Consider the following 55,000-nt stretch of genomic DNA (forward strand, 5'->3'; position numbering starts at 1 on the left):
CTCTGCGAAGCCGTAAGGCGAAGTATAGGGGCTGACACCTGCCCGGTGCTGGAAGGTTAAGGAGAGGGGTTAGCGTAAGCGAAGCTCTGAACTGAAGCCCCAGTAAACGGCGGCCGTAACTATAACGGTCCTAAGGTAGCGAAATTCCTTGTCGGGTAAGTTCCGACCCGCACGAAAGGTGTAACGATTTGGGCACTGTCTCAACCAGAGACTCGGTGAAATTATAGTACCTGTGAAGATGCAGGTTACCCGCGACAGGACGGAAAGACCCCGTGGAGCTTTACTGTAGCCTGATATTGAATTTTGGTACAGTTTGTACAGGATAGGCGGGAGCCATTGAAACCGGAGCGCTAGCTTCGGTGGAGGCGCTGGTGGGATACCGCCCTGACTGTATTGAAATTCTAACCTACGGGTCTTATCGACCCGGGAGACAGTGTCAGGTGGGCAGTTTGACTGGGGCGGTCGCCTCCTAAAGTGTAACGGAGGCGCCCAAAGGTTCCCTCAGAATGGTTGGAAATCATTCGTAGAGTGCAAAGGCATAAGGGAGCTTGACTGCGAGACCTACAAGTCGAGCAGGGACGAAAGTCGGGCTTAGTGATCCGGTGGTTCCGCATGGAAGGGCCATCGCTCAACGGATAAAAGCTACCCCGGGGATAACAGGCTTATCTCCCCCAAGAGTCCACATCGACGGGGAGGTTTGGCACCTCGATGTCGGCTCATCGCATCCTGGGGCTGTAGTCGGTCCCAAGGGTTGGGCTGTTCGCCCATTAAAGCGGTACGCGAGCTGGGTTCAGAACGTCGTGAGACAGTTCGGTCCCTATCCGTCGTGGGCGCAGGAAATTTGAGAGGAGCTGTCCTTAGTACGAGAGGACCGGGATGGACGCACCGCTGGTGTACCAGTTGTTCTGCCAAGGGCATAGCTGGGTAGCTATGTGCGGAAGGGATAAGTGCTGAAAGCATCTAAGCATGAAGCCCCCCTCAAGATGAGATTTCCCATAGCGTAAGCTAGTAAGATCCCTGAAAGATGATCAGGTTGATAGGTTCGAGGTGGAAGCATGGTGACATGTGGAGCTGACGAATACTAATAGATCGAGGACTTAACCATATAATATGAAGCAAATGTTATCTAGTTTTGAAGGAATATGCCTTCAATAGTTTGGTGATGATGGCAGAGAGGTCACACCCGTTCCCATACCGAACACGGAAGTTAAGCTCTCTAGCGCCGATGGTAGTTGGGACCTTGTCCCTGTGAGAGTAGGACGTCGCCAAGCAAGATAAAAACACAAGTCTTTTGACTTGTGTTTTTTTGTTTTTAAACAGTACACGAAAGAAGTAAAGGGAATACATAAGTAATACAAACACGTTGCCCAAGAATAAATCATATTATATAAGAAATTGATGTATATTTTCCGGAAATTTGTTAAGGAATAGAGGTATATAATATGTTTACTTAAAAAGGGAGGAAAGATTATGAAATTACCAAGTGAAATTTGCATCGTTTGTGAGACAAAAAGAGGAGAAGGAATATATGTATATAATAATTTAATATGTTATGAGTGCGAAAGAAATCTGGTGAATACTGAAACAAATGACCCGAAGTATATACATTATTTAACACAACTGCGAAAATTAGAAGTATCATATTTTTAAATAGGCATTATGCCTATTATTTTTTTTGCCCTAATATCTGTATAATAGATACAGAATGAATAATAAGGAAGAGATGTATATGAATCAAAATCGTATGCCTTTATATGAGGCGTTAATGGAATTTAAAGAAAGGCGACTACTATCTTTTCATGTTCCGGGTCATAAGAATGGTTTAAACTTCCCTAAGAAAGCTTCAGGGGGGTTTAAGGACATATTATCGATTGATGTAACAGAGTTAACAGGATTAGATGATTTACATAGTCCGTTTGAATGTATAGATGAAGCACAGCAATTATTAGCTGAAGTATATGGCGTGCACAAAAGTTATTTTTTAATTAATGGTTCAACAGTTGGAAATTTAGCAATGATTTTGTCTTGCTGCGGCGAACATGATATTGTCCTCGTACAAAGAAATTGTCATAAATCAATCATTAATGGTTTGAAATTAGCAGGGGCGAATCCGGTCTTTTTAAACCCATGGATTGATGAAGTACATAACGTACCAGTAGGTGTTCATGATGACATTATTAAGGAGGCAATTACAAAGTATCCAAATGCAAAAGCACTTATTTTAACACATCCTAATTACTATGGTATGGGAATTGATTTAGAGGCAAGTATCGCTTACGCACATGCACATAAAATTCCTGTTCTAGTAGATGAAGCCCATGGGGCACATTTTTGTATAGGGGACCCCTTCCCGAAGTCAGCATTAGTTTATGGTGCGGATATTGTGGTTCATTCCGCACATAAAACATTACCTGCGATGACAATGGGATCTTATTTACATATAAATAGCCGTTTGGTGAGCGAAGAAAAAGTTTCCTCCTATTTAAGTATGCTACAATCTAGTAGCCCATCGTATCCAATTATGGCTTCTCTTGATATAGCACGTTTTGCAATAGCAGTTATAAAGGAAGAGGGTCATGATGAAATTGTTGAGTTTTTACGCCGATTTAAAGAAGGCTTGCAATCTATCCCACAAATAGCCATCTTGCAATATCCATCGCAAGACGAATTAAAGGTTACGGTGCAAACTCGCTGTCAGTTATCGGGGTATGAATTACAGTCTGTATTTGAAAAGGTCGGTATATATACGGAAATGGCAGATCCATATAACGTCCTATTTATATTACCGTTACAAGTAAATGAGGGGTATATGAAAGCTATAGAGATAATTCGAGTAGCTTTGCAGCAATATAAGGTAAAAGACAAGACAGCATCAATTCGTTATACTTATAAAGGGGAAATTTCCCCTTTACCGTATACGTATAAACAATTAGAGAGATACGAAACGAAGTTAGTATCTCTAGAAGAAGCCGTTGGTATGATAGCGGCAGAAATGGTGATTCCGTATCCACCTGGAATTCCATTGATCATGTATGGAGAGAGAATTACTCAAGAACATACAAAGCAAATTACTCATTTAGAGAAAACAGGGGCTCGTTTTCAAGGTAGTACGAAATATATGAACGTGTATGATATAGAAAGTAGGTTTTAGGATGAAGGGATTATTTGTAACAATTGAAGGGCCAGAAGGTTCGGGTAAAACAACATTAATTAAAAGTTTATTACCATATTTTGAGCAAAAGGCACAAAAGGTAATGGCGACCAGGGAACCGGGTGGTATTGCAATTTCTGAAGATATTAGAACAATTTTACATAAACAAGAGTATACGATGATGGAGGCACGTACAGAGGCGCTCTTATATGCTGCTGCACGTAGACAACATTTAGTGGAAAAAGTTATGCCGGCACTTGAGGAAAACTATCTTGTACTATGTGATCGTTTTATAGATAGCTCTTTAGCGTATCAAGGGTATGCAAGAGGCTTAGGTATGGATAAAGTATTTGAAATTAATCGTTTCGCAACGGAAGATTGTATGCCTAGTTTAACAATCTATTTAGATATTGAGCCAGAGGTAGGTTTAGCACGAATTGAAAAAGATGCAGGACGTGAAGTAAATCGACTAGACATGGAAGATATCTCTTTCCATAAACGTGTGCGTGAAGGGTATTTACAAGTTGTAGAGCGTTTTTCTAATCGCATTGTATTAGTAAATGCTGATCAACCAATGAAAAAACTTATAGAAGAAGTTGTTCAGATTATAGAAGATAAATTGTTATAATAGAAGGAAAGAATGAAATAAGTGAGGTATGCAGTATGATAAATACGTGGGAGCAGCTTTCTGCTATACAGCCCATCGGTGTCAAAATGTTGATGAATAGCATTGCAAAAGAGCGTATATCCCACGCTTACTTGTTAGAGGGAGGGAAAGGGACTGGGAAGTTCGCCACAGCAATTCAAATGGCAAAAAGTTTCCTCTGTTCACAAAGAAATGGTGTAGAGCCTTGTCATGTATGTACGAATTGTCGCCGAATTGATTCAGGTAACTACCCAAACTTACATATTGTAAAACCAGATGGATTATCTATTAAAAAACAGCAAATTCACGATTTACAAGAAGAGTTTTCAAAAACAGGATTAGAAGCAAATAAAAAAGTATATATTATTGAGCATGCAGATCGTATGACAGCAAATGCAGCGAATACGCTTTTAAAGTTTTTAGAAGAACCAAGTAGTGATACAACAGCTATTTTACTTACTGAACAAAGTCATCAGATTTTAAATACAATTTTATCTCGTTGTCAAGTTGTTACATTTAGACCGTTGCCTACAAAATCTTTAATTAAGAGATTAGAGGAAGAGGGTATTACAGTTTCTTTATCTACACTTGCTGCGCAGCTTACAAACAGTTTTGAAGAAGCTTTATTAATGTGTAATGATGAATGGTTTGCACAAGCGAGAGCTTTAGTGATAAAATTATGTGAAGCGCTCGAAAAAGATAAGGCCTCTATTTTTTTTGTACAAGAAAAATGGGGGAAGCACTTTGGAGAGAAAGAACAATTACAGCAAGGCTTAGATATGTTACTCCTTATTTATAAGGATTTATTATATGTTCAACTTGGAGAAGAAGATCGTCTTGTTTTTCATGAGCAGAAAGAGATGTTTGAATCCTTTTCTTATGCTCAGAAGCGCATTGTATCAGCTCTCTTTAATATATTAGAGGCAAAAAATAGAATCAACGCTAATGTAAATGCGCAGCTTGTGTTCGAACAGTTAGTGTTGCGGTTGCAGGAGGGATGACCGTTTTGTATGATGTAGTAGGTGTTCGCTTTAAGAAGGCCGGAAAGGTATATTACTTTGATCCAAATCAGTTCGATATCTCAGAAAATGAGTTTGTAATTGTAGAAACGGTAAGAGGTATTGAATACGGAAAAGTAGTTATTACCAAAAAGCAAGTTGATGAAAACGACGTTGTATTACCGCTTAAAAAAGTTATTCGTATTGCAAATGAAAATGATCGTACCATTGTTGAAGAGAATAGGCATGCTGCGAAAGAAGCATATCAAGTTTGTCAACAAAAGGTAGGAGAACATAATCTTGATATGAAGCTTGTAGATGTAGAGTATACGTTCGATCGTAATAAGATTATTTTTTACTTTACTGCGGATGGTCGGATTGATTTCCGGGAACTAGTGAAAGACTTAGCGGCAATTTTTAGGACAAGAATTGAGCTGAGACAGATAGGTGTTCGTGACGAAGCAAAAATGCTTGGTGGTATTGGTCCATGTGGTCGTATGCTTTGTTGTTCTACTTTCTTAGGAGATTTTGAACCTGTATCCATTAAAATGGCAAAGGATCAAAATTTATCATTAAATCCTGCAAAAATCTCTGGTTTATGTGGTCGCTTAATGTGTTGCTTAAAATATGAGAATGATGAATATGAGGCAGCAAAGGAACAACTTCCTGATTTAGATCAACGTATACAAACACCGCAAGGTACTGGCCGTGTTATCGGATTAAATATTTTAGAAAGATTAATTCAAGTGGAACTAGTAGACAAGGAACGGATAGTAGAATATACGTTAGATGAATTAATTAATAAAGGGGTCGTTTCGAGTCAAACCACAGATTAATGAGGTGGGTGCTTGTGGAGAAAAAGGATATTTTTGCATCGGTTTCTAGTATGGAAGAGCAAATTGGACATTTATACAAACAGTTGGGAGAATTAAAACAACATCTTGCAGAATTATTGGAAGAAAACCAACATATAAAAATGGAAAATGAAAATTTGCGACATCGTTTTGAAGAAGTGCAGAACAAGGAAAAACAAAAAACTCAAAAACGCAAAGAAATGAAGGCGAAGACAGATATTGGTGAAGGCTACGATAACCTAGCGAGACTATATCAAGAAGGTTTTCATATTTGCAATCTACATTATGGAAGTGTACGTAAAGAGGGAGATTGTTTATTCTGTCTGTCATTTTTAAATAAAAAGTGAGATTACCTTTCCAATATAATTGGAAAGGTAATTTTTTATACATGAGGGTAGAATGAAATTTATTTTTACATTAATAGAGGATGAAATAGGGTAGGTTAAGTGTAAGAAAGGGAGCAATATATGAATTTATATGAAGATGAGCGTTTAGATTACTTATTAGCGCAAGATATGAAGATTGTACAAAGTCCATCAGTATTTAATTTTTCTTTGGATGCCGTTTTACTTGCAGATTTTGCTTGGGTGCCAATTCAAAAAGGTAATTTACTTGATTTGTGTACAGGTAACGCAGTTATCCCTCTTTTATTAAGTACAAGGACAAAAGGGAAAATTACAGGTGTAGAAATCCAAGAGCGCTTATATGATATGGGAATAAGAAGCGTTCAATACAATAATTTAGAAGAAAGAATTCATTTAATCCATGGAGATTTGAAAGATATGCCGGAGAAACTTGGACGTCATCAATATGATGTTGTAACATGTAATCCTCCCTATTTTCAAACACCACAAACTTCTGAGAAGAATATCAATGAACATTTAGCGATAGCTCGTCATGAAATTATGTGCACATTAGAGGATGTTGTATATGCAAGTAGCCAGTTAGTGAAACAGGGTGGGAAAGTAGCATTTGTACATCGTCCAGGTCGTTTACTCGACATCGTCACATTAATGCGTAAATACAAAATCGAACCGAAACGTGTGCGATTTGTTTATCCTAAGGCTGGTAAAGAAGCGAATACATTGTTAATTGAAGGAATTAAGGATGGGAATGCAGATTTAAAAATCTTACCACCTCTTTTTGTATATGAAGAAAACAACGAATATACAAAGGAGCTTCGTTCAATTTTATATGGAGAAGAATAAGCATTGTTTTTATGTGGTGGAGTGTTCTGATGGAAGTTATTATGCTGGATATACAAATCATATAGAAAAACGGATTCAGACCCATAATAGTGGAAAAGGTGCTAGATATACCCGCGCTAGGCTTCCAGTTGGTTTAAAATATGTAGAGGATCATGAGGATAAACGAACGGCTATGCAAGCTGAATATCACTTTAAACAGTTAACGAGGAAACAAAAAGAAGAATATATGCAAAAAGGAGAACGCTATGTGGCAGCAAAAAAGCTTTCAGCAAAATGAAAAGGGAGTTTTATATTTAGTACCGACTCCAATCGGAAATTTAGAGGATATGACATTTCGTGCAATCCGAATTTTAAAAGAGGCAGACATTATTGCTGCGGAAGATACAAGGCAAACGAAGAAACTTTGTAATTACTTTGAAATTGAAACACCAGTTATGAGTTATCATGAGCATAATAAAGGAGTAAGTGGACGGAAAATTTTAGATAAGTTAGAAGAAGGTAAGACTGTAGCCATTGTGAGCGATGCTGGTATGCCATGTATTTCAGATCCTGGTTATGATATCGTTGTAGAGGCTGTAGCAGAACAATATCATGTTATTCCGCTTCCTGGGGCAAATGCGGCTCTTACAGCATTAATTGCATCAGGACTTGAGACAAAACATTTTTATTTCTATGGTTTCCTGCAAAGAAATAAAAAGGGACGTAAGCTTGAATTAGAAAAACTACGCTATATTCCAACTACAATGATGTTTTACGAGGCACCGCATCGTTTAGATGACACTTTAATCTCTATGCAAGAAGTATTAGGAAATAGGGAAATCGTATTATGTCGTGAGCTAACGAAAAAATTTGAAGAGTTTATTCGTGGAACAATTGAAGAAGCGATTGAGTGGACGAAGCAAAATGAAGTTCGTGGTGAGTTTTGTATTTTAGTAGCAGGTTCAACAGAAGAACCTACTCAAGAAGAACAATGGTGGGAAGCTATTTCAGTATATAATCATATTGAACATTATATAAATGAAAAAGGTATGAATTCAAAAGAAGCGATTAAAACAGTTGCTAAAGACCGAGATTTGTCGAAACGTGATGTATATCAAATCTATCATGTTGATAAAAAATAAGCTTCTCATAATTGAGAAGCTTATTTTGCTGTTTCGATATAATCTTGAAGTTCGTTTAAGACCTGTTCAGCGCCTTCTTTACTTAAGATAATTTTACCTTCAGCTAAAGATAGGTTACCATCAGATACTTCACCAGTTACTTGGCAAGTCATGTTTGGTTTATATTTCTTTAAGATGATTTTTTCTTCATCCACGTAGATTTCAAGAGCATCCTTTTCTGCAATACCTAAAGTACGGCGTAATTCGATTGGAATTACTACACGACCTAATTCATCAACTTTACGAACGATACCAGTAGATTTCATAATTCTTTTCCTCCTAAATAAATAGTTTATAAGTTTCGAGTCTATTTTTTGATTCGTCATTTTTCGACAAAATACCCTATGGACATATGATACCAATCATTTACATTTCCGTCAATTCTTAAATTCTATATTTTTAAAAAAGATTTATAGATTTTTATACTTCTTATATATAATAGAATGTGAGTCATTTCTATAATTGTTTCGTATTATTTTTTATAATATTTATACTTTTCGGAAAAAATATTGTATATTTTTTTTGAATATGAGTAATAGATGATAAAGATATCGAGCATTAACTCGTTTTTATATGTGAGTTTTTGATATACTGTTTATAAATACATATGAGGTTATTCGGGAGGTCCAAAACGATGAAAGAGGAAAATAAGTCCTTTTATATTACTACCCCAATTTATTATCCAAGTGGAAAGTTACACATTGGACATGCTTATACGACAGTAGCAGGAGATGCGATGGCACGATATAAGCGTATGCAAGGATACAATGTTCATTATTTAACAGGAACTGATGAGCATGGACAGAAGATCCAAAAGAAAGCAGAAGAACTAAATGTTACACCACAAGCATATGTGGATAACATTGTATCAGGGATTAAAGAACTTTGGGAGAAGATGGATATCTCTTATGATGATTTTATTCGTACAACTGAAGATCGTCATAAAGATGTTGTTGAGAAAATCTTCAAGCAGCTAGTAGATCAAGGTGATATTTATCTTGATGAATATGAAGGTTGGTATTCTGTACAAGATGAAACATTCTATACAGCGCATCAATTAGTAGATCCAATTATGGAAGGTGACAAAGTAGTTGGTGGGAAAAGCCCAGATAGTGGTCACGCTGTAGAACTTGTTCGCGAAGAATCGTATTTCTTTAGAATGGGTAAATATGTAGACCGACTATTAAAGTTCTATGAAGATAACCCTCATTTCATTCAGCCGGAGTCCCGTAAAAATGAAATGATTAATAACTTCATTAAACCAGGATTAGAAGATTTAGCTGTTTCTCGTACTTCATTTGACTGGGGAGTTCGTGTTCCAGGTAACCCAAAACACGTTATTTACGTATGGGTAGATGCGTTGTCTAATTACATTACTGCATTAGGATATGGAACAGAAAATGAAGAGAAGTATAAAAAATTCTGGCCAGCAGATGTCCATTTAGTTGGGAAAGAAATCGTTCGTTTCCATACAATTTATTGGCCAATTATTTTAATGGCTTTAGATTTACCACTTCCGAAGAAAGTCTTTGCTCATGGCTGGATTTTAATGAAGGATGGAAAAATGAGTAAGTCAAAAGGAAACGTAGTAGATCCAGTTACACTAATTGATCGTTACGGATTAGATGCATTGCGTTACTACTTACTTCGTGAAGTTCCATTTGGATCTGATGGAGTATTCACACCAGAAGGATTTGTTGAACGAATCAACTTTGATTTAGCGAATGATTTAGGGAACTTATTAAATCGTACAGTAGCTATGATTGATAAATACTTTAATGGGGAAATCCCTGCATTTAAAGCAAATGTAACTGAGTTCGATGAAACGCTAGTGACATTTGCCAAAGATACATTGAAAAAAGTAGAAGAGGCAATGGAGAATATGGAGTTCTCTGTAGCGTTAAGTTCCATTTGGCAATTAGTTAGCCGTACGAACAAATATATTGATGAAACGCAGCCATGGGTATTAGCGAAGGATGAGAATGATCGTGAAAAACTTGCGTCTGTAATGGCCCACTTAGCTGAGGTACTTCGTCAAACAGGTATTATGCTTATGCCATTCCTAACAGTAGCACCAAGTAAGATGTTTGCTCAACTTGGGCTTACTGAAGAGGCGCATAAATCTTGGGAAAGCCTATCTACAATTGGATGTATTCCAGCTGGAACAAAAGTAGAAAAAGGAAACCCTATTTTCCCTCGTTTGGAAATGGAAGTAGAAGTGGGGTATATTAAAGAACAAATGCAAGGTTCTGCTCCTAAAGTAGAAGAGAAAAAAGCAGAAGAACCAAAGGCAGAAGAAATTACAATTGATGATTTCTTTAAAGTAGAATTACGAGTAGCTGAAGTAATATCTGCTGAACCTGTGAAAAAAGCAGATAAGTTGTTAAAAATTCAGCTTGATTTAGGTACAGAGAAGCGTCAAGTGGTTTCTGGGATTGCTAAATTCTATTCCCCAGAAGAACTAAAAGGTAAAAAGGTTATTTGTGTAACGAATTTAAAACCTGTAAAATTACGTGGTGAATTATCACAAGGTATGATTTTAGCAGGTGAAGAGAATGGCGTATTGTCATTAGCATCAATTGACCAAAATTTACCAAACGGTACAAAAATCAAGTAATTGAGACAAGAAAAGAGATGTTTCACGTGTAACATTGGTGAAGCGTCTTTTTTCTTTTTACATTCCCTTTTTTTGCATTAAAATTGTAGTATTGTTATCGTTAAGTTAGAAAGAGCGTAGTTTTCTATGAGAGAATTGATTTCAATATAAAAGGAGCTATTTATTATGTTGTTTGATACACATTCACATTTAAATGCAGAGCAATTTGAAGAAGATTTACAAGAAGTTATCGCGAGGATGAAAGAAGCGGGAGTTACCTATACAGTTGTTGTTGGATTTGATGAAGTAACGATAAAGAAAGCAATTGAATTAGCGGAGGCTTATGATTTTATTTACGCTGCAGTTGGATGGCATCCCGTTGATGCAATCGACATGAATGAAGAACATTTAGCTTGGTTAGAAGAATTAGCTGCTCACCCTAAAGTAGTTGCCATTGGAGAAATGGGATTAGATTATCACTGGGATAAGTCTCCAAAAGAAATACAGAAGGAAGTATTCCGTAAACAAATTGCATTAGCAAAAAAGGTGAAATTACCGATTATTATACATAACCGCGATGCAACTCAAGATATTGTTGATATCCTAGAGGAAGAGAATGCAGCTGAAGTAGGAGGCATTATGCATTGCTTTAGCGGTAGTGTAGAAGTAGCGCAGCGATGTGTCGATATGAACTTTTTAATTTCATTAGGTGGGCCAGTAACATTTAAAAATGCCAAGAAACCGAAAGAAGTTGCTATGGAGATTCCGTTAGAAAAATTATTGATAGAGACAGATTGTCCATATTTAACACCACACCCATTTCGAGGGAAACGAAATGAACCGAGTTATGTAAAACTGGTAGCAGAAGAAATTGCGAATTTAAAAGGAATTTCTTATGAGGAAGTAGCACAAACAACAACAAAGAATGCCAAAGCCTTATTTGGTGTTGAATAAAAAAGAATGGGGAGTCCCATTCTTTTTTTGTTTTTTGAGAAGAGAGATAATAGAAATGATAAGAACCCACTATTTACTCATAACATAAGTGTAGAAATATTGCGGATAAATTAAGATAGAGATAGAAGTGTTACAATAAGGGGAGTGAACAAAGATTTTTCTCTTCTACTTTTTAAAATGTAAGATTGGGAAAATAATAATGGAAAAGTCGTCATTTTTTTGTTTTACTAAGTAGAGATGAAACGAGTGTGGAGGCAAGCATGAAAATTAAAGAGATTATCGTTGTAGAAGGTAAAGATGATACAGTTGCGATTAAACGTGCTGTTGATGGAGATACAATCGAAACGAACGGTTCAGCAATCGGTGATCATGTTATTGAGCGAGTGAAATTAGCGCAGCAAAAACGAGGCGTTATTATTTTCACAGATCCAGATTATCCTGGAGAGCGTATTCGAAAGATTATTTCTGACAAGGTTCCTGGATGTAAGCATGCTTTTTTACCGAAGGAAGAAGCACTTGCGAAAAGGAAGAAAGGCGTTGGAATCGAACATGCTTCTAATGAGTCGATTCGCCGTGCTTTAGAGAATATACATGAAGAAATGGAAGCTTACACAAGTGAAATTAGTTGGAGTGATCTAGTCGATGCGGGCTTAGTGGGCGGAGAAATGGCAAAGAGTCGCAGAGAAAGAGTGGGTAAGCTATTAAAGATTGGTTATACAAACGCAAAACAGTTACATAAACGTTTACAAATGTTTCAAGTTTCAAAGGAATCATTTGCAGAAGCTTATAAGCAAGTAATACAGGAGGAAAAAAAATGAAGGATATCGCAACACCAAATCGTACGAAAGACATTGTTGAAAAGTATGGATTTTCATTCAAAAAAAGTTTAGGACAAAATTTTTTAATTGATACAAATGTATTAAATCGTATCGTTGATCACGCAGAAATCGGTTCAGAAAGTGGCGCAATTGAAATTGGACCAGGTATCGGTGCGTTAACAGAGCAATTGGCGAAGCGTGCTAAAAAAGTAGTGGCTTTTGAAATTGATCAGAGATTATTACCAATTTTAGACGAGACGTTAGCTCCATATAGCAACGTTACAGTTATAAATAAAGATGTACTAAAAGCAGATGTACATGAAGTGTTTAGTGAGCAATTTGAAGAAGGGCAAGATGTAATGGTAGTAGCTAACTTACCATACTATATTACAACGCCAATTTTATTTAAATTGCTTGAAGAAAAATTACCGGTTCGTGGATTTGTTGTTATGATGCAAAAAGAAGTTGGGGATCGTTTAGCTGCTAAACCAGGAACGAAAGAGTATGGTTCTTTATCAATTGCCATTCAGTATTATACAGAGGTAGAAACAGTTATGACTGTACCGCGTACAGTGTTTGTGCCACAACCAAATGTTGATTCTGCGATTATCCGTCTTCTAAAGCGTCCTAAACCAGTTGTAGAAGTGACAGATGAAACTTTCTTCTTTGAAGTAGTACGAGCAAGTTTCGCACAGCGTCGTAAAACTTTAATGAATAACTTATCAAATAATTTAAATGGTTTCCCGAAAGATAAAGAGCTGTTGGATCGAATTTTAACAGAGGTAGGAATTGATCCGAAGCGAAGAGGCGAAACGCTATCTATCGAAGAGTTTGCAACATTAAGTAATGCATTAATTCTTCATAAATTGTCATAAGAATATGAAAGGGACAGTTCAACTTGAGCTGTCCCTTTTGTCACCTTTCCTTTCCTAAATTCATACTTTAAAAACAGGTAAGATGGCCTAACGAGTTTGGAGGTAGGAGAATGGCTTTACATGTTGGAGAATTAGTTGAACGATATTCTCATAATAGGGATATTCTTTTTCGTATTATAGAAATAAAAGGCGATATGGCAATATTATTTGGAGAGGAAATTAGACTTGTGGCGGATGCACCACTTGCAGATTTAGTTAGTATAGATCAACGAGAACATAAAAATAGAGTGAAGCGTGAAAAAGAAACGATGGAGCGTACTTACCGGTTGTTTCAGCAAGATTACGTGTTGATGAAACAAAGACATGAACATAATTCAACTGGTGGATATACAAGTGAAGTGAATTATTTTCAAATGCCAGGGCGTGTATTGCATATAGATGGAGATCCTTTATATTTGCGCAAGTGCTTAGATTTATATAATAAAATAGGCGTTCCTGTTCAAGGTATTCATTGTAAGGAAACGGAGATGCATGAAAAGGTAGTAGACTTAATAGATCATTTTCGCCCAGACATTTTAGTTATTACAGGACATGATGCCTATACAAAGTCAAAAGGAGTTATGGGAGATTTGGCAGCATATAGACATTCTAGACATTTTGTACAGGCTGTTCGAGAAGTGCGGAAAAAGTATCCATCATTAGATCAACTCGTTATTTTTGCTGGGGCTTGTCAATCACACTTTGAGGCGTTGATTCGAGCAGGTGCTAATTTTGCTAGTTCACCGTCTAGAATTAATATTCATGCTCTAGATCCGGTATATGTAGTTGGCAAAGTTAGTTTCACCTCATTTATGGAAAGAGTCAATGTATGGGACGTTGTGCGTAATACAATTACTGGTGAAAAGGGACTAGGAGGAATTGAAACAAGAGGGATTTTACGAACGGGATTACCCTTTCAACATTATGATGAATGAGCAAGGTACATACGTATCTTGCTTTTTTATGTGGAAATGATTTAAATGAATCTGGATAAAAAGCGACAAGAATGTGCAGACTATACAATGATACTTGTACAATATAGTATTTCTTCTATCTATTCGAACGCATGATGCTTTTATAATGATATTGTCTGTAAATTGCGGTTAATAATTGGGATAGATATATCGTGTTTTAAGTGTTCAATCTAAATTACAGCGAGGTGTAGCAAGGTATATGTCAAAACGTTTAGATGAAATTAAAAGCGAATTAGATCACCATCTTGGACAGCGACTTGTGTTAAAGGCAAATAGCGGAAGAAGAAAAACTGTGGAGCAATCGGGTGTACTTGCAGAAACGTATCGTTCTGTGTTTGTTGTCCAGTTAGATCAGCAAGAAGATGCATTGCAACGTGTATCTTATAGTTATGCAGATGTTTTAACAGAGACAGTAGAGTTAACATTTTACGATGAACCTCATAATGAAGCATTTTATAATTAATGTGTTACTTGTTACATATATTCCCACAAATGAAAAGCTATATTATTTTGCATACTAATTATACCGTAGCAAAATAAGGAGGGACTCTGCATTGAGTAGACGAAGAGGAGTCATGTCAAATCAATTTAAAGAAGAGCTTGCAAAAGAGCTTGGCTTTTATGATGTTGTTCAGAAAGAAGGATGGGGCGGAATTCGTGCGAAAGATGCTGGTAATATGGTGAAACGTGCTATAGAAATTGCAGAACAGCAATTAATGAAGCAAAACCAGTAGTTGTAAGATACTTTCTATGCTGCGGTAGCCGAGGAGAGATTCCTCGGCTTTTTGCACGCTAAAAGGTGCCATCATTTGACATAAGTAGTTTCATTCTGAATGCTTTTCGTTATAATTAGGGAAGTTTCATCGTCTTACTATAAATTTATGGTAAAATAAACGATAAAAGATTGAGTACATAGAGTGGGTGAATAGATTGAAGCTACTAGTGAAAGCACCAGCAAAGATTAATCTGTCGTTAGATGTACTGGGAAAAAGACAAGATGGATATCATGAAGTGAAAATGATTATGACAACAATCGACTTAGCAGATCGTTTAGAGCTAATGGAATTAGCAGAAGACCGTATTGAAATTTTGTCCCATAATCGGTATGTCCCAGACGACCAACGCAACTTAGCTTATCAAGCAGCGAAATTATTAAAAGAGAAGTTTAATGTGAAAAAAGGTGTATCTATTACTATTGAAAAAACGATTCCAGTAGCAGCTGGATTAGCAGGTGGAAGTAGTGATGCAGCAGCGACATTACGCGGCCTTAATAAGTTATGGGATTTAGGGCTTACAATTAAGGAATTAGCAGAGCTTGGCGCAGAAATTGGATCAGATGTATCGTTCTGTGTATATGGCGGAACTGCAATTGCCACTGGAAGAGGAGAAAAAATTGAACATATAAAGACTCCACCTTCTTGTTGGGTTATTTTAGCAAAGCCCCACATCGGTGTATCTACTGCTGATGTGTATGGAAATTTAAAATTAAATCGTGTTACACATCCAAATGTAGATAAAATGGTTGAAGTTATTAATGACGGGGACTATAAAGGAATTTGTGATACTGTTGGCAATATTTTAGAAGATGTGACGTTTGTGATGCATCCTGAGGTTGCACGTATTAAGGCGCAGATGAAACGATTCGGTGCGGATGCCGTATTAATGAGTGGAAGTGGCCCAACTGTATTTGGTCTTGTACACCATGATTCGCGAATGCATCGTATATATAACGGTTTAAAAGGATTTTGCGAACAAGTATATGCAGTTCGTTTATTAGGAGAGCGAGAAACGCTTGAATAAAGACGTATAATACGTTATGATTTGTTTAGAATATTCGTGATTTGAGGTGAGAGTATGAAAATTAGACGAAGTACAAGATTGGTCGATCTGACTTATTACTTGCTACAAAATCCTCGTCAGCTAGTTTCCCTCACTTTTTTTGCTGAAAGGTATCAATCGGCTAAATCTTCCATTAGTGAAGATCTAGTTATTATTAAGCAAACGTTTGAACAACAAGGGGTCGGCACATTGCAAACGATACCAGGAGCAGCAGGAGGAGTGAAATATATTCCCTATATAAGTGAAGAAGAGGCGAATCTGATTATTAATGAGCTTTGTAGCTTATTTGAAAAACCAGACCGTATTTTGCCTGGCGGTTACTTATATATGACGGATCTTTTAAGTAATCCTCGCCAAATTAATGGTGCAGGTCGTTTATTTGCTTCTGTTTTTGCTAGGCAACCAATTGATGCGGTTATGACGGTAGCGACAAAAGGAATTCCGCTTGCTTATGCAGTAGCGAACTACTTAGATGTACCGGTAGTAATTGCGAGAAAAGATAATAAGGTAACAGAAGGACCCACTGTTAGTATTAACTATGTATCAGGTTCCTCTAAGCGAATCCAAACGATGACTTTAGCAAAGCGTAGCCTTCCAGAAGGATCCAATGTTTTAATTATTGATGACTTTATGAAAGCTGGCGGAACCATTCAAGGCATGATGAGCATGCTAGAAGAGTTTAAAGCTAATGTTGTTGGAATTGGCGTATTAGTAGAGTCCACGGATATTGAAGAAAGACTTATTAATAACTTTGTATCATTAATTCGTCTGTCAGAAGTTGATGTGAAAGAAAAAGCGATTCAAGTGGAAAAGGGAAATTATTCACTTGCACCATTTGATAAAGGGCTTGTAGAGGCTGAGTAAAAAGGTAAAGCAGATAGCTTTACCTTTTTTTATTCCTATTTATAAATTACAAAATAGATGGACAAACTGCCTTTGGTACACTATTTTTAAAGAGTAAAAATAAATAATAAAAGGGTGAAAAGTATGAAAGTTGTTCAAACAAGCAAAGCACCACAGGCAATCGGACCATATTCACAAGGGATTATTGTAAATAATATGTTCTATAGTTCAGGACAAATTCCGTTAACGGCAAGTGGAGAACTTATAACAGGAGATGTAACAGTACAAACAGAGCAAGTATTTGAAAATTTACAAGCGGTATTAGCAGAAGCAGGTGCTTCATTTGATACAGTGGTAAAAACAACAGTATTCTTAAAGGATATGGATGATTTTAATGCTGTTAATGAAGTATACGGTTCTTATTTCTCTACTCATAAACCAGCGCGTTCTTGTGTACAAGTAGCAAAATTACCGAAAGATGTTTCTGTTGAAATCGAAGTAATTGCCCTAGTTAAGTAACTCTTTGTAAGCGATAACCTCTACTAATCCTTATATTCAACTAACTTAAAAATTTTTATCTTAAAAATTTTTAAAAAATTAAAGGGAAAATAGAAATTTTGTGGAATTTATACAAATATATCGCTTATTTAGAAAAGGGTGGTGAACACAAGATGGAAGTGACTGACGTAAGATTACGCCGCGTAAACACAGAAGGCCGCATGAGAGCAATTGCCTCTATTACTCTAGACCATGAATTTGTTGTTCATGATATTCGTGTAATTGATGGTAATAATGGATTATTTGTAGCAATGCCAAGTAAACGTACTCCAGATGGAGAATTCCGTGACATTGCACATCCAATTAATTCTAATACACGCTCTAAAATTCAAGATGCGGTTTTAACAGAGTATCATCGTTTAGGCGAGTTAGAAGAGGTTGAGTTTGAAGAAGCAGGCGCTTCGTAAAATTCGAATGAAAAGGGCTTTTGAAAGAAAGTCTTATAATTTTGTAGCAAACTCCTGTAAGCATTTACAGGAGTTTGTTTTTTTTTGAATAATACACGTTTCTAATTATAAAAATTCATATTTTGAAAAAATAAAGATGAAAAACTTCTAATTTTTTCAAAATCATTTAAAATAGTATAGCTTATTCCTTAAAAAAGATACTAAAGAGTAAAACATCTTATAAGAATTATGGTAAAATTTAATAGTTATAATGTGTTTCTTGAAATATATGATGATTTAGGATAATATCGTTAATGGATAAATAGGTTGCGATGGAGGGTCTATATGTCAAACAGATTTGCAGTGATTCTAGCTGCAGGTAAAGGCACACGTATGAAGTCCAAGCTATACAAAGTGCTGCATCCTGTATGTGGAAAACCAATGGTACAACATGTAGTCAATGAAGTATCTCAATTAGGATTGCAGAAACTTGTAACAGTCGTTGGACATGGTGCTGAAAAGGTACAAGAACAGCTAGGAAATGTAAGTGAGTTTGCATTACAAGCAGAACAACTTGGTACAGCTCATGCTGTCGATCAAGCTGCAAGTGTACTTGCAAATGAAGAAGGAACAACTTTAGTTATTTGTGGTGATACACCTCTAATAACTGCTGAAACGATGGAAGCATTGCTTCAGCAACACGAAGAAGCGGGAGCAATGGCGACGGTACTAACAGCGTACATAGAAGAGCCTGCTGGATATGGCCGTATCGTTCGTAATGAGAATGGTCATGTTGAAAAGATTGTTGAGCATAAGGATGCAAATGAAAAAGAATTAGCTATTAAAGAAATCAATACAGGTACGTATTGTTTTGATAATAAAGCTTTATTTGCTTCACTTTCTAAAGTTTCAAATGATAATGTACAGGGCGAATATTACCTTCCGGACGTTATTGAAATTTTAAAAAATGAGGGTCATATTGTATCAGCTTATCAAACAGAGCACTTCGATGAAACGTTAGGTGTTAACGACAGAGTCGCTCTATCGCAAGCGGAAATTATTATGAAAAATCGTATCAACCGAAAGAACATGGTAAATGGTGTTACAATTATTGATCCAAGTAACACATACATTTCTGCGGATGCAATTATTGGTAGTGATACAGTTCTTCACCCAGGAACGGTTATTGAGGGTAACACTGTAATTGGTTCGGATTGTGAAATTGGACCGCATACAGTAATTCGCGATAGTGAAATTGGAGATCGTACGGTAATTCGTCAATCTACTGTACATGACAGCAAACTTGGTACAGAAGTATCGGTTGGTCCATTTGCACATATTCGCCCAGATTCAGTTATTGGAGATGAAGTGCGCGTTGGAAACTTCGTAGAAATCAAAAAAACTGTTTTTGGTAATAGAAGTAAAGCTTCACACTTAAGTTATATCGGGGATGCACAAGTTGGAGAAGACGTGAATCTTGGTTGTGGTTCAATTACGGTGAACTACGACGGCAAGAATAAATTTAAAACTGTAATTGGTAACGGGGTATTTATTGGATGTAATTCAAACCTTGTTGCTCCTGTAACAGTTGAAGATGGTGCTTATGTGGCAGCAGGCTCTACAATAACAGAGAATGTTCCATCAAAAGCATTATCAGTAGCACGTGCACGTCAAGTTAACAAAGAAGACTATGTTGATCAATTGCTGAATAAGAAAAAATCATAATGTGGAGGGTTAATCTAGATGTCGACTCAATATCTAAATTCTAATTTGAAAGTATTCTCTTTAAACTCTAATAAGGAACTTGCTGAGCAAATCGCAAAGCATATTGGAGTAGGACTAGGAAAATGTTCTGTTGATCGTTTTAGTGATGGAGAAGTTCAAATTAACATTGAAGAAAGTATCCGTGGTTGCGATGTATTCATTATTCAATCTACAAGCTTCCCAGTAAACGAACATATCATGGAATTACTTATTATGATTGATGCATTGAAACGTGCATCTGCAAAAACAATTAATATTGTTATTCCTTACTATGGTTATGCGCGTCAAGACCGTAAAGCGCGTTCTCGTGAACCAATTACATCGAAACTTGTAGCAAACTTGCTTGAAACAGCAGGTGCAACTCGTGTAATCACTCTAGATTTACATGCTCCACAAATTCAAGGATTCTTTGATATCCCGATCGACCACTTAATGGGTGTACCGATTCTTTCAGATTACTTTGAAGCAAAAGGCCTTAAAGATATCGTAATCGTATCTCCTGATCACGGTGGTGTAACGCGTGCTAGAAAAATGGCGGATCGCCTAAAAGCGCCAATCGCTATTATTGATAAGCGTCGTCCTCGTCCGAATGTATCGGAGGTAATGAACATTATCGGTAACATTGAAGGCAAAACAGCAATTTTAATTGATGACATCATTGATACAGCTGGTACAATTACATTAGCGGCAAACGCTCTTGTTGAGAACGGTGCTTCTGAAGTATATGCTTGCTGTACACACCCAGTATTATCTGGCCCAGCAATTGAGCGTATTCAAAATTCGAATATTAAAGAGTTAGTTGTAACGAACTCTATTGTATTACCAGAAGAGAAGAAAATTGATAAAGTACATGAACTTTCAGTTGCTCCATTAATCGGAGAAGCAATCATTCGTGTATACGAAGAAGAATCTGTAAGTGTATTATTCAATTAATTGGATAGAATGAGACGTAACCAAGCTTGGTTACGTCTTTTCGTATCGAAAAAAGAAAGTAGTGGTACAAGAATGAAATTAATAGTAGGACTTGGGAACCCAGGTAGAGAATATGAATTAACAAGGCATAATATTGGATTTATGGCGATTGATGAACTTGCAAAGCGTTGGAGTATTTCTTTGAATGAACAAAAGTTTAAAGGAGTATTTGGCGCTGGCTTTGTTAATGGGGAAAAAGTAATCTTACTAAAGCCACTTACATATATGAATTTATCTGGGGAAAGTATTCGTCCGCTCATGGATTATTATAAAATTGATGTTGAGGACTTCATTGTTATGTACGATGATTTAGATATTCCTGTAGGTAAGTTACGCCTTCGCATGAAAGGTAGTGCGGGTGGACATAATGGTGTGAAATCAACAATTTCACATTTAGGAACACAAGAATTTCAACGTATCCGTATGGGAATCGATCGTCCGAAAAATGGGATGAAAGTAGTGGATTACGTATTAGGACGTTTTACATCTGAAGAAATATCTGGCGTTAATCAATCCATTGAAAATGCAGCAGATGCATGTGAGGAATGGTTAAATAAACCTTTTCTCCAAATCATGAATACTTTTAATAGTTAAGCGCACAATCTGGAATATTTTATTTTGTTTTATCCCATACTAGTAGCAATTGGATATTTAGGAGGCTAGTATGGAAGGTTATTATTACTGTAGACATTGCGGAAGTAATGTGGGCTCCATTATCGCAGAAAAAGTATATAGCGACGTTTTGTTTCAACTAACAGAGCAAGAAGTAGTGGATATGATTCATTTTCATGAGAATGGAAATATATATATAAAAACGATTTGCGAATCGTGTCAAGAAACGCTCGCATCTTATCCTGAGTATTATGAATATGAAAAATTTCTGCAATAAAATGTTGTCGCTTTGGCATGTCCAAAGCATTTTTCTGTTTTCTTTTTCCAAAATATTTGCATAAAATATAGTAACTTGCTCTTTATGTTGAGAGGAGTTTTGAAAATGATAGGTTTATTAGAGCAATTTTATAAAAATGAAGAAATACAATCGGTTATTAATGGGCTAGAAGATGGGTTGAAAGAACAACTTGTATCGGGTATGGCAACATCCTCTCGTTCATTATTAATGGCAGCTTTATATAAAAAAACAAAGCAATCACAACTTATTGTGACGCACAATTTATACCAAGCACAAAAAGTACATGAAGATTTAGTGGCGTTACTTGGTGAAAAAGATGTTTGGCTATATCCGGTAAATGAATTGATAGCATCGGAAGTTGGTGTTGCAAGTCCAGAATTGAAGGCGCAGCGTATTGAAGTGTTAAATCGCTTAGCGGCGGGAGAGAATGGGATTATTGTAGCGCCAGTTGCAGGGCTGCGTAGGTTTTTACCAATAAAAGAATTATGGAAGCAAAGGCAAATTGAAATCAATCTAGGGCAAGAGATTGATTTAGATGCGCTCTTGCATACCTTACATCATATTGGCTACGAGCGTAAGTCGATGGTAGAAGCTCCAGGAGAGTTTAGTTTGCGCGGGGGAATATTAGATATTTACCCATTAACTGAAGAATTACCATTTCGTATTGAATTCTTTGATACACAGGTTGATTCTATTCGATTATTTGATGTGGAAGAACAGCGCTCTCAAGATAAAAGGGAAAGTGTTCGGTTTGGTCCGGCAACAGAGTTTTTATTTTCACAGGAAGAATTGAAATCGGGAATTAAGCGTCTTGAAGAAGGTTTGACTAAGACGATGCAAAAGCTTTCCGATGATAAATTAAAGACTGCTGTGCTTGAGACAGTTAGTCATGAAATTGAAATGTTGAAAAACGGGCAAAGTATAGAACAAATGTTTAAATATTTATCTATTTTCTATAAAGAACCTGCTAGTCTGATAGATTATTTACCAGAAAACGGTGTTGTAATTTTAGATGAGATTTCCCGTATTCAAGAAACAGCATCACATCTTGAAACCGAAGAAGCGGAATGGTATATCTCACTTCTTGGCGAAGGAACAATTATTCAGGATTTATCTTTCTCCCACTCATTTGAGGAATTTCTTCATAATAAAAAAAGAAGTTTTGTATATTTAACGTTATTCTTACGCCATATAGCACACACACATCCTCAAAACATTGTGAATGTGACATGTAAAACGATGCAAGATTTCCACGGACAGATGCAGTTGTTAAAAACTGAAATTGATAGATGGAATGAAGGGCATTTTACGACCGTTGTGCTTGGAACAGATGAGGAACGCGTAAAAAAACTACAACATATTTTAAGTGATTATGATATTGATGCAGATATTGTAGAGGCCACAGATGTCTTATTGCCTGGAAGGTTACAAATTGCTGTAGGTGATTTACATGCAGGCTTTGAAATGCCGATGCAAAAGTTTGTTGTCATTACTGAAAAAGAGCTTTTTCATAAGAAGGTTAAAAAATCACAACGTAAGCAAAAGTTATCTAACGCTGAACGTATTAAAAGTTATTCGGAATTAAAAGTTGGAGACCATGTAGTTCATGTAAATCATGGTATAGGTAAATTTTTAGGTATTGAGACATTAGAGATTAATGGTGTTCATAAAGATTATTTAAATATTAAATATCAAGGTAATGATAAGTTATACGTTCCAATTGAACAAATTGATCAAGTGCAAAAATACGTAGGGTCTGAAGGTAAGGATCCAAAAGTTTATAAATTAGGCGGAAATGATTGGAAGAAGGTCAAAACGAAAGTTGAAAAATCTGTACAAGACATTGCAGATGATCTAATTAAATTATATGCCGAGCGTGAAGCTTCGAAAGGTTATGCATATACACCAGATACGGCAGAACAACAGGAATTTGAATCCTCTTTCCCATATCAAGAGACAGAGGATCAATTACGTTCTATTGAAGAGATTAAGAAAGATATGGAACGCGGACGTCCGATGGATAGGCTTCTTTGTGGCGACGTAGGATATGGAAAGACTGAAGTAGCTATTCGTGCGGCATTTAAAGCAATTATGGATGAAAAACAAGTTGCGATTTTAGTACCGACAACAATCCTTGCACAACAACACTATGAAACAATTCGAGAGCGTTTTCAAGATTACCCGATTAATATAGGGTTACTAAGTAGATTCCGCACACGAAAACAACAAAATGAAACGATTAAAGGTTTAAAAGATGGAACGGTGGATATTGTAATCGGAACACATCGTATTTTATCTAAAGATGTTACGTATAAAGATTTAGGACTTCTTATTATTGATGAAGAACAAAGATTCGGCGTTACACATAAAGAAAAAATTAAACAATTGAAAGCAAATGTTGACGTGTTAACATTAACGGCAACTCCGATTCCACGTACACTTCATATGTCTATGCTTGGTGTGCGCGATTTATCTGTTATTGAGACACCACCAGAGAATCGTTTCCCAGTACAAACATATGTAGTAGAGTATAATCCAGCGTTAATGAGAGAAGCGATAGAGCGAGAGTTGGCAAGAGGCGGTCAAATTTACTTCCTATATAACCGTGTGGAGGATATTGAAAGAAAAGCAGATGAAATTTCGATGTTAGTTCCAGATGCTCGTGTAACATACGCACATGGGAAAATGAATGAAGGTGAATTAGAGTCTGTTATGCTATCGTTTTTAGAAGGGCAGCATGATGTTCTTGTAAGTACAACAATTATCGAGACGGGTGTAGATATTCCGAATGTAAATACATTAATTGTATTTGATGCAGATCGTATGGGATTATCGCAGTTGTATCAGCTTCGTGGGCGTGTTGGACGTTCTAATCGCGTCGCGTATGCCTACTTTGCATACAAACGTGATAAAGTGTTATCGGAAGTTGCAGAGAGGCGTCTGCAGGCAATTAAAGAGTTTACAGAGCTTGGATCTGGTTTCAAAATTGCGATGAGAGACTTATCAATTCGTGGTGCGGGTAATTTGTTAGGGGCAGAACAACATGGATTTATTGATTCTGTCGGATTTGATCTATATTCTCAAATGTTAAAAGATGCAATTGAGCAACGTAGAGGGACAGATGGAGTTGAAAATACCGTTAATGTTGAAATTGATTTAGAAGTAGACGCATATTTACCGGATGCGTATATTTCAGATAGTAAACAAAAAATTATGATGTATAAACAATTTAGAGGTATTTCTGCAATTGAAGATATTGAAGAGTTGCAGGAAGAGATGATCGACAGATTTGGTGATTATCCACAAGAAGTTGGTTATTTATTACAAATTGCAAACATTAAAGTGTTGGCGATGAAAGAACAAATTGAGTTAATTAAGCAAAATAAGTTTGAAGTAACATTCCTGTTTTCTGAACAAGCGAGCCAAAATATAGATGGTGGAAAATTATTCATGCTAGGAAGTAGTTTTGGTCGTATGATCGGTCTTGGTATGGAGGGGTCACAATTGAAAATTGTGATGAAAACGAATGGATTAGAGACATCGAAATGGTTAACAATTGCTGAAAATTTATTAAAAGGCTTACCAGATGTAAAAAAAGAAGTAATAAATGCCTAATATAAGATAAAAAATACAATTCGACGTGCATAGAAGAACTAATGTGTAAAATACTATGTTTAATAGTTGGTGATTTTTACATGAACAGGTAAATTCACCACTTTGATCATCAGTAGAAAGTGAGGCAGCATAGAATGAAAGCAACTGGAATCGTACGTCGAATTGATGATTTAGGCAGGGTAGTAATCCCAAAGGAAATTCGTAGAACTTTACGTATTCGAGAAGGGGACCCACTAGAAATATTTGTTGATCGCGATGGAGAAGTCATTTTAAAGAAATATTCTCCGATTAGTGAACTAGGTAATTTTGCAAAAGAATATACGGAAGCTTTATATGATAGCTTAGGACATAATGTGCTTGTATGCGATCGTGATTCTATTATCGCAGTAGCAGGCGTATCTAAAAAAGAATACTTAAATAAAAGTGTTGGCGATTTAATTGAGAAGACAATGGAAGAGCGCAAGTCTGTAATTATGACAGATGAAAGTGAAATTTCAATTATTGATGGAGTAACAGAAAAAGTCATCTCCTATACAATTGGCCCGATTGTTGCGAATGGGGATCCAATTGGGGCTGTTGTTATCTTCTCTAAAGAGGCTATTATAAGTGAAGTAGAGCATAAGTCAGTAAATACAGCTGCAAGCTTTTTAGCGAAACAAATGGAGCAGTAGTGAAGTGTAATTTCTATAAGTAGCAATCTTTCCTAATTATGATATTTCTATTTGAGAAATTAACTATTTGGAGATATAAGCATTGAATGAAGGTAGCGCTTTGCTACCTTTTTTCATTGAGTATTTTTGCTGTTGAAAGAAGTCAGTGAATGTAAGGAATATGAAGGAGAGACAGTTTTTCTTTGTGATATAATACGAGGGGTGAGAATAGAAAAAGGAGTTTTCTTGTATGGAAGCGAAGAAGTACCAAGCCTTTTGGCGTGGGGCTATTATATTAACAATCGCAAGTTTTGTTACAAAGGTATTAAGCGCTTTTTACCGTATTCCATATCAAAATATAGCGGGTGATGTTGGTTTTTATATTTACCAACAAATTTATCCATTTTATGGATTTTGTTTAATTTTAGCCACTTATGGGTTTCCCATTATTATTTCAAAAATGGTCGCAGAAAGATTAGAACGAGGAAAACAAAAAGAAGCAGAAGAAATTATTTGTGTATCTTTTTGGTTTTTATTAGGAATTGGATTTATAGGTTTTTTCACATTATTCTTTGGGGCCGAAACAATTGCATCGGCTATGGGCGATATACATTTAGATAAGTTATTACGTGTTATTTCGTTTTCATTCCTACTAATGCCATTTTTATCTGTAGCGAGAGGATATTTTCAAGGATTCAATAATATGATGCCGACGGCTGTTTCGCAAGTAATTGAACAAACAATTCGTGTTTCTATTATTGTATTTTTATCACTATTCCTTATTGCTCATGGATTTGATTTATATACAGTTGGTGCGGGTGCTATGCTAGGTTCAATTGCAGGCGGGCTTATTGGGATTATCGTACTTTTACTTTATATGCGTCATGATTTCCATGCTATTTTCTTTAAAAGTTGGAAGAGAATTGGAGGTAAAAAAAGGATTATTCGAATCCTTTTTTGGCAGGGATTAGCGATTTGTGTTAGTAATTTAGTCCTTATTTTTATACAAATGTCGGATTCTATTTCCTTTTATACCTTGCTTATTCGCGCGGGAGAGCAAGTTGAAAATGCAAAGGTACTAAAAGGTGTTTATGATAGAAGTATCCCGCTTATGCAATTAGGTACTGTTGTGACAACTTCTTTCTCATTGTCACTTATTCCTATTATTACAGCGGCGAAAGAAAGAGGAGATCTTTCATTTATTCAAGAAAAGGTAAAATTAGCAATGAAAATAACATTTGTTATTGGATTTGCAGCTGCTATTGGATTAACTTGTATTATTCAACCTACAAATATTATGTTGTTTGAAAATAGTGATGGATCAGATGTGTTATCGATTTTATCTTTATCTATTTTATTTAGTTCATTGTCAATTACAACTGCTTCTATTTTGCAAGGAGTGGGACAAACATTAAAACCAGCAATATTCGTTGTATTTGGAGGTTGTTTGAAGTTAGTTTTAAACTATATATTAATGCCGTATTTTGGTGTAAAGGGAGCTGCAATTGCAACTTTAGTTGCGCTTATTGTAATTGCCTTGCTAAATAGTGTGTTACTTATGCGAGCTGTATCGGAGCCGCTTATTGATAGGCGGAATATGTTAGGTGTGGCTATTAGTGGTATCGGTATGGGGTTTGTATTAATAATCTTTATGCGTATATTGCGAATGTCTGGATTAGTAATTGATACAGGACATAGAGGGATTGCGACGCTTGAAGCGCTGTTAGGTGTAGCTATCGGTGGATTAGCATATATGTTTTTAATTTTAAAATTACGTGTATTTACAAAAGAAGAATTAGGAACCGTTATGAAACAAGAGAAAAAAGAAGGTTCATTGAAGAAGAGTGGATAGAGGTGACTGGTTGTGAGTGGAATTATTACTATTTTAGGATTAGGTGCTGGTGAGTTAGATCAGTTAACGATGGGTGTATATCGAAAGATAAAAGAATCGGAACATATGTTCGTTAGAACGAAGGAACATCCAGTTATAGAAGAATTGGAGAAAGAAGCTATAAAGTATACGGCCTTTGATAATGTATATGAGGCACATGATACATTTGAAATCGTATATGAAACAATCGCGAATACATTGCTAGAACAGGCTAAAGGCGCAGAAATTATTTATGCTGTTCCAGGTCATCCGCTTGTAGCAGAAAGAACAGTTCAGCTACTTTTGGAAAAAGGAGAAGTAGCAAATATTGAAGTGCGAATTGAAGGTGGACAAAGTTTCCTTGATCCGATGTTTGCAAGTCTAAAAATTGATCCGATTGAAGGGTTCCAATTAATTGATGCTACATCATTTGAAAGAGGACAATTAGAATTACGTCAACATTTAATCTTTTGCCAAGTGTATGATGCGTTCGTTGCTTCAGATGTGAAACTGATGTTAATGGAGATGTTGCCAGATGATTATGAAGTGTATATCGTAACAGCTGCAGGAACTTCATTTGAGCAAGTAAAAAAGGTACCGTTATACATGTTAGATCATGAAACGGAGTTAAATAATTTAACGAGTGTATATGTACCCCCGGTTAAGGAACGTGCGTCTTTGTATCAGCAGTTTGATGTGCTTAGAGCAATTATTGCGGAACTGCGTGGACCGAATGGTTGCCCGTGGGATAAAAAACAAACTCATCAATCTTTAAAGAAATACTTAATTGAAGAAGCATATGAAGTGCTAGAAGCAATTGATGAAGAGGATGATGATCATTTAGTAGAAGAACTGGGTGATATATTATTACAAGTTATGCTTCATGCTCAAATTGGAGAGGATGAAGGTTGGTTCTCTATAGATGATATTATTCGGACTTTAGCTGAGAAAATGGTTCGTCGTCATCCGCATGTGTTTGGGAATACGGATGTAAATAATGCTGATGAAGTGATTGCAAATTGGGAAGAAATTAAAAAACAAGAAAAGGGATTCGTGAAAGAATCTGTTTTAGAGGGTATTCCAAAAAGCTTGCCACAGCTAATGCGTGCTTATGAAATTCAGAAGAAAGCTGGAAAGGTTGGATTTGATTGGGTTGATGTGCAGCCGATGATAGAGAAGGCCTTAGAAGAATGGCAAGAATTCCAACAAGAAGTTGTAAACATGGATGAGAAAAAGATGCTAGGTGAATTTGGTGATTTACTATTTGCATTTGTTAATATAGCTCGTCATTATAAATTAGATCCAGAAGAAGCGTTACGTTCAACTAATGAGAAATTTATGGCTCGCTTTTTATACATGGAAGCAAAAGTAGCTGAAATGAATAAGGAAATGCAAGATTTATCATTAGAACAGTTAGATATTTTATGGGAAGAGGCAAAACAAACAGAGCGTTAATAGGGGGATTTGATATGCGTCTAGATAAATTTTTGAAAGTATCACGTTTAATTAAAAGAAGAACATTAGCAAAAGAAGTGTCTGACCAAGGAAGAATTTCGATTAATGGCCAAGTGGCAAAAGCGAGTTCAGATGTGAAGGTAGAGGATGAATTAACAATTCGTTTCGGGCAAAAAATAGTAACTGTGAAAGTAAATGAATTGAAAGAAACAACTAAAAAAGAAGATGCAGCAAACATGTATAGTCTCGTTCGTGAGGAAAAAGTGAAAGCGGAAGAAGGCTTGTTCTAAAATAGGTTAGCCCCTCATACATTACTATTAGCTAGTATAAAGCTATGGGGGGATTTTCGTGAATAATGGTTACTCACCTATGTCTTCTAATCAACAAAATGTTTCTGTAGAGCATGATATTATCATGCGTGGCAGGCGTGTAATCGATATTACTGGTGTAAAGCAAGTAGAGAGTTTTGATAGCGAAGAGTTTTTACTTGAGACTGTAATGGGTTTTTTAACAATTCGTGGTCAAAATTTGCAAATGAAGAATTTAGATGTAGAAAAGGGTGTTGTATCAATTAAAGGGAAAGTTCATGAAATGCTGTATATTGATGAGAACCAAGGGGAGAAAACTAAAGGCTTCTTTAGTAAGTTGTTTAAATGAGCCTAACAATTCAGTTGTATACAATGCTTTCAATGATTGGAATGGGTGCTTGGATTGGTGCTTCTTTAGATACATACCAACGGTTTTTAAAACGCCAAGAGCGTAAACGCTGGCTTGTATTTATACATGATATACTATTTTGGATTGTCCAAGCATTATTCGTTTTTTATGTATTACTGCGTGTAAATGAAGCCGAACTACGTATATATGTATTTTTGGCGTTACTATGTGGTTTTGCAGCATATCAAAGCTTATTGAAAGCACTATACATGAAGATGTTAAATTTTCTCATCTATATTTTTGTACAAACAACACAATTTTTTGTTCGAATTATACAGCTACTCATGATAAAACCTGTTATTATTATAGCACAGCTATTTATTGCATTTATATTATTCTTATTTCGTATACTGCTTTCAATTGGACATGTGTTATGGAAAATGGTGATTTGGATATTACTTTTCATATGGAAAGTTTTTTTCTCGCCTGTTCGGTTTATTGCTTCGCTCATATGGAAACTTCTCCCTAATCGTGTTAAACTTTTTATAATGAAGCATGTAGGGTTCCTGCAATATGTAGCAAAATTGAAGGGACATATCTTCCAATTATGGGTGCGTATAAAAAAGAAGTTAGGGGGACCTCGGAAATGAGGGAACTGAGACAAAGAACAATCGAAAAACAGAGTCCAAATCCTGTTAAAGAACATATAATACAAACGGATGAGAACAGGAAGCGACTTTATCGCCGTTTAGCGGTTTTTCTTGTCTTTGCTTTTACAATTATTGCTAGTATTAGTGTGACGTTTTATCAACAAAACAGTTCCATTAAAGCAAAAGAAGCGAAAGTTAAGGACATGAAAAAAGAACTGGATTCATTAACGAAAAAAGAAAAGAATCTAAAAGATGAAGTTCAAAAGTTGAATGATGAAGAGTACGTTTTAAAGATTGCTAGAAGGGATTATTTCTTCTCCGGAAAAGGGGAGATAATTTTTCCTGTTTCTAAGTAGAGTATGTCTTATTGACACTGTATTTTAGGATTATATATAATAAAGTAAAATTTGACTTTTTAACCACTAAGGAGGAGCATTTTTTTTATGTCAATCGAGGTAGGCAGCAAGTTACAGGGTAAAGTAACAGGTATTACAAATTTTGGGGCTTTTGTGGAGCTGCCAGAAGGCTTAACAGGTCTTGTTCATATTAGTGAAGTTGCTGATAATTATGTGAAAGATATTAACGATCACTTAAAAGTAGGCGACCAAGTAGAAGTAAAAGTTATCAATGTTGAAAAAGATGGCAAAATTGGCCTATCTATTAAGAAAGCGAAAGAACGTGAAAAAACAGAAGGAGATCGTCCACGTGGTGAATACCAACGTGGTGGTGATCAACAACGTTCTGGACGTCCACAACGTAATAATAATCGTTCTTCCAACAGAGATAACCGCGGTGGCGGTAACGAACGAGCTCCAAAAGAAACATTTGAGCAAAAGATGGCACGCTTTTTAAAAGATAGTGAAGATCGTTTAACTTCTTTAAAGCGTAACACAGAATCTAAACGTGGTGGCCGTGGCGCACGTCGCGGATAATAAGTCCGTTTAATTCTTAACATATAGAGAGGTACCCAGAGTGATTACTCGGGTACTTTTTTATGTGAGAGAATATATTTTTAAAAAAGTTTTTGAGATGTGTTGACTTTAAAACATATCTGATGTAAGATACTAATTGTCCGTTAAATACGACGACATGGCGGTGTAGCTCAGCTGGCTAGAGCGTACGGTTCATACCCGTGAGGTCGGGGGTTCGATCCCCTCCGCCGCTATATTTAATTTAACGGCCCGTTGGTCAAGTGGTTAAGACACCGCCCTTTCACGGCGGTAACACGGGTTCGAATCCCGTACGGGTCATCTAAAAAGATCATGCAAATTTGCATGATCTTTTTTTGTTAAATATAAATTAAGACGTACAATACTTCTACAAAATCACCCTATATTTTCTGAACATTCTTTCAACTTTCTTTAAATAAATTAAATACTATGTATATATGTAGATTTATTTCGAATAAAAAGTCGAACGATTATAAAAGTCAAAACTGTTGTTTTGACAAAAATCCCAATAATCATCTTTTATAATAACAGTAATTAAACTATGCAGGTGGTGTTAAAAATATGCCTAAAGCAGGAAGGAATACTATGAACACAAGTGCATTGGCGATGAATGAAAGTCAGCTTGGAACAATAAAGTGGACGAGTAAGTTGCGAATGAAGTTTGAACAAGTTTTCTTTAGATGGGGATTCATTATTGCTGTTATTGGTTTTCTTTTGGGACGAGCATATATATTAACAAACATTTTACCGTTTGCATTGCCGTTTTTTGCTGCTGTTTATGTTATGAAGCGAGATAAAATGCCGCTCGCGTTTTTAGCCCTAATGGGGGGGGCACTTTCAGTTTCAATAGACAATTTATTTTTTACTTTTGCATCTATCTTTACCTTCTTTATTTATAATATCTTCTTTAGTCGGTTTACACGTAAAACTGTTGGACTTGTACCATTCCAAGTATTTATCTCCGCATTAACCGCACATTTAGTTGTTGTATATTTTGCACAGCAAACCGTCACCATGTATGATCTGCTCGTCAGTACGATCGAAGCGGGGCTTAGCTTCGTATTAACGATGATATTTTTACAAAGTGTTCCGCTTTTAGTGGAAAGGAAAGGGAAGCAACAAGCGTTAGAAACAGAAGAAATTGTTTGTTTAATTATATTACTAGCATCTGTTTTAACGGGCACAACGGATTGGTTTGTTTATGATGCTTCTATTCAACATATTTTTACTAGATATTTAGTATTAGTATTTGCCTTTATTGCAGGGGCAGCTACAGGGTCCACAGTAGGAGTTGTCACTGGGTTAATATTAAGTTTAGCGAATGTGGCTAGCTTGTCTCAACTTAGTCTCCTTGCCTTTTCAGGATTGCTTGGGGGATTGTTAAAAGAAGGGAAGCGTATAGGAGTTAGTTTAGGTTTATTAATTGGTACAAGCTTAATTACATTATATGTAGACAAGCAAACAAGTATTGTAACAACTTTAATTGAATCTGGTGTAGCAATTGTTTTCTTCTTATTAACACCGAAGCTTGTTATGGATCGTATTGCTAAATTTATGCCAGGTACACAGGAGCATTCACAAGATCAACAACAATATTTAAGAAGAGTGCGCGATGTTACAGCGAACAAAATCAATCAATTTGCTAATGTATTTGCTGCTTTGTCCAATAGCTTTTCTGTATATGGGTATGTGGAGGAGGAAGATAAAGAAACAGAAGCTGATTTATTTTTAAGTACAATTACTGCAAAAACATGTCAAACATGCTTTAAGAAGGATCAATGTTGGGTAGTTAATTTTGATAAAACATACGATTATATGAAACAAATAATGAGTGAAACAGAAGAAGGAACGCTGCAGCATAATCGGAAGTTAGTTCGTGAATGGGACAAGCATTGTGTGAGAGGGAAGAAAGTAACGGATTTAGTAGCGGGTGAATTAGATCACTTCTATGAGGGGCAGAAATTAAGAAAACAAATGAAGGAAAATCGTAGAATTGTAGCGGAGCAATTACTAGGTGTATCAAAAGTGATGGAGGATTTCGCTAAGGAGATACAACGAGAAAGAGAGAACCATCAAGCACAGGAGGAGCAAATTTTACAAGCGTTTCGTGATTTTGGTGTCGAAGTGGAGCATGTTGATATTTATTGTTTAGATAGAGGAAGTATTGATATTGAAATGTTGATTCCGGCTGCATCTAATGAACACGGGGAATGTGAGAAGTTGGTTGCTCCAATGCTTTCAGATATTTTGAAAGAGAATATCGTCGTTAAGCATGAAGAGAAATCCTCATATCCAAATGGGCACAGTTTAATATCATTTGGTTCAGCGAAGACGTATTCTCTTGATACAGGATTGGCCACAGCTGCAAAAGGTGGTGGGTTTGTTTCAGGTGATTCCTACGCGATGATGGATTTGAGTGTTGGTAAATATGCACTTGCGATTAGTGATGGTATGGGAAATGGACAAAGGGCTCATATGGAGAGTAGGGAAACGGTAAAATTATTACAAAAGATACTTCAATCAGGTATTGATGAAGAAATAGCGATTAAGTCCATCAATTCGATTCTTTCTTTAAGGACGACAGAGGAGATGTATACAACGCTTGACTTGGCTATGGTAGATTTACGGGATGCGAGTGCGAAGTTTTTAAAGATTGGATCGACGCCGAGTTTTGTTAAACGTGGAAATAATATTTTGAAAATTGAGGCAAGTAATTTACCGATGGGAATCATTGAAGATGTTGAAGTTGATGTGGTTGGTGAGCAATTAAAAACGGGTGATCTTCTTATCATGATGAGTGACGGCATTTTTGAGGGAGCGCAACATGTGGAGAATCATGAATTATGGATAAAACGTAAAATTAAAGAACTACAAACAGAGGATCCACAGGAAATTGCTGATATCATTATGGAAGAAGTAATTCGCTCTGGTGATGGTTATATAAATGATGATATGACTATTGTGGTGGCGAAAGTAAAGAAAAATATGCCGAAGTGGGCTACGATTCCAATAGTAGGAATGCAGGCGCAATAAAATAATCAAAAAACCTAGGTAGATGCCTAGGTTTTTTTGATTAAAAAGGTAATGCGATTATTTTGTTAAATATACAGGAGGGATGTAAGATAAAAATGTGGATTTTGTACATCTTTTTTTTGCACAATGTTTGTAAAAGTTGTACCATTATATACAAGGTAACTAATGTTGTTGTTCTTGTTTAATGAAAGGTGATTGCGAAGTTGAAAGATGCATTTGTTGAAAAAGTAGATGACTTTGTAAAGCAGCATGATGTATTAAAGAAACATTCAACAATTGTTGTAGGGGTTTCTGGTGGTCCTGACTCTTTGGCTCTTTTATATTATTTGTTAGAAAAAAGGGCAGAAAAACAGCTCGAAATTGTAGTAGCACATGTGGACCATATGTTTAGAGGTAATGAATCTTATGAGGATTTACAGTTTGTACAGGGTCTTTGCAAAGAGCTAGGAGTTATTTGTGAAACGCTAAGGATTAATGTGTCGCAATATCAACAGCAATATGGAATGAATGCACAAGTTGCAGCTAGAGAATGCAGATATGCATTTTTGGAAAGAATAATGAAGAAATATGATGCGAGATATGTAGCTCTTGGTCACCATGGAGATGATCAAGTAGAGACGATTTTAATGCGCCTTGTACGAGGGAGTACTCCGAAAGGATACGCAGGAATTGCAGTGAAGCGATCTTTTCATAATGGATATTTAATTAGGCCGTTACTTGGGGTAACTAAGGAAGAAATTGTTGATTACTGTAATAAATTAAAAGTTATTCCGCGTATAGATCCGAGTAATAAAAAAGAAGTATATACAAGGAATCGATTACGTAAATATGTCCTTCCTTATTTGAAAGAAGAAAATCCACAAATGCATGAGAAATTTCAAAAATTTAGCGTGCAGATGCAAGAGGATGAGGCTTATTTGCAGGAATTAGCTTTTGAGAAAATGAATAAAGTAATTACAAAAAAAAGCGATAAACAAATTAGCTTATCAATTCCTGCCTTTGAATCCATGTCTATGCCTTTACAAAGAAGAGGGATTCAACTAATATTAAACTATCTTTATGAATATAAGATTCCATCTTCGCTTTCTTCTATACATATTGACAAGGTGATTGAATTTTTTAAGCGGGCACAACCTTCAGGTTCACTAGATTTTCCAGGTGGTTTGAAAATTGTTCGCACATACGAAGAATGTGGTTTTGGATTTAAACAAGAAATTGTTTCTCCTTTTTCGCAAGATTTATCAGTACCTGGGACAATTATATTGCCGAATGGGGATAAACTTGTAACAGAGGTGAGCGAAGATATACCGAGTAACATGAATGAAACAGTATTTGTTGCTAAGTATAATGATATATCGTATCCACTTCGTATTCGGTCTAGGGAAAATGGAGATCGCATGTCAATGCAAGGTATGGATGGTACAAAAAAGATAAAAGCTGTTTTTATCGAAGCGAAAGTACCAAAAGAAAAAAGAGAAGAATGGCCGATCGTTTGTGACGCAAGTGGAAATATTATTTGGGTACCCTTGTTGAAACGATCTGCATTTGCTACTTCGAAAGAGCTAGCAAAGAAGGGTAAATACATGATTATTCACTACAAAAGCAAGGAGTCTTCCGGGAGGATAATGAAATGATGAATCAAGATATCGAAAAAGTATTAATTTCTGAAGAACAAATACAAGAAAAGGTGCACGAACTAGGTGCAGTTATTGCAGAGGATTACAAAAATACAATACCTCTTGCGATTGGTGTACTAAAGGGCGCAATGCCATTTATGGCAGATTTATTAAAGAGAACAGATACATATCTTGAAATGGATTTTATGGCTGTATCTAGCTACGGTCACTCTACAGTTTCGACAGGCGAAGTAAAAATCTTAAAAGATCTTGATACTTCGGTAGAAGGTCGCGATATTTTAATCGTTGAAGATATTATTGATAGCGGTCTTACACTAAGCTATTTAGTGGACCTGTTTAAATATCGTAAAGCGAAATCTGTAAAAATTGTTACGTTATTAGATAAGCCAACAGGCCGTAAGGTTGATCTGAAAGCAGATTATGTTGGATTTACTGTTCCTCATGAATTTGTTGTAGGATATGGATTAGATTATAAAGAGCAGTACCGTAATCTTCCTTATGTAGGAGTATTAAAACCAAGTGTTTACTCAAATTAATTAAATATAGGCGTTACAATTGTATAGGAAATTTTTTCTATGTTACGATTTACTATAGTGTTTATGCCGTGAGAGGAGGTTAGGAATGAATCGTATCTTCCGTAATACCATCTTTTATTTACTGATATTCTTAGTAGTAATTGGAATCGTGAGCTATTTTAATGGTTCGACGCAAAAAACGACATCAGTTAGCTACGATAAATTCATTACTCAACTTGAAAAAGGTGAAGTGCGTAATGTGCAGCTTCAACCGAAAAATGGTGTGTTTGAGGTAAAGGGACAATTCAAAACTTCTAGCCAAGGAGAACAATTTGTTACTTATGCACCAAATACTGAGGAATTACAAAAGAAAATTAATGATAAAGCGCAAGGGGCTGAAGTTAAGTATCAACCAGCAGAAGAAACAAGTGCTTGGGTAACGTTCTTCACTTCTATCATTCCGTTTGTCATTATCTTCATTTTATTCTTCTTCTTATTAAATCAAGCTCAGGGCGGCGGTAGCCGTGTTATGAACTTCGGGAAAAGTAAGGCGAAGCTATACAATGATGAAAAGAAAAAAATTCGTTTCAGAGATGTTGCTGGAGCGGATGAAGAGAAACAAGAACTTGTTGAGGTAGTTGAATTCTTGAAAGACCCTCGTAAGTTCGCTGAAGTTGGTGCCCGTATTCCGAAGGGTGTTCTATTAGTGGGACCTCCAGGTACAGGTAAAACTTTACTAGCACGTGCTGTTGCAGGTGAAGCAGGCGTTCCGTTCTTCTCTATTAGTGGTTCTGACTTCGTAGAGATGTTCGTCGGTGTCGGTGCATCCCGTGTACGTGATTTATTTGAAAATGCAAAGAAAAATGCTCCTTGTATCATTTTCATTGATGAAATTGATGCAGTAGGACGTCAACGTGGCGCGGGTCTTGGCGGTGGTCATGATGAGCGTGAACAAACGTTGAACCAATTGCTTGTTGAAATGGATGGATTCGGTGCAAACGAAGGTATTATTATCATCGCTGCGACAAACCGTCCTGATATTCTTGATCCAGCGTTATTACGTCCAGGTCGTTTTGACCGTCAAATTACAGTAGATCGTCCAGATGTAAATGGTCGTGAAGCTGTACTTAAAGTACACGCTCGTAATAAACCGCTTGATGAGAATGTCAACTTAAGAGCAATTGCAACTCGTACACCAGGATTCTCTGGTGCCGATCTTGAAAACTTATTAAACGAAGCTGCTTTAGTAGCTGCGCGTCAAGATAAGAAGAAAATTGATATGAGTGACATCGATGAAGCGACGGATCGTGTTATTGCAGGTCCAGCTAAGAAAAGTCGTGTTATCTCTGAAAAAGAACGTAATATTGTTGCATTCCATGAGGCTGGTCATACTGTAATTGGTGTTGTCCTTGATGAAGCAGATATCGTTCATAAAGTAACAATTGTCCCTCGTGGTCAAGCTGGTGGGTATGCGGTAATGCTTCCGAAGGAAGATCGTTACTTCATGACAAAACCAGAGTTACTTGATAAAATCACTGGTTTACTTGGTGGTCGAGTAGCTGAGGAGATTGTATTTGGTGAAGCAAGTACAGGTGCTCACAACGACTTCCAACGTGCGACTGGTATTGCAAGACGTATGGTTACAGAATTCGGGATGAGTGATAAGCTTGGACCGATGCAATTTGGTAGCTCACAAGGTGGTCAGGTATTCTTAGGAAGAGACTTCCATTCAGAACAAAACTACAGTGATGCAATCGCGCATGAAATTGATGTGGAAATGCAAATAATTATTAAAGACTGTTATGCTCGTGCGAAACAAATTCTTACTGAAAAACGAGATAAGCTTGATATTATCGCGAAAACGTTACTTGAAGTAGAAACATTAGATGCAGAGCAAATTAATCATTTATATGATTATGGCAGATTACCTGAGCGTCCAACACCTTCAGATGATGTGAAAGTAAACATCAATATGAAGAAAGACGATGAAGATACAGAAGATAAGTAAGAAACGAAGGAGTGACAATAGTCACTCCTTTTTTTTGTGGAATGAATGTAAGTAGCAAAAAAATTAAATGAAACTATTATTAAAAATTGAAATAGAGAGTAATCTTTTTGTACAATGATGAGTATAGAAAAACTGATTATATAAGTATGTGTGATATGATGTTTTTATAAGTTTTATACATACTGCGCAAATGTAGATTAAATAAGATAAGTGGTGAGAATATGATTTTTGTATTGGATGTAGGGAACACAAATGCGGTACTAGGTGTGTTTGAAGAGGGGAAACTTCGTCAGCATTGGCGCATGGAAACAGATCGTCATAAAACAGAAGATGAGTATGGGATGCTTGTAAAGCAGTTACTTGAGCATGAAGGTCTTTCTTTTGAAGATGTGAAAGGTATTATTGTGTCTTCAGTCGTACCGCCAATTATGTTCGCTTTAGAGCGTATGTGTGAAAAGTATTTTAAAATTAAACCGCTTGTAGTGGGGCCTGGGATAAAAACTGGCTTGAATATTAAATATGAAAATCCACGTGAAGTAGGCGCGGACCGAATTGTAAATGCAGTAGCAGGAATCCACTTGTATGGAAGTCCGCTTATTATTGTTGATTTTGGTACGGCTACTACATATTGTTATATTAACGAAGAGAAGCATTATATGGGTGGCGTCATTACGCCAGGAATTATGATTTCGGCAGAGGCTTTATATAGCAGGGCAGCAAAGCTTCCTCGTATTGAAATTACAAAACCAGGTAGTGTTATCGGGAAGAATACAGTAAGTGCAATGCAATCAGGTATTCTTTATGGATACGTTGGACAAGTGGAAGGTATTGTTAAGCGCATGAAGGAAGAAGCTAAGCAAGAACCGAAAGTTATTGCAACAGGTGGATTAGCAAAATTAATTTCAGAAGAATCAAATGTAATTGATATTGTAGATCCGTTTTTAACGTTAAAAGGTTTGTATATGTTATATGAACGTAATGCAAATTTACAACATGAGAAGGGTGAATAAATAAGTATGAAAGATTATTTAGTAAAAGCGTTAGCGTTTAATGGAGAGGTTCGTGCTTATAGTGTACGTACAACAAATACAGTAAGTGAGGCGCAAAAACGTCATGATACATGGAGAACAGCTTCAGCGGCACTTGGTCGTTCTTTAACTGCGGGTACAATGATGGGCGCTATGTTAAAAGGCGAGCAGAAGTTAACGATTAAAGTAGAGGGTAACGGCCCGATTGGTCCTATCTTAGTCGATGCTCATGCAAATGGGGATGTACGTGGTTATGTAACGAATCCGCATGTTGATTTTGAAGGAACGGAACAAGGAAAATTACGTGTATATCAAGCGGTAGGTACAGAAGGATTTGTAACGGTAATTAAAGATATCGGTATGCGTGAACCATTTATCGGTCAATCTCCAATTGTTTCAGGAGAACTAGGGGAAGATTTCACATATTATTTCGCGGTTTCTGAGCAGACACCTTCTTCTGTAGGTGTTGGTGTTCTTGTAAATGGAGATGATAGCGTATTAGCGGCGGGTGGATTTATTCTTCAAATTATGCCAGGTGCGCAGGAAGAAACAATTTCATTTATTGAAGAGCGTCTGCAACAAATCCCGCCGGTATCACAATTAATCGAACAAGGTCTTTCTCCAGAAGAATTACTGTATGAAGTGCTTGGAGAAGATAAAGTGAAAGTGCTAGAAACAATGGATGTTCAATTTAATTGTACATGTTCACGTGAGCGTATTGAAAGTGTGCTAATTAGTTTAGGTAAAGCGGAGTTAGAACAAATTCGTGCAGAAGAAGAAGAGACGGAAGTTCACTGTCACTTCTGTAATGAACGACATAAATTCGCTAAAGAAGATATTACAAGTCTAATTGAGAGCCTGTAATAAAGAAGTTTAGGTGGAGAATCAGCCGCCCAAATAGATTGACAAACAGGGAATTTTCTGACAAAATCTAAATATAGATAAAACCAATAAAAATACTCGGTGTTAGGAGTGACAGGAATGCGAGTGGCACAATCAGTTTCAGAATTAATCGGGAAAACGCCGATCGTTAAGTTGAACCGCATCGTAGAATCAGACAGCGCAGATGTATACTTAAAATTAGAATTTATGAATCCGGGGAGCAGTGTTAAAGATCGTATCGCGTTAGCTATGATTGAAGATGCTGAAAATAAAGGATTATTAAAAGAGGGCGATACAATCATTGAGCCGACAAGTGGTAACACAGGTATTGGCTTAGCGATGGTAGCAGCTGCTAAAGGATATAAGGCAATTTTAGTAATGCCAGAAACAATGAGTATTGAGCGTCGTAATTTATTACGCGCTTACGGTGCTGAATTAGTATTGACTCCAGGACCTGAAGGAATGGGCGGAGCAATTCGAAAGGCAACTGAATTAGCAGAAGAACATGGGTACTTTATACCACAACAGTTCCAAAACCAAGCGAATCCAGAAATCCATCGTATAACAACAGGTCCAGAAATTGTTGAACAGATGGGGGATCAATTAGATGCGTTTATCGCAGGTATTGGTACAGGTGGAACAATTACAGGTGCCGGTGAAGTGCTGAAAGAAGCTTATAAAGATATCAAAATTTACGCGGTAGAACCTGCGGATTCACCAGTATTATCTGGTGGAAAGCCAGGACCACATAAGATCCAAGGAATTGGAGCGGGGTTTGTTCCGGAGACATTGGATGTAGAGGTATATGATGAAATTATTCAAGTGAAAACGGAGCAAGCGTTCGAATATGCGAGAAGAGTGGCTAGAGAAGAAGGTATTTTAGTTGGTATCTCTTCGGGAGCAGTCGTTTATGCAGCGACAGAAGTTGCGAAGAAATTAGGTAAAGGGAAAAAGGTACTTGTTATTATCCCAAGTAACGGTGAACGTTATTTAAGTACACCACTTTATCAATTTGAGTCATAATTGAATGTGATTTGAAAAGCATCCTTAAAAAAGGATGCTTTTTCTTTTTTGATTGGAAAAAGGAAAAGAGTGAATGACTAGAAAACTTCATGTAAAATAAGAAGTAGTATAATTAATTTATTTTCACTAGCCCTCAAGTATAATCATTCTCTATATAAATAATTTTATGTAGTTTGAGTTGATTGGCTTAAGAGGGTGGATAACAGAAGACGGGGTGTTGATATGCAACGAAGAAAATCTTTAGCGCTTTCTATTCCATATCAGTTAGATTTCTTTAAGCAATATAAATTTCTTTCTCAGGATAAGCCGCAACATATTTTGTTAGAAAGTGGACGTGGTGGTCGTTATAACATTGTTGGGCTGGATCCAGTAGCGGTAATTCAGGGTAAGAATGAGACGTTACATATAAGTGAAAGTGGTAAGGAAACAATAGAACGAGGGAATCCATTAGATTTAATGCAAGCGTATATGGAGAAATGGAAAACGGATTATAATCCGGAGTACCCACCTTTTCAAGGTGGGGCAATTGGATACTTTAGTTATGATTGTATCCGTTATATTGAAAAACTTTCTTCTCTTGCGAAGGATGATATTAATATACCTGACATATTCTTTTTGTTATTTGATGACGTGTTTGTGTATGATCAACAGGAGAGAGTATTATGGATTATTACGCATTATGTAGATGAGTGTGAAGAGGCAGAAGAGCGATTAAATGAATGGAAGGGTCTTTGGATGAAAGAAGCACCCAAAGTGACTATGCCGTTTGAATGTCCTGAAAAGAAAAATGAAGCAGTCGCTTTTACGGAAGAGGGCTTTATGAAGGCCGTTGAACGTATTCAAGAATATATTGGAGCGGGTGATGTGTTTCAAGTAAACTTGTCGACAAGACAAGAAAGAACATTACAAACACATCCACTAGAAATATATACAAGTCTTCGTGAAATTAATCCATCTCCATATATGGGTTACTTGGAGTTTGGAGATTTTCAAATTGTTAGTGCTTCGCCTGAATTACTAATTAAAAAGCAAGGAAAAGAAGTGAGTACAAGACCAATTGCCGGTACGCGCTCTCGAGGAGCAAGTGGGCAAGAGGATGAGGAATTAGCGAAAGAATTAATTGAAAACGAAAAGGAAAGAGCAGAGCATGTAATGCTTGTGGATTTAGAACGAAATGACTTGGGCCGTGTTTGTAAATATGGCACTGTTGAAGTAGATGAATTTATGGTAATTGAAAAATACTCACACGTTATGCATATTGTTTCTAATGTGCGTGGTGAGGTGGAAGCAGATAAAGATGCTTTCGATTTGGTGAAGGCTGTATTTCCTGGTGGGACAATTACCGGTGCCCCGAAAATACGTACGATGGAAATTATTGAAGAATTAGAACCTGTTCGCCGAGGAATTTATACGGGTTCAATTGGTTGGATTGGTTATTCTGGAGATACGGAATTGAATATTGTAATCCGAACACTACTTGCTAAAGATGGACAAGCGCATGTGCAAGCTGGAGCGGGTATTGTGATTGATTCAAATCCAAAAAATGAATATAAAGAGTCGTTAAAAAAAGCAATCGCTTTATGGCGTGCAAAAGAAAGTAGCGAAGAAACGGTTAGGTGAGAGAAATGATATTAATGATTGATAATTATGATTCTTTTACATTTAATTTAGTGCAGTTTCTTGGAGAACTTGGACAAGAGCTTGTTGTTAAGCGTAATGATGAAGTGACTATTTCGGATATTGAGAATATGAAACCGGATTTTTTAATGATTTCGCCAGGTCCATGTAGTCCTAATGAGGCGGGAATCAGTATGGATGTTATTAAATATTTTGCAGGTAAGCTTCCGATTTTTGGGGTCTGTCTTGGACATCAATCCATTGCACAAGTATTTGGAGGGGATGTTGTCAGGGCAGAGCGTTTGATGCATGGAAAAACATCTTTAATGCATCATGATGGGCAGACGATTTTTTCTGATATTCCAAATCCATTTACCGCGACACGTTATCACTCTCTTATCGTAAAAAAAGAGACGTTACCGAATTGTTTAGAGATAACATCTTGGACTGAAGAAGGTGAAATTATGGCGCTTCGTCATAAAACGTTGCCGATTGAAGGGGTACAATTCCATCCGGAATCTATTATGACTTCTCACGGGAAAGAGTTGCTACAGAATTTCATTCGCAAATATAGCCCAAGTGTGACAGCGTGTTAATTTACGTAAATGGTACGTATGTAGAAGCGAGTGAAGCGAAAATTTCTCCGTATGACCACGGTTACCTATATGGGCTTGGGGTTTTTGAGACGTTTCGTATTTATAATGGTCATCCCTTTTTATTGGATGATCATTATGAACGCTTAATGGGTGCGCTCGATATATTGCAAATCAAATGGACAATGACAAAAGATGAAGTGATGCTTATTTTAAAGAATCTACTCGTTAAGAATGGGTTAAAGCATGCATATGTGCGCTTAAATGTATCGGCGGGTATAGATGAAATAGGATTACAAACGGAAGTATATGAAGAACCGTCTGTTATTGTTTTTATAAAACCTTTAGCAGCTCCAGGGAATGTAGTGGAAAAAGAAGGAGTTATGTTAAAGCAAGTGAGAAATACACCAGAGGGTGCATTTCGCTTGAAGTCCCATCATTATTTAAATAATATTTTAGGGAAACGCGAAATTGGAAATGTTGTGAATAAGGAAGGTATTTTTCTTACCGAAACAGGTTATGTTGCAGAGGGTATTGTTTCGAATCTCTTTTTTGTTAAAGGGGATATTTTATATACTCCTTCATTAGAAACAGGGATTTTAAACGGAATCACTCGTGCGTTTATTATAAAGACTGCTGAAGAGCTAGATATAGAAGTAAAGGAAGGTTTCTTTACAAAAGATGAATTGCTTTCAGCGGATGAAGTGTTCGTAACGAACTCTATTCAAGAGATTGTCCCCCTTTATCGTATAGAGGAGAAAGATTTCCCGGGTAAAGTGGGAGTGGTTACAAAAAGACTTATGGATCTTTATGGAGTACAGAGAGAGAAATTGTGGAGCAGAAATGAATTGCGAAGAGGAGATGTGTAGTTTGAAGTGGGATTATGATTTGCGCTGCGGCGAATATACATTGAACTTAAATGAAAAGACATTAATTATGGGGATTTTAAATGTAACGCCAGATTCATTTTCTGATGGTGGGAGTTACAACGAAGTAGATGCTGCAGTGCGACATGCGAAAGAAATGAAAAATGAAGGTGCTCATATTATTGATATTGGCGGCGAATCTACTCGACCGGGTTTCGCTAAAGTTTCAGTAGAAGAAGAAATAAAGCGAGTTGTTCCAATGATTCGGGCAGTGTCAAAAGAAGCAAAGCTACCTATTTCTATTGATACGTATAAAGCTGAAGTTGCGAAACAAGCGATTGAAGCTGGTGCTCATATTATTAATGATATTTGGGGAGCGAAGGCTGAACCGAAGATTGCTGAAGTTGCAGCTTATTATGATGTGCCTATTATCTTAATGCATAACCGAGATAATATGAACTACCGCAACTTAATGGCTGATATGATTGCTGATTTGTATGAGAGTATTAAAATTGCTAAAGATGCGGGCGTGCGAGATGAGAATATTATTTTAGACCCAGGTATTGGCTTTGCGAAAACACCTGAGCAAAATTTAGAAGCGATGCGTAATTTAGAGCAGTTAAATGTACTGGGTTACCCAGTACTATTAGGTACTTCAAGAAAGTCCTTTATTGGCCATGTATTAGATTTACCAGTGGAGGAACGTCTTGAAGGAACGGGCGCTACCGTTTGTCTTGGTATTGAAAAGGGCTGTGAGTTTATCCGTGTTCATGATGTGAAAGAAATGGCGCGTATGGCTAAGATGATGGATGCAATGATTGGTAAGGGGGCAAAGTAATTGGATAAAATTTATATCCATGATATGGAGTTTTACGGTTATCATGGTGTATTCCCGGAAGAAAATAAATTGGGTCAGAGATTTAAAGTGGATTTAACGGTGGAGTTGGATTTAAAACGTGCAGGAGAAAGTGACGACTTAGAGCATTCTGTCAATTACGGGGAGCTTTTCGAACTATGTAGAAAAGTTGTTGAAGATAGAACGTATAAGCTTGTAGAAAGTATCGCTGAAAATATCGCTACAGATATATTGAAACAATATGAGGGTATTTCACAATGTACAATTAAGGTAATTAAACCAGATCCGCCGATACCGGGGCATTATCGTGCTGTAGCGGTAGAAATTACGAGAGAACGTCCATGAATAATATAGCGTACATTGCATTAGGTTCGAATATTGGGGAGCGTTATATTTATTTAACTGAAGCAATTCAGTTTTTAAATAAAAACCAGCATATCCAAGTCGATGATGTTTCGTCTGTATATGAAACTGATCCGGTTGGCTATACTGACCAAAATTGCTTTTTAAATTTAGTTATAAAAATTTCTACCAATTTATCACCGCAAGAATTATTGAAAGTAACGCAAAAGGTAGAGAATGACCTAGGAAGAAAAAGGGAAATTAGATGGGGCCCGAGGACCATCGACCTTGACATTTTACTATATAATCAAGAAAATATTGAAGCAGAGAATCTTATTGTTCCGCATCCGCGGATGTTCGAAAGAGCTTTTGTTATCGTTCCGTTGTTAGAGATTAATCAAGATATAAAACAAAACATTTCACGTTCACAAGTAGAAGAAATGAAAAGGCGAGAGGGAGTAACGGTATGGAAGCAGAAAAATGGGGAAGACGCATTCGTGCTTTTCGAAAGCTAAAAGGCTATACGCAAGAAGGTTTTGCGAAAGAATTAGGGGTATCTGTATCGGTTTTAGGTGAAGTTGAGAGGGGCAATAGATCACCTTCCCAAGATTTTGTAGTAGAAGTCGCTAAAACATTAAACATTTCAATAGACGAATTGATGCCAAAGTGACCGTAAAGGAAGGAGTAAGTCGGGTGTTAAAGATTGCAAATATTGAGATGAAAAATCCAGTTGTACTAGCACCGATGGCGGGAGTGTGTAACTCTGCATTCCGTTTGACAGTAAAAGAATTTGGTGCAGGTTTAGTTTGTGCTGAAATGGTAAGTGATAAGGCAATATTACTTAATAACAAAAGAACATTAGATATGTTATATATCGATGAGAGAGAAAAGCCATTAAGTTTACAAATTTTTGGTGGAGAGAAAGAAACTCTTGTAGATGCTGCGAAATACGTAGATAAATATACGACAGCAGATATTATTGATATTAATATGGGTTGCCCAGTACCGAAAATCACTAAGTGTGATGCGGGAGCAAAGTGGCTTTTAGACCCAAATAAAATATATGAGATGGTAGCGGCAGTTGTAGATGCAGTTGAAAAACCAGTTACAGTTAAAATGCGTATTGGTTGGGATGAAGATCATATTTTTGCAGTTGAAAACGCTAGAGCTGTTGAGCGTGCTGGTGGGCAAGCTGTAGCAGTTCATGGACGTACACGAGTGCAAATGTATGAAGGGAAAGCGGATTGGGATATTATTAAACAAGTAAAGCAATCTGTGAATATCCCGGTTATCGGAAATGGTGATGTGGAAACACCGCAAGATGCAAAGCGTATGCTTGATGAAGTTGGTGTAGATGGAGTTATGATTGGTCGCGCTGCTCTTGGAGACCCGTGGATGATTTATCGTACGGTAAAGTATTTAGAGACAGGTGAATTAATGCCGGAACCAACAGTGCGTGAAAAAATTGATGTATGTATGTTGCATCTAGATCGTCTTATCGATTTAAAGAACGAAAATGTCGCTGTAAGAGAGATGAGAAAGCATGCAGCTTGGTATTTAAAAGGTGTTCGTGGTAATGCGAGTGTGCGCAATGGTATCAATACTTGTAACACACGTGAGGACCTTGCGAATTTATTAGGTGCATTTGTAGAAGAAGTAGAAGCGAAACAACAAACAATTTATGTTGGTTAATAAGGGGACATAGGAGATTGACATTCTTCTATACACTTCCTATAATTACGTGAAAGAAAGAAGAACTGCCAGTTGGTTGCTGGCAGTTTTTCTAGTTGAGTAGAAAATGCTATACTGTATATATTGTAAAATTTAATAGAGCTGGAGTGATATCAATATCATGGATAACATGAACCACGAAGAATTAAACGACCAATTGCTTGTTCGTCGTGAAAAGCTACATAATTTACGTGAGCAAGGAATCGATCCGTTCGGTAAACGATTTGAACGCACAAATTCAACAACGGACTTAGTAAGTCTATATGGAGAATTCTCTAAAGAAGAATTAGAAGAGAAAGAAATCACTGTTTCTATCGCTGGTCGTATTATGACAAAACGCGGTAAAGGAAAAGCGGGATTTGCGCACGTTCAAGATTTACAGGGGCAAGTTCAAATTTATGTTCGTAAAGATACTGTTGGAGATGAAGAGTACGAGTTATTTACGACAGCAGATTTAGGTGACTTAGTAGGTATTGAAGGTAAAGTGTTCAAAACAAACGTTGGAGAACTTTCAGTAAAAGCAACAGGATTTACACTTTTAACGAAATCTCTTCGTCCATTACCGGATAAATATCATGGATTAAAAGATGTTGAACAACGCTACCGTCAACGTTACTTAGACTTAATTACAAGTATGGAAAGTCGTGAAACGTTCGTTACCCGTAGTAAAATCATTCGTGAAATGAGAAGATATTTAGATGACAACGGTTATCTTGAAGTAGAAACGCCTATGATGCACGCGATTGCAGGTGGAGCATCTGCTCGTCCTTTCACTACGCACCATAATGCGTTAGATATGGAATTGTATATGCGTATCGCAATTGAACTTCATTTAAAACGTCTTATTGTGGGCGGATTAGAAAAAGTTTATGAAATCGGCCGTGTATTCCGTAATGAGGGTGTATCAACTCGTCATAACCCTGAGTTTACGATGATTGAATTATATGAAGCGTACGCTGATTATAATGATATTATGAAACTAACAGAAAATATGGTTGCTCATATCGCGAAAAAAGTATTGGGTACAACAACAATCCAATATGGTGATTATGAAATTAATCTAGAACCAGAATGGACACGTCTTCATATGGTAGATGCAATTAAGCAACACTCTGGAGCCGATTTCTGGAATCCAATGAGTGTAGAAGAAGCGCGTGAACTTGCAAAAGAACATAATGTAGAAATTAAGGATACAATGGAAATTGGTCATATTATTAATGAATTCTTCGAACAAAAAGTAGAAGATAAATTAATTCAACCGACATTTATTTACGGTCATCCGGTAGAGATTTCACCACTTGCGAAAAAGAATGATGAAGATCCACGATTCACAGATCGTTTCGAATTATTCATTGTTGCTCGTGAACATGCGAATGCATTCACTGAGTTAAATGATCCAATCGATCAAAAGGAACGTTTTGAAGCTCAATTAAAAGAGCGTGAGCAAGGTAATGATGAAGCTCATATGATGGATGATGACTATATCGAAGCTCTTGAGTATGGTATGCCTCCTACGGGCGGATTAGGAATCGGTATTGATCGTCTTGTTATGTTATTAACAAACGCACCATCTATTCGTGACGTACTATTATTCCCAGCTATGCGCCATAAACAAGACTAAGCTTTGGAGATTTCTCCAAAGCTTTTTTTATTTCTTTATTTGAGGGGAGAGAAACCTTCTATTAAAAAGAAAGTGAGATTATTGCTCGTTGAATGGATGCCAGATTAAAAAACTATACTTATATAGAAGAAAGGTGCTGTTTTTATGCTTTTTTACTAAGTTGAAAATTTTATTAGAAAAACTATTGCATTTCATTTTTCCACATGATATATTAATAACCGTCGCTGATGCGGAAACGCAGAAAACGACAAAAAAGAAATTGAAAAACTTAGTTGACATCGAAAAATGAAGATGTTAACATAAGGAAGTCGCAAATGAGCGACTAAGTAGTTCTTTGAAAACTGAACGAAACAAACAACGTGAACGTCAATTTTTATTTTTAGATGCTAGACAAACTAACTTTATTGGAGAGTTTGATCCTGGCTCAGGATGAACGCTGGCGGCGTGCCTAATACATGCAAGTCGAGCGAATGGATTAAGAGCTTGCTCTTATGAAGTTAGCGGCGGACGGGTGAGTAACACGTGGGTAACCTACCCATAAGACTGGGATAACTCCGGGAAACCGGGGCTAATACCGGATAATATTTTGAACTGCATAGTTCGAAATTGAAAGGCGGCTTCGGCTGTCACTTATGGATGGACCCGCGTCGCATTAGCTAGTTGGTGAGGTAACGGCTCACCAAGGCAACGATGCGTAGCCGACCTGAGAGGGTGATCGGCCACACTGGGACTGAGACACGGCCCAGACTCCTACGGGAGGCAGCAGTAGGGAATCTTCCGCAATGGACGAAAGTCTGACGGAGCAACGCCGCGTGAGTGATGAAGGCTTTCGGGTCGTAAAACTCTGTTGTTAGGGAAGAACAAGTGCTAGTTGAATAAGCTGGCACCTTGACGGTACCTAACCAGAAAGCCACGGCTAACTACGTGCCAGCAGCCGCGGTAATACGTAGGTGGCAAGCGTTATCCGGAATTATTGGGCGTAAAGCGCGCGCAGGTGGTTTCTTAAGTCTGATGTGAAAGCCCACGGCTCAACCGTGGAGGGTCATTGGAAACTGGGAGACTTGAGTGCAGAAGAGGAAAGTGGAATTCCATGTGTAGCGGTGAAATGCGTAGAGATATGGAGGAACACCAGTGGCGAAGGCGACTTTCTGGTCTGTAACTGACACTGAGGCGCGAAAGCGTGGGGAGCAAACAGGATTAGATACCCTGGTAGTCCACGCCGTAAACGATGAGTGCTAAGTGTTAGAGGGTTTCCGCCCTTTAGTGCTGAAGTTAACGCATTAAGCACTCCGCCTGGGGAGTACGGCCGCAAGGCTGAAACTCAAAGGAATTGACGGGGGCCCGCACAAGCGGTGGAGCATGTGGTTTAATTCGAAGCAACGCGAAGAACCTTACCAGGTCTTGACATCCTCTGAAAACTCTAGAGATAGAGCTTCTCCTTCGGGAGCAGAGTGACAGGTGGTGCATGGTTGTCGTCAGCTCGTGTCGTGAGATGTTGGGTTAAGTCCCGCAACGAGCGCAACCCTTGATCTTAGTTGCCATCATTAAGTTGGGCACTCTAAGGTGACTGCCGGTGACAAACCGGAGGAAGGTGGGGATGACGTCAAATCATCATGCCCCTTATGACCTGGGCTACACACGTGCTACAATGGACGGTACAAAGAGCTGCAAGACCGCGAGGTGGAGCTAATCTCATAAAACCGTTCTCAGTTCGGATTGTAGGCTGCAACTCGCCTACATGAAGCTGGAATCGCTAGTAATCGCGGATCAGCATGCCGCGGTGAATACGTTCCCGGGCCTTGTACACACCGCCCGTCACACCACGAGAGTTTGTAACACCCGAAGTCGGTGGGGTAACCTTTATGGAGCCAGCCGCCTAAGGTGGGACAGATGATTGGGGTGAAGTCGTAACAAGGTAGCCGTATCGGAAGGTGCGGCTGGATCACCTCCTTTCTATGGAGAATTGATGAACGCAGTTCATCAATAAACGTTGACTTGTTTTGTTTCGTTCAGTTTTGAGAGAACTATCTCTCAAGTTTAAATGTATGTTCTTTGAAAACTAGATAACAGTGTAGCTCATATTTTTTTAATTTTAGTTTGGTTAAGTTAGAAAGGGCGCACGGTGGATGCCTTGACACTAGGAGTCGATGAAGGACGGGACTAACGCCGATATGCTTCGGGGAGCTGTAAGTAAGCTTTGATCCGAAGATTTCCGAATGGGGAAACCCACTATACGTAATGGTATGGTATCCTTACCTGAATACATAGGGTATGGAAGACAGACCCAGGGAACTGAAACATCTAAGTACCTGGAGGAAGAGAAAGCAAATGCGATTTCCTGAGTAGCGGCGAGCGAAACGGAATCTAGCCCAAACCAAGAGGCTTGCCTCTTGGGGTTGTAGGACATTCTATACGGAGTTACAAAGGAACGAGGTAGACGAAGCGACCTGGAAAGGTCCGTCACAGAGGGTAACAACCCCGTAGTCGAAACTTCGTTCTCTCTTGAATGTATCCTGAGTACGGCGGAACACGTGAAATTCCGTCGGAATCTGGGAGGACCATCTCCCAAGGCTAAATACTCCCTAGTGATCGATAGTGAACCAGTACCGTGAGGGAAAGGTGAAAAGCACCCCGGAAGGGGAGTGAAAGAGATCCTGAAACCGTGTGCCTACAAATAGTCAGAGCCCGTTAATGGGTGATGGCGTGCCTTTTGTAGAATGAACCGGCGAGTTACGATCCCGTGCAAGGTTAAGCTGAAGAGGCGGAGCCGCAGCGAAAGCGAGTCTGAATAGGGCGTTTAGTACGTGGTCGTAGACCCGAAACCAGGTGATCTACCCATGTCCAGGGTGAAGTTCAGGTAACACTGAATGGAGGCCCGAACCCACGCACGTTGAAAAGTGCGGGGATGAGGTGTGGGTAGCGGAGAAATTCCAATCGAACCTGGAGATAGCTGGTTCTCCCCGAAATAGCTTTAGGGCTAGCCTTAAGTGTAAGAGTCTTGGAGGTAGAGCACTGATTGAACTAGGGGTCCTCATCGGATTACCGAATTCAGTCAAACTCCGAATGCCAATGACTTATCCTTAGGAGTCAGACTGCGAGTGATAAGATCCGTAGTCAAGAGGGAAACAGCCCAGATCGCCAGCTAAGGTCCCAAAGTGTGTATTAAGTGGAAAAGGATGTGGAGTTGCTTAGACAACTAGGATGTTGGCTCAGAAGCAGCCACCATTTAAAGAGTGCGTAATAGCTCACTAGTCGAGTGACTCTGCGCCGAAAATGTACCGGGGCTAAATACACCACCGAAGCTGCGAATTGATACCAATGGTATCAGTGGTAGGGGAGCGTTCTAAGTGCAGTGAAGTCAGACCGGAAGGACTGGTGGAGCGCTTAGAAGTGAGAATGCCGGTATGAGTAGCGAAAGACGGGTGAGAATCCCGTCCACCGAATGCCTAAGGTTTCCTGAGGAAGGCTCGTCCGCTCAGGGTTAGTCAGGACCTAAGCCGAGGCCGACAGGCGTAGGCGATGGACAACAGGTTGATATTCCTGTACCACCTCTTTATCGTTTGAGCAATGGAGGGACGCAGAAGGATAGAAGAAGCGTGCGATTGGTTGTGCACGTCCAAGCAGTTAGGCTGATAAGTAGGCAAATCCGCTTATCGTGAAGGCTGAGCTGTGATGGGGAAGCTCCTTATGGAGCGAAGTCTTTGATTCCCCGCTGCCAAGAAAAGCTTCTAGCGAGATAAAAGGTGCCTGTACCGCAAACCGACACAGGTAGGCGAGGAGAGAATCCTAAGGTGTGCGAGAGAACTCTGGTTAAGGAACTCGGCAAAATGACCCCGTAACTTCGGGAGAAGGGGTGCTTTCTTAACGGAAAGCCGCAGTGAATAGGCCCAAGCGACTGTTTAGCAAAAACACAGGTCTCTGCGAAGCCGTAAGGCGAAGTATAGGGGCTGACACCTGCCCGGTGCTGGAAGGTTAAGGAGAGGGGTTAGCGTAAGCGAAGCTCTGAACTGAAGCCCCAGTAAACGGCGGCCGTAACTATAACGGTCCTAAGGTAGCGAAATTCCTTGTCGGGTAAGTTCCGACCCGCACGAAAGGTGTAACGATTTGGGCACTGTCTCAACCAGAGACTCGGTGAAATTATAGTACCTGTGAAGATGCAGGTTACCCGCGACAGGACGGAAAGACCCCGTGGAGCTTTACTGTAGCCTGATATTGAATTTTGGTACAGTTTGTACAGGATAGGCGGGAGCCATTGAAACCGGAGCGCTAGCTTCGGTGGAGGCGCTGGTGGGATACCGCCCTGACTGTATTGAAATTCTAACCTACGGGTCTTATCGACCCGGGAGACAGTGTCAGGTGGGCAGTTTGACTGGGGCGGTCGCCTCCTAAAGTGTAACGGAGGCGCCCAAAGGTTCCCTCAGAATGGTTGGAAATCATTCGTAGAGTGCAAAGGCATAAGGGAGCTTGACTGCGAGACCTACAAGTCGAGCAGGGACGAAAGTCGGGCTTAGTGATCCGGTGGTTCCGCATGGAAGGGCCATCGCTCAACGGATAAAAGCTACCCCGGGGATAACAGGCTTATCTCCCCCAAGAGTCCACATCGACGGGGAGGTTTGGCACCTCGATGTCGGCTCATCGCATCCTGGGGCTGTAGTCGGTCCCAAGGGTTGGGCTGTTCGCCCATTAAAGCGGTACGCGAGCTGGGTTCAGAACGTCGTGAGACAGTTCGGTCCCTATCCGTCGTGGGCGCAGGAAATTTGAGAGGAGCTGTCCTTAGTACGAGAGGACCGGGATGGACGCACCGCTGGTGTACCAGTTGTTCTGCCAAGGGCATAGCTGGGTAGCTATGTGCGGAAGGGATAAGTGCTGAAAGCATCTAAGCATGAAGCCCCCCTCAAGATGAGATTTCCCATAGCGTAAGCTAGTAAGATCCCTGAAAGATGATCAGGTTGATAGGTTCGAGGTGGAAGCATGGTGACATGTGGAGCTGACGAATACTAATAGATCGAGGACTTAACCATATAATATGAAGCGATGTTATCTAGTTTTGAAAGAATATAAAAAACTTGTTGACTTTAAAAAGTAAATGAGTTATAATAATTCTTGTCTTAAATGAATACAGTCTGGTAATGATGGCAGAGAGGTCACACCCGTTCCCATACCGAACACGGAAGTTAAGCTCTCTAGCGCCGATGGTAGTTGGGACCTTGTCCCTGTGAGAGTAGGACGTTGCCAGGCAATTCGGAGGATTAGCTCAGCTGGGAGAGCACCTGCCTTACAAGCAGGGGGTCGGCGGTTCGATCCCGTCATCCTCCACCATTTAGCCGACTTAGCTCAATTGGTAGAGCAACTGACTTGTAATCAGTAGGTTGGGGGTTCAAGTCCTCTAGTCGGCACCAGTTTTTATTGCAAGAGCCATTAGCTCAGTTGGTAGAGCATCTGACTTTTAATCAGAGGGTCGAAGGTTCGAATCCTTCATGGCTCACCATTTTAATGAAATATGCGGGTGTGGCGGAATTGGCAGACGCACTAGACTTAGGATCTAGCGCCTTTGGCGTGGGGGTTCGACTCCCTTCACCCGCACTTTTAATAAAATAACTCAAACATGTCTTGCGGAAGTAGTTCAGTGGTAGAATACAACCTTGCCAAGGTTGGGGTCGCGGGTTCGAATCCCGTCTTCCGCTCCAATTTTCAGTATGACATGCCGGGGTGGCGGAACAGGCAGACGCACAGGACTTAAAATCCTGCGGTGGGTGACCACCGTGCGGGTTCGACCCCCGCCCTCGGCACCATATGCGCCCGTAGCTCAATTGGATAGAGCGTTTGACTACGGATCAAGAGGTTAGGGGTTCGACT

The 55,000-nt window shown here is 38.0% G+C and carries 50 protein-coding genes, 9 tRNA genes and 5 rRNA genes (2 of these 64 cut by a window edge); 63 read left to right on the forward strand and 1 reads right to left on the reverse strand.

The annotated features are described in order from the left end of the window. The 11 genes from MHB76_RS00165 to rsmI all read left to right on the forward strand — a co-directional run. Positions 1–1,105: ribosomal RNA gene (locus MHB76_RS00165) — 23S ribosomal RNA — on the forward strand; it begins 1,817 nt to the left of the window's first position. A 50-nt stretch (positions 1,106–1,155) separates the two neighbouring features. After that, a 5S ribosomal RNA gene (gene rrf / locus MHB76_RS00170) occupies positions 1,156–1,271 on the forward strand. A gap of 199 nt (positions 1,272–1,470) precedes the next feature. Further along, positions 1,471–1,650, forward strand: coding sequence for a sigma factor G inhibitor Gin (locus tag MHB76_RS00175; protein WP_002159645.1), 180 nt, complete (start codon positions 1,471–1,473; stop codon positions 1,648–1,650). 79 nt (positions 1,651–1,729) lie between these two features. Continuing rightward, a complete protein-coding gene (locus MHB76_RS00180; protein WP_078173488.1) occupies positions 1,730–3,151 on the forward strand; it encodes an aminotransferase class I/II-fold pyridoxal phosphate-dependent enzyme in 1,422 nt (473 codons plus the stop codon). Between the two features lies 1 nt (position 3,152). Next, positions 3,153–3,779 carry a dTMP kinase gene (gene tmk, locus MHB76_RS00185; RefSeq protein WP_002107283.1) on the forward strand — a complete coding sequence of 209 codons (627 nt, stop codon included), beginning with the start codon at positions 3,153–3,155 and terminating at the stop codon, positions 3,777–3,779. 35 nt (positions 3,780–3,814) lie between these two features. Further along, positions 3,815–4,798: a DNA polymerase III subunit delta' gene (gene holB, locus MHB76_RS00190; RefSeq protein ID WP_002159641.1), complete on the forward strand. Its 984-nt coding sequence runs from the start codon at positions 3,815–3,817 to the stop codon at positions 4,796–4,798. A 5-nt stretch (positions 4,799–4,803) separates the two neighbouring features. Then, the gene (locus MHB76_RS00195; RefSeq protein WP_002144546.1) at positions 4,804–5,631 is read left to right on the forward strand and encodes a PSP1 domain-containing protein; all 828 of its coding nucleotides are present in this window, start codon (positions 4,804–4,806) and stop codon (positions 5,629–5,631) included. A 14-nt stretch (positions 5,632–5,645) separates the two neighbouring features. Then, positions 5,646–5,996, forward strand: a complete 351-nt coding sequence (gene yabA / locus MHB76_RS00200) for a DNA replication initiation control protein YabA (RefSeq protein ID WP_002009639.1) — start codon at positions 5,646–5,648, stop codon at positions 5,994–5,996. Positions 5,997–6,116: 120 nt separating this feature from the next. Beyond that, the gene (locus MHB76_RS00205; RefSeq protein ID WP_016106811.1) at positions 6,117–6,857 is read left to right on the forward strand and encodes a tRNA1(Val) (adenine(37)-N6)-methyltransferase; all 741 of its coding nucleotides are present in this window, start codon (positions 6,117–6,119) and stop codon (positions 6,855–6,857) included. Continuing rightward, positions 6,844–7,134 carry a GIY-YIG nuclease family protein gene (locus MHB76_RS00210; protein WP_002107287.1) on the forward strand — a complete coding sequence of 97 codons (291 nt, stop codon included), beginning with the start codon at positions 6,844–6,846 and terminating at the stop codon, positions 7,132–7,134. Before MHB76_RS00205 ends, MHB76_RS00210 begins: the two co-directional genes overlap by 14 nt. Continuing rightward, complete coding sequence (gene rsmI, locus MHB76_RS00215) at positions 7,103–7,978, forward strand: 16S rRNA (cytidine(1402)-2'-O)-methyltransferase (RefSeq protein WP_002159640.1); 876 nt, start codon at positions 7,103–7,105, stop codon at positions 7,976–7,978. The genes MHB76_RS00210 and rsmI overlap by 32 nt, the downstream gene beginning before the upstream one ends. Positions 7,979–7,998: 20 nt before the next feature. Here the strand turns inward: rsmI and MHB76_RS00220 are convergent, their stop codons facing one another. Beyond that, positions 7,999–8,283: an AbrB/MazE/SpoVT family DNA-binding domain-containing protein gene (locus tag MHB76_RS00220; protein WP_002063374.1), complete on the reverse strand. Its 285-nt coding sequence runs from the start codon at positions 8,281–8,283 to the stop codon at positions 7,999–8,001. 368 nt (positions 8,284–8,651) lie between these two features. On the opposite strand from MHB76_RS00220, the gene metG reads away from it, so the two are divergent. The 52 genes from metG to MHB76_RS00480 form a co-directional block, all read left to right on the forward strand. After that, positions 8,652–10,634 carry a methionine--tRNA ligase gene (gene metG, locus MHB76_RS00225; protein ID WP_002029324.1) on the forward strand — a complete coding sequence of 661 codons (1,983 nt, stop codon included), beginning with the start codon at positions 8,652–8,654 and terminating at the stop codon, positions 10,632–10,634. A 165-nt stretch (positions 10,635–10,799) separates the two neighbouring features. Next, positions 10,800–11,567, forward strand: a complete 768-nt coding sequence (locus MHB76_RS00230) for a TatD family hydrolase (protein WP_002159638.1) — start codon at positions 10,800–10,802, stop codon at positions 11,565–11,567. Between the two features lie 260 nt (positions 11,568–11,827). Further along, positions 11,828–12,385, forward strand: a complete 558-nt coding sequence (rnmV, locus tag MHB76_RS00235; RefSeq protein WP_002159637.1) for a ribonuclease M5 — start codon at positions 11,828–11,830, stop codon at positions 12,383–12,385. After that, positions 12,382–13,260 (forward strand): 16S rRNA (adenine(1518)-N(6)/adenine(1519)-N(6))-dimethyltransferase RsmA, encoded by an 879-nt coding sequence (gene rsmA / locus MHB76_RS00240; RefSeq protein ID WP_002091590.1) that lies wholly within the window; start codon positions 12,382–12,384, stop codon positions 13,258–13,260. The genes rnmV and rsmA overlap by 4 nt, the downstream gene beginning before the upstream one ends. Before the next feature lie 110 nt (positions 13,261–13,370). After that, the gene (gene yabG, locus MHB76_RS00245) at positions 13,371–14,234 is read left to right on the forward strand and encodes a sporulation peptidase YabG (protein ID WP_002107293.1); all 864 of its coding nucleotides are present in this window, start codon (positions 13,371–13,373) and stop codon (positions 14,232–14,234) included. A 238-nt stretch (positions 14,235–14,472) separates the two neighbouring features. After that, positions 14,473–14,736 carry a biofilm formation stimulator Veg gene (gene veg / locus MHB76_RS00250; RefSeq protein WP_002107294.1) on the forward strand — a complete coding sequence of 88 codons (264 nt, stop codon included), beginning with the start codon at positions 14,473–14,475 and terminating at the stop codon, positions 14,734–14,736. 91 nt (positions 14,737–14,827) lie between these two features. Beyond that, a complete protein-coding gene (sspF, locus tag MHB76_RS00255) occupies positions 14,828–15,007 on the forward strand; it encodes an acid-soluble spore protein SspF (RefSeq protein WP_001985066.1) in 180 nt (59 codons plus the stop codon). Positions 15,008–15,203: 196 nt separating this feature from the next. Then, on the forward strand, positions 15,204–16,073 hold the full coding sequence (ispE, locus tag MHB76_RS00260; RefSeq protein WP_131232837.1) for a 4-(cytidine 5'-diphospho)-2-C-methyl-D-erythritol kinase: 870 nt from the start codon (positions 15,204–15,206) through the stop codon (positions 16,071–16,073). 54 nt (positions 16,074–16,127) lie between these two features. Then, on the forward strand, positions 16,128–16,976 hold the full coding sequence (gene purR, locus MHB76_RS00265; protein ID WP_002159635.1) for a pur operon repressor: 849 nt from the start codon (positions 16,128–16,130) through the stop codon (positions 16,974–16,976). A 123-nt stretch (positions 16,977–17,099) separates the two neighbouring features. Beyond that, entirely contained in the window at positions 17,100–17,474 is a 375-nt protein-coding gene (locus tag MHB76_RS00270) for a RidA family protein (RefSeq protein WP_078173486.1), read from the forward strand. 152 nt (positions 17,475–17,626) lie between these two features. Beyond that, positions 17,627–17,920: a septation regulator SpoVG gene (gene spoVG / locus MHB76_RS00275; protein ID WP_000454042.1), complete on the forward strand. Its 294-nt coding sequence runs from the start codon at positions 17,627–17,629 to the stop codon at positions 17,918–17,920. Positions 17,921–18,244: 324 nt separating this feature from the next. Further along, the gene (glmU, locus tag MHB76_RS00280; RefSeq protein ID WP_002091584.1) at positions 18,245–19,624 is read left to right on the forward strand and encodes a bifunctional UDP-N-acetylglucosamine diphosphorylase/glucosamine-1-phosphate N-acetyltransferase GlmU; all 1,380 of its coding nucleotides are present in this window, start codon (positions 18,245–18,247) and stop codon (positions 19,622–19,624) included. Positions 19,625–19,642: 18 nt separating this feature from the next. Beyond that, complete coding sequence (locus MHB76_RS00285; protein WP_002091580.1) at positions 19,643–20,596, forward strand: ribose-phosphate diphosphokinase; 954 nt, start codon at positions 19,643–19,645, stop codon at positions 20,594–20,596. Between the two features lie 72 nt (positions 20,597–20,668). Beyond that, entirely contained in the window at positions 20,669–21,229 is a 561-nt protein-coding gene (gene pth, locus MHB76_RS00290) for an aminoacyl-tRNA hydrolase (RefSeq protein WP_002144538.1), read from the forward strand. Between the two features lie 70 nt (positions 21,230–21,299). Then, positions 21,300–21,524: an anti-sigma-F factor Fin family protein gene (locus tag MHB76_RS00295; protein ID WP_002091576.1), complete on the forward strand. Its 225-nt coding sequence runs from the start codon at positions 21,300–21,302 to the stop codon at positions 21,522–21,524. A gap of 105 nt (positions 21,525–21,629) precedes the next feature. After that, positions 21,630–25,160, forward strand: a complete 3,531-nt coding sequence (mfd, locus tag MHB76_RS00300) for a transcription-repair coupling factor (RefSeq protein WP_078173485.1) — start codon at positions 21,630–21,632, stop codon at positions 25,158–25,160. 134 nt (positions 25,161–25,294) lie between these two features. After that, entirely contained in the window at positions 25,295–25,831 is a 537-nt protein-coding gene (gene spoVT / locus MHB76_RS00305; RefSeq protein WP_016106817.1) for a stage V sporulation protein T, read from the forward strand. A gap of 229 nt (positions 25,832–26,060) precedes the next feature. Next, positions 26,061–27,662 (forward strand): putative polysaccharide biosynthesis protein, encoded by a 1,602-nt coding sequence (locus tag MHB76_RS00310; RefSeq protein WP_078173484.1) that lies wholly within the window; start codon positions 26,061–26,063, stop codon positions 27,660–27,662. 12 nt (positions 27,663–27,674) lie between these two features. Continuing rightward, positions 27,675–29,135: a nucleoside triphosphate pyrophosphohydrolase gene (mazG, locus tag MHB76_RS00315; protein ID WP_002159632.1), complete on the forward strand. Its 1,461-nt coding sequence runs from the start codon at positions 27,675–27,677 to the stop codon at positions 29,133–29,135. A 14-nt stretch (positions 29,136–29,149) separates the two neighbouring features. Continuing rightward, a complete protein-coding gene (locus tag MHB76_RS00320; RefSeq protein ID WP_002009677.1) occupies positions 29,150–29,425 on the forward strand; it encodes an RNA-binding S4 domain-containing protein in 276 nt (91 codons plus the stop codon). Positions 29,426–29,483: 58 nt separating this feature from the next. Then, positions 29,484–29,792 carry a sporulation protein YabP gene (gene yabP, locus MHB76_RS00325; RefSeq protein WP_001059101.1) on the forward strand — a complete coding sequence of 103 codons (309 nt, stop codon included), beginning with the start codon at positions 29,484–29,486 and terminating at the stop codon, positions 29,790–29,792. Further along, a complete protein-coding gene (gene yabQ, locus MHB76_RS00330; RefSeq protein WP_002091573.1) occupies positions 29,789–30,442 on the forward strand; it encodes a spore cortex biosynthesis protein YabQ in 654 nt (217 codons plus the stop codon). Before yabP ends, yabQ begins: the two co-directional genes overlap by 4 nt. Further along, positions 30,439–30,798 (forward strand): cell division protein DivIC, encoded by a 360-nt coding sequence (gene divIC / locus MHB76_RS00335; protein ID WP_002124547.1) that lies wholly within the window; start codon positions 30,439–30,441, stop codon positions 30,796–30,798. Before yabQ ends, divIC begins: the two co-directional genes overlap by 4 nt. 87 nt (positions 30,799–30,885) lie before the next feature. Then, positions 30,886–31,374, forward strand: coding sequence for a S1 domain-containing RNA-binding protein (locus MHB76_RS00340; RefSeq protein WP_002063394.1), 489 nt, complete (start codon positions 30,886–30,888; stop codon positions 31,372–31,374). Between the two features lie 159 nt (positions 31,375–31,533). Beyond that, positions 31,534–31,607, forward strand: a tRNA-Met gene (locus tag MHB76_RS00345). Between the two features lie 13 nt (positions 31,608–31,620). Next, a tRNA-Glu gene (locus MHB76_RS00350) sits at positions 31,621–31,692 on the forward strand. A 261-nt stretch (positions 31,693–31,953) separates the two neighbouring features. Beyond that, positions 31,954–34,425 (forward strand): stage II sporulation protein E, encoded by a 2,472-nt coding sequence (gene spoIIE, locus MHB76_RS00355; RefSeq protein ID WP_002107303.1) that lies wholly within the window; start codon positions 31,954–31,956, stop codon positions 34,423–34,425. 203 nt (positions 34,426–34,628) lie between these two features. Further along, positions 34,629–36,059: a tRNA lysidine(34) synthetase TilS gene (gene tilS, locus MHB76_RS00360; protein ID WP_002107305.1), complete on the forward strand. Its 1,431-nt coding sequence runs from the start codon at positions 34,629–34,631 to the stop codon at positions 36,057–36,059. Further along, complete coding sequence (gene hpt, locus MHB76_RS00365; RefSeq protein ID WP_002107307.1) at positions 36,056–36,598, forward strand: hypoxanthine phosphoribosyltransferase; 543 nt, start codon at positions 36,056–36,058, stop codon at positions 36,596–36,598. Before tilS ends, hpt begins: the two co-directional genes overlap by 4 nt. Before the next feature lie 85 nt (positions 36,599–36,683). Then, positions 36,684–38,585, forward strand: coding sequence for an ATP-dependent zinc metalloprotease FtsH (ftsH, locus tag MHB76_RS00370; protein ID WP_016106821.1), 1,902 nt, complete (start codon positions 36,684–36,686; stop codon positions 38,583–38,585). 221 nt (positions 38,586–38,806) lie between these two features. Further along, a complete protein-coding gene (locus MHB76_RS00375) occupies positions 38,807–39,595 on the forward strand; it encodes a type III pantothenate kinase (RefSeq protein ID WP_002107309.1) in 789 nt (262 codons plus the stop codon). Between the two features lie 6 nt (positions 39,596–39,601). Further along, complete coding sequence (hslO, locus tag MHB76_RS00380; protein WP_002113270.1) at positions 39,602–40,477, forward strand: redox-regulated molecular chaperone HslO; 876 nt, start codon at positions 39,602–39,604, stop codon at positions 40,475–40,477. A 117-nt stretch (positions 40,478–40,594) separates the two neighbouring features. Continuing rightward, a complete protein-coding gene (gene cysK, locus MHB76_RS00385; RefSeq protein ID WP_002107314.1) occupies positions 40,595–41,518 on the forward strand; it encodes a cysteine synthase A in 924 nt (307 codons plus the stop codon). 222 nt (positions 41,519–41,740) lie between these two features. Then, positions 41,741–43,138 (forward strand): aminodeoxychorismate synthase, component I, encoded by a 1,398-nt coding sequence (gene pabB, locus MHB76_RS00390; protein ID WP_078173483.1) that lies wholly within the window; start codon positions 41,741–41,743, stop codon positions 43,136–43,138. A 5-nt stretch (positions 43,139–43,143) separates the two neighbouring features. After that, on the forward strand, positions 43,144–43,731 hold the full coding sequence (gene pabA / locus MHB76_RS00395; RefSeq protein WP_078173482.1) for an aminodeoxychorismate/anthranilate synthase component II: 588 nt from the start codon (positions 43,144–43,146) through the stop codon (positions 43,729–43,731). Beyond that, on the forward strand, positions 43,725–44,597 hold the full coding sequence (gene pabC, locus MHB76_RS00400; protein ID WP_078173481.1) for an aminodeoxychorismate lyase: 873 nt from the start codon (positions 43,725–43,727) through the stop codon (positions 44,595–44,597). The genes pabA and pabC overlap by 7 nt, the downstream gene beginning before the upstream one ends. Next, the gene (folP, locus tag MHB76_RS00405) at positions 44,572–45,432 is read left to right on the forward strand and encodes a dihydropteroate synthase (RefSeq protein WP_078173480.1); all 861 of its coding nucleotides are present in this window, start codon (positions 44,572–44,574) and stop codon (positions 45,430–45,432) included. The genes pabC and folP overlap by 26 nt, the downstream gene beginning before the upstream one ends. Next, positions 45,433–45,795: a dihydroneopterin aldolase gene (gene folB, locus MHB76_RS00410; RefSeq protein ID WP_002159624.1), complete on the forward strand. Its 363-nt coding sequence runs from the start codon at positions 45,433–45,435 to the stop codon at positions 45,793–45,795. Beyond that, positions 45,792–46,307 carry a 2-amino-4-hydroxy-6-hydroxymethyldihydropteridine diphosphokinase gene (folK, locus tag MHB76_RS00415; RefSeq protein ID WP_002144510.1) on the forward strand — a complete coding sequence of 172 codons (516 nt, stop codon included), beginning with the start codon at positions 45,792–45,794 and terminating at the stop codon, positions 46,305–46,307. Before folB ends, folK begins: the two co-directional genes overlap by 4 nt. Continuing rightward, entirely contained in the window at positions 46,259–46,462 is a 204-nt protein-coding gene (locus MHB76_RS00420) for a helix-turn-helix domain-containing protein (protein ID WP_340985449.1), read from the forward strand. Before folK ends, MHB76_RS00420 begins: the two co-directional genes overlap by 49 nt. A gap of 23 nt (positions 46,463–46,485) precedes the next feature. Continuing rightward, a complete protein-coding gene (dusB, locus tag MHB76_RS00425) occupies positions 46,486–47,484 on the forward strand; it encodes a tRNA dihydrouridine synthase DusB (RefSeq protein WP_078173479.1) in 999 nt (332 codons plus the stop codon). A 160-nt stretch (positions 47,485–47,644) separates the two neighbouring features. After that, the gene (gene lysS / locus MHB76_RS00430) at positions 47,645–49,144 is read left to right on the forward strand and encodes a lysine--tRNA ligase (RefSeq protein ID WP_078173478.1); all 1,500 of its coding nucleotides are present in this window, start codon (positions 47,645–47,647) and stop codon (positions 49,142–49,144) included. 401 nt (positions 49,145–49,545) lie between these two features. Then, a 16S ribosomal RNA gene (locus MHB76_RS00435) occupies positions 49,546–51,097 on the forward strand. Positions 51,098–51,243: 146 nt separating this feature from the next. Then, positions 51,244–54,165: ribosomal RNA gene (locus MHB76_RS00440) — 23S ribosomal RNA — on the forward strand. A gap of 101 nt (positions 54,166–54,266) precedes the next feature. Then, positions 54,267–54,382: ribosomal RNA gene (gene rrf, locus MHB76_RS00445) — 5S ribosomal RNA — on the forward strand. The 16S, 23S and 5S rRNA genes sit together here with 7 tRNA genes alongside, the layout of an rRNA operon. A gap of 5 nt (positions 54,383–54,387) precedes the next feature. Further along, positions 54,388–54,463: transfer RNA gene (locus MHB76_RS00450), tRNA-Val, on the forward strand. Positions 54,464–54,467: 4 nt separating this feature from the next. After that, positions 54,468–54,543 (forward strand) — tRNA-Thr (locus MHB76_RS00455). Positions 54,544–54,556: 13 nt separating this feature from the next. Next, a tRNA-Lys gene (locus MHB76_RS00460) sits at positions 54,557–54,632 on the forward strand. Positions 54,633–54,646: 14 nt separating this feature from the next. After that, a tRNA-Leu gene (locus MHB76_RS00465) sits at positions 54,647–54,727 on the forward strand. A 29-nt stretch (positions 54,728–54,756) separates the two neighbouring features. Beyond that, positions 54,757–54,831 (forward strand) — tRNA-Gly (locus tag MHB76_RS00470). 16 nt (positions 54,832–54,847) lie between these two features. Further along, positions 54,848–54,936, forward strand: a tRNA-Leu gene (locus MHB76_RS00475). Between the two features lie 3 nt (positions 54,937–54,939). After that, positions 54,940–55,000: transfer RNA gene (locus MHB76_RS00480), tRNA-Arg, on the forward strand; it runs 13 nt beyond the window's last position.

It is taken from the genome of Bacillus sp. FSL M7-1345 (assembly GCF_038006985.1).
In the GTDB taxonomy this organism is placed as follows: Bacteria; Bacillota; Bacilli; order Bacillales; family Bacillaceae_G; genus Bacillus_A; species Bacillus_A cereus_U.

What these genes read in the sequence shown, in the direction of transcription:
- glmU (WP_002091584.1), top strand. Translation starts at nt 18,245, where the DNA reads ATGTCAAACAGATTTGCAGTGATTCTAGCTGCAGGTAAAGGCACACGT.
- MHB76_RS00375 (WP_002107309.1), top strand. Translation starts at nt 38,807, where the DNA reads ATGATTTTTGTATTGGATGTAGGGAACACAAATGCGGTACTAGGTGTG.
- ftsH (WP_016106821.1), top strand. Translation starts at nt 36,684, where the DNA reads ATGAATCGTATCTTCCGTAATACCATCTTTTATTTACTGATATTCTTA.
- MHB76_RS00230 (WP_002159638.1), top strand. Translation starts at nt 10,800, where the DNA reads ATGTTGTTTGATACACATTCACATTTAAATGCAGAGCAATTTGAAGAA.
- cysK (WP_002107314.1), top strand. Translation starts at nt 40,595, where the DNA reads ATGCGAGTGGCACAATCAGTTTCAGAATTAATCGGGAAAACGCCGATC.
- MHB76_RS00420 (WP_340985449.1), top strand. Translation starts at nt 46,259, where the DNA reads ATGGAAGCAGAAAAATGGGGAAGACGCATTCGTGCTTTTCGAAAGCTA.
- MHB76_RS00285 (WP_002091580.1), top strand. Translation starts at nt 19,643, where the DNA reads ATGTCGACTCAATATCTAAATTCTAATTTGAAAGTATTCTCTTTAAAC.
- spoVG (WP_000454042.1), top strand. Translation starts at nt 17,627, where the DNA reads ATGGAAGTGACTGACGTAAGATTACGCCGCGTAAACACAGAAGGCCGC.
- holB (WP_002159641.1), top strand. Translation starts at nt 3,815, where the DNA reads ATGATAAATACGTGGGAGCAGCTTTCTGCTATACAGCCCATCGGTGTC.
- mfd (WP_078173485.1), top strand. Translation starts at nt 21,630, where the DNA reads ATGATAGGTTTATTAGAGCAATTTTATAAAAATGAAGAAATACAATCG.
- spoVT (WP_016106817.1), top strand. Translation starts at nt 25,295, where the DNA reads ATGAAAGCAACTGGAATCGTACGTCGAATTGATGATTTAGGCAGGGTA.
- MHB76_RS00320 (WP_002009677.1), top strand. Translation starts at nt 29,150, where the DNA reads ATGCGTCTAGATAAATTTTTGAAAGTATCACGTTTAATTAAAAGAAGA.
- lysS (WP_078173478.1), top strand. Translation starts at nt 47,645, where the DNA reads ATGGATAACATGAACCACGAAGAATTAAACGACCAATTGCTTGTTCGT.
- purR (WP_002159635.1), top strand. Translation starts at nt 16,128, where the DNA reads ATGAAAATTAGACGAAGTACAAGATTGGTCGATCTGACTTATTACTTG.
- pth (WP_002144538.1), top strand. Translation starts at nt 20,669, where the DNA reads ATGAAATTAATAGTAGGACTTGGGAACCCAGGTAGAGAATATGAATTA.
- pabB (WP_078173483.1), top strand. Translation starts at nt 41,741, where the DNA reads ATGCAACGAAGAAAATCTTTAGCGCTTTCTATTCCATATCAGTTAGAT.
- hslO (WP_002113270.1), top strand. Translation starts at nt 39,602, where the DNA reads ATGAAAGATTATTTAGTAAAAGCGTTAGCGTTTAATGGAGAGGTTCGT.
- folK (WP_002144510.1), top strand. Translation starts at nt 45,792, where the DNA reads ATGAATAATATAGCGTACATTGCATTAGGTTCGAATATTGGGGAGCGT.
- MHB76_RS00180 (WP_078173488.1), top strand. Translation starts at nt 1,730, where the DNA reads ATGAATCAAAATCGTATGCCTTTATATGAGGCGTTAATGGAATTTAAA.
- tmk (WP_002107283.1), top strand. Translation starts at nt 3,153, where the DNA reads ATGAAGGGATTATTTGTAACAATTGAAGGGCCAGAAGGTTCGGGTAAA.
- MHB76_RS00205 (WP_016106811.1), top strand. Translation starts at nt 6,117, where the DNA reads ATGAATTTATATGAAGATGAGCGTTTAGATTACTTATTAGCGCAAGAT.
- rsmA (WP_002091590.1), top strand. Translation starts at nt 12,382, where the DNA reads ATGAAGGATATCGCAACACCAAATCGTACGAAAGACATTGTTGAAAAG.
- spoIIE (WP_002107303.1), top strand. Translation starts at nt 31,954, where the DNA reads ATGCCTAAAGCAGGAAGGAATACTATGAACACAAGTGCATTGGCGATG.
- veg (WP_002107294.1), top strand. Translation starts at nt 14,473, where the DNA reads ATGTCAAAACGTTTAGATGAAATTAAAAGCGAATTAGATCACCATCTT.
- MHB76_RS00210 (WP_002107287.1), top strand. Translation starts at nt 6,844, where the DNA reads ATGGAGAAGAATAAGCATTGTTTTTATGTGGTGGAGTGTTCTGATGGA.
- metG (WP_002029324.1), top strand. Translation starts at nt 8,652, where the DNA reads ATGAAAGAGGAAAATAAGTCCTTTTATATTACTACCCCAATTTATTAT.
- yabG (WP_002107293.1), top strand. Translation starts at nt 13,371, where the DNA reads ATGGCTTTACATGTTGGAGAATTAGTTGAACGATATTCTCATAATAGG.
- pabA (WP_078173482.1), top strand. Translation starts at nt 43,144, where the DNA reads ATGATATTAATGATTGATAATTATGATTCTTTTACATTTAATTTAGTG.
- divIC (WP_002124547.1), top strand. Translation starts at nt 30,439, where the DNA reads ATGAGGGAACTGAGACAAAGAACAATCGAAAAACAGAGTCCAAATCCT.
- MHB76_RS00270 (WP_078173486.1), top strand. Translation starts at nt 17,100, where the DNA reads ATGAAAGTTGTTCAAACAAGCAAAGCACCACAGGCAATCGGACCATAT.
- MHB76_RS00340 (WP_002063394.1), top strand. Translation starts at nt 30,886, where the DNA reads ATGTCAATCGAGGTAGGCAGCAAGTTACAGGGTAAAGTAACAGGTATT.
- MHB76_RS00310 (WP_078173484.1), top strand. Translation starts at nt 26,061, where the DNA reads ATGGAAGCGAAGAAGTACCAAGCCTTTTGGCGTGGGGCTATTATATTA.
- rnmV (WP_002159637.1), top strand. Translation starts at nt 11,828, where the DNA reads ATGAAAATTAAAGAGATTATCGTTGTAGAAGGTAAAGATGATACAGTT.
- MHB76_RS00220 (WP_002063374.1), bottom strand. Translation starts at nt 8,283, where the DNA reads ATGAAATCTACTGGTATCGTTCGTAAAGTTGATGAATTAGGTCGTGTA.
- MHB76_RS00175 (WP_002159645.1), top strand. Translation starts at nt 1,471, where the DNA reads ATGAAATTACCAAGTGAAATTTGCATCGTTTGTGAGACAAAAAGAGGA.
- MHB76_RS00295 (WP_002091576.1), top strand. Translation starts at nt 21,300, where the DNA reads ATGGAAGGTTATTATTACTGTAGACATTGCGGAAGTAATGTGGGCTCC.
- hpt (WP_002107307.1), top strand. Translation starts at nt 36,056, where the DNA reads ATGATGAATCAAGATATCGAAAAAGTATTAATTTCTGAAGAACAAATA.
- yabQ (WP_002091573.1), top strand. Translation starts at nt 29,789, where the DNA reads ATGAGCCTAACAATTCAGTTGTATACAATGCTTTCAATGATTGGAATG.
- folP (WP_078173480.1), top strand. Translation starts at nt 44,572, where the DNA reads ATGAATTGCGAAGAGGAGATGTGTAGTTTGAAGTGGGATTATGATTTG.
- rsmI (WP_002159640.1), top strand. Translation starts at nt 7,103, where the DNA reads ATGTGGCAGCAAAAAAGCTTTCAGCAAAATGAAAAGGGAGTTTTATAT.